This is a genomic window from Microcoleus sp. S13_B4 (assembly GCF_036700885.1).
Lineage (GTDB): Bacteria > Cyanobacteriota > Cyanobacteriia > Cyanobacteriales > Microcoleaceae > Microcoleus.
In genome coordinates this window covers 1-57,671 of the sequence record NZ_JAUBPU010000009.1, presented here as the reverse complement: position 1 = coordinate 57,671, position 57,671 = coordinate 1, and the positions used below count along the sequence as shown (strand labels likewise).

At 46.5% G+C, this 57,671-nt stretch carries 53 protein-coding genes (1 of these 53 running past the window's edge); 24 read left to right on the top strand and 29 right to left on the bottom strand.

From position 1 onward, the window contains the following. Positions 1-792, bottom strand: partial view of a cation:proton antiporter domain-containing protein gene (locus QT994_RS07945; RefSeq protein WP_333173207.1) — the beginning only. Its footprint begins 1,524 nt before the window's first position; the window shows 792 of its 2,316 coding nt (coding positions 1-792); the start codon lies at positions 790-792; its stop codon lies off the left edge, out of view. 537 nt (positions 793-1,329) lie between these two features. Between QT994_RS07945 and QT994_RS07940 the strand changes: the two genes are divergently transcribed. The 9 genes from QT994_RS07940 (at position 1,330) to QT994_RS07900 (ending at position 9,330) form a co-directional block, all read left to right on the top strand. Further along, positions 1,330-1,569: a glutathione S-transferase domain-containing protein gene (locus QT994_RS07940; protein WP_333173205.1), complete on the top strand. Its 240-nt coding sequence runs from the start codon at positions 1,330-1,332 to the stop codon at positions 1,567-1,569. A gap of 36 nt (positions 1,570-1,605) precedes the next feature. Further along, positions 1,606-2,667 (top strand): NADH:flavin oxidoreductase/NADH oxidase, encoded by a 1,062-nt coding sequence (locus QT994_RS07935; RefSeq protein ID WP_333173202.1) that lies wholly within the window; start codon positions 1,606-1,608, stop codon positions 2,665-2,667. A gap of 59 nt (positions 2,668-2,726) precedes the next feature. Next, positions 2,727-3,530: an SDR family oxidoreductase gene (locus QT994_RS07930; protein ID WP_333173200.1), complete on the top strand. Its 804-nt coding sequence runs from the start codon at positions 2,727-2,729 to the stop codon at positions 3,528-3,530. Between the two features lie 68 nt (positions 3,531-3,598). Continuing rightward, positions 3,599-3,739, top strand: coding sequence for a hypothetical protein (locus QT994_RS07925; protein ID WP_333173196.1), 141 nt, complete (start codon positions 3,599-3,601; stop codon positions 3,737-3,739). Positions 3,740-3,788: 49 nt separating this feature from the next. Next, positions 3,789-4,826, top strand: a complete 1,038-nt coding sequence (locus QT994_RS07920; protein ID WP_333173193.1) for a D-hexose-6-phosphate mutarotase — start codon at positions 3,789-3,791, stop codon at positions 4,824-4,826. A gap of 333 nt (positions 4,827-5,159) precedes the next feature. Continuing rightward, entirely contained in the window at positions 5,160-6,686 is a 1,527-nt protein-coding gene (locus QT994_RS07915) for a phosphomannomutase/phosphoglucomutase (RefSeq protein ID WP_333173191.1), read from the top strand. Between the two features lie 52 nt (positions 6,687-6,738). Next, positions 6,739-6,966: a hypothetical protein gene (locus tag QT994_RS07910; protein WP_333043850.1), complete on the top strand. Its 228-nt coding sequence runs from the start codon at positions 6,739-6,741 to the stop codon at positions 6,964-6,966. Positions 6,967-7,643: 677 nt separating this feature from the next. Next, the gene (locus QT994_RS07905) at positions 7,644-8,585 is read left to right on the top strand and encodes a M23 family metallopeptidase (RefSeq protein ID WP_333173319.1); all 942 of its coding nucleotides are present in this window, start codon (positions 7,644-7,646) and stop codon (positions 8,583-8,585) included. 208 nt (positions 8,586-8,793) lie between these two features. Further along, on the top strand, positions 8,794-9,330 hold the full coding sequence (locus QT994_RS07900) for a late competence development ComFB family protein (protein ID WP_006631395.1): 537 nt from the start codon (positions 8,794-8,796) through the stop codon (positions 9,328-9,330). Between the two features lie 247 nt (positions 9,331-9,577). Here the strand turns inward: QT994_RS07900 and psb29 are convergent, their stop codons facing one another. After that, the gene (psb29, locus tag QT994_RS07895; RefSeq protein ID WP_333173188.1) at positions 9,578-10,291 is read right to left on the bottom strand and encodes a photosystem II biogenesis protein Psp29; all 714 of its coding nucleotides are present in this window, start codon (positions 10,289-10,291) and stop codon (positions 9,578-9,580) included. A gap of 340 nt (positions 10,292-10,631) precedes the next feature. On the opposite strand from psb29, the gene QT994_RS07890 reads away from it, so the two are divergent. After that, positions 10,632-11,252 (top strand): chromophore lyase CpcT/CpeT, encoded by a 621-nt coding sequence (locus QT994_RS07890; protein ID WP_333173185.1) that lies wholly within the window; start codon positions 10,632-10,634, stop codon positions 11,250-11,252. 244 nt (positions 11,253-11,496) lie between these two features. Here QT994_RS07890 and QT994_RS07885 read toward each other — a convergent pair whose 3' ends face one another. Both QT994_RS07885 and hemF read right to left on the bottom strand, forming a co-directional pair. Further along, entirely contained in the window at positions 11,497-11,859 is a 363-nt protein-coding gene (locus QT994_RS07885; RefSeq protein ID WP_006631392.1) for an STAS domain-containing protein, read from the bottom strand. Between the two features lie 57 nt (positions 11,860-11,916). Then, a complete protein-coding gene (hemF, locus tag QT994_RS07880; RefSeq protein WP_333173183.1) occupies positions 11,917-12,960 on the bottom strand; it encodes an oxygen-dependent coproporphyrinogen oxidase in 1,044 nt (347 codons plus the stop codon). Between the two features lie 190 nt (positions 12,961-13,150). On the opposite strand from hemF, the gene QT994_RS07875 reads away from it, so the two are divergent. From QT994_RS07875 to QT994_RS07860, 4 genes are all read left to right on the top strand, one after another. Next, entirely contained in the window at positions 13,151-14,221 is a 1,071-nt protein-coding gene (locus tag QT994_RS07875; protein ID WP_006631390.1) for an Mrp/NBP35 family ATP-binding protein, read from the top strand. A gap of 131 nt (positions 14,222-14,352) precedes the next feature. Then, on the top strand, positions 14,353-14,544 hold the full coding sequence (locus QT994_RS07870; protein ID WP_333135231.1) for an NAD(P)H dehydrogenase subunit NdhS: 192 nt from the start codon (positions 14,353-14,355) through the stop codon (positions 14,542-14,544). A 280-nt stretch (positions 14,545-14,824) separates the two neighbouring features. Further along, positions 14,825-15,493: an HAS-barrel domain-containing protein gene (locus QT994_RS07865; RefSeq protein WP_333173180.1), complete on the top strand. Its 669-nt coding sequence runs from the start codon at positions 14,825-14,827 to the stop codon at positions 15,491-15,493. Positions 15,494-15,635: 142 nt separating this feature from the next. Then, positions 15,636-15,938, top strand: coding sequence for a Rieske 2Fe-2S domain-containing protein (locus QT994_RS07860; RefSeq protein WP_333173177.1), 303 nt, complete (start codon positions 15,636-15,638; stop codon positions 15,936-15,938). Positions 15,939-16,143: 205 nt separating this feature from the next. Here QT994_RS07860 and QT994_RS07855 read toward each other — a convergent pair whose 3' ends face one another. The 3 genes from QT994_RS07855 to xrtO are packed head-to-tail and all read right to left on the bottom strand — an operon-like array spanning position 16,144 to position 20,596. After that, on the bottom strand, positions 16,144-19,047 hold the full coding sequence (locus QT994_RS07855; RefSeq protein ID WP_333173174.1) for a TIGR02921 family PEP-CTERM protein: 2,904 nt from the start codon (positions 19,045-19,047) through the stop codon (positions 16,144-16,146). Then, a complete protein-coding gene (locus tag QT994_RS07850) occupies positions 19,034-19,354 on the bottom strand; it encodes a hypothetical protein (RefSeq protein WP_333173172.1) in 321 nt (106 codons plus the stop codon). The genes QT994_RS07855 and QT994_RS07850 overlap by 14 nt, the downstream gene beginning before the upstream one ends. A 21-nt stretch (positions 19,355-19,375) precedes the next feature. Then, positions 19,376-20,596, bottom strand: coding sequence for an exosortase O (gene xrtO, locus QT994_RS07845; protein ID WP_333173169.1), 1,221 nt, complete (start codon positions 20,594-20,596; stop codon positions 19,376-19,378). A 142-nt stretch (positions 20,597-20,738) separates the two neighbouring features. Here xrtO and smpB point away from each other — a divergent pair, with 142 nt between their 5' ends. The 3 genes from smpB (at position 20,739) to QT994_RS07830 (ending at position 23,020) form a co-directional block, all read left to right on the top strand. Beyond that, a complete protein-coding gene (gene smpB / locus QT994_RS07840; protein ID WP_006631384.1) occupies positions 20,739-21,206 on the top strand; it encodes an SsrA-binding protein SmpB in 468 nt (155 codons plus the stop codon). Between the two features lie 870 nt (positions 21,207-22,076). Continuing rightward, positions 22,077-22,793 (top strand): tetratricopeptide repeat protein, encoded by a 717-nt coding sequence (locus QT994_RS07835; protein ID WP_333043866.1) that lies wholly within the window; start codon positions 22,077-22,079, stop codon positions 22,791-22,793. Next, positions 22,790-23,020, top strand: a complete 231-nt coding sequence (locus QT994_RS07830; RefSeq protein ID WP_333043867.1) for an Osc7112_2153 family protein — start codon at positions 22,790-22,792, stop codon at positions 23,018-23,020. The genes QT994_RS07835 and QT994_RS07830 overlap by 4 nt, the downstream gene beginning before the upstream one ends. Before the next feature lie 288 nt (positions 23,021-23,308). Here QT994_RS07830 and QT994_RS07825 read toward each other — a convergent pair whose 3' ends face one another. The 8 genes from QT994_RS07825 to QT994_RS07790 form a co-directional block, all read right to left on the bottom strand. Then, on the bottom strand, positions 23,309-24,769 hold the full coding sequence (locus QT994_RS07825; protein ID WP_333173166.1) for an IctB family putative bicarbonate transporter: 1,461 nt from the start codon (positions 24,767-24,769) through the stop codon (positions 23,309-23,311). 242 nt (positions 24,770-25,011) lie between these two features. Further along, positions 25,012-25,899 (bottom strand): histidine kinase dimerization/phospho-acceptor domain-containing protein, encoded by an 888-nt coding sequence (locus QT994_RS07820; protein WP_333043871.1) that lies wholly within the window; start codon positions 25,897-25,899, stop codon positions 25,012-25,014. 256 nt (positions 25,900-26,155) lie between these two features. Then, positions 26,156-27,595, bottom strand: a complete 1,440-nt coding sequence (locus QT994_RS07815; protein ID WP_333173163.1) for a 1-acyl-sn-glycerol-3-phosphate acyltransferase — start codon at positions 27,593-27,595, stop codon at positions 26,156-26,158. 455 nt (positions 27,596-28,050) lie between these two features. Next, positions 28,051-30,057 (bottom strand): ribonuclease R family protein, encoded by a 2,007-nt coding sequence (locus tag QT994_RS07810; RefSeq protein ID WP_333173161.1) that lies wholly within the window; start codon positions 30,055-30,057, stop codon positions 28,051-28,053. A 313-nt stretch (positions 30,058-30,370) separates the two neighbouring features. Further along, on the bottom strand, positions 30,371-30,586 hold the full coding sequence (gene rpsR / locus QT994_RS07805; RefSeq protein WP_006631377.1) for a 30S ribosomal protein S18: 216 nt from the start codon (positions 30,584-30,586) through the stop codon (positions 30,371-30,373). A 161-nt stretch (positions 30,587-30,747) separates the two neighbouring features. Further along, a complete protein-coding gene (gene rpmG / locus QT994_RS07800) occupies positions 30,748-30,936 on the bottom strand; it encodes a 50S ribosomal protein L33 (RefSeq protein WP_006631376.1) in 189 nt (62 codons plus the stop codon). A gap of 38 nt (positions 30,937-30,974) precedes the next feature. Further along, positions 30,975-31,508 carry an RDD family protein gene (locus QT994_RS07795; protein ID WP_333173159.1) on the bottom strand — a complete coding sequence of 178 codons (534 nt, stop codon included), beginning with the start codon at positions 31,506-31,508 and terminating at the stop codon, positions 30,975-30,977. 107 nt (positions 31,509-31,615) lie between these two features. Further along, a complete protein-coding gene (locus QT994_RS07790) occupies positions 31,616-31,858 on the bottom strand; it encodes a DUF7219 family protein (protein ID WP_190658612.1) in 243 nt (80 codons plus the stop codon). Positions 31,859-32,219: 361 nt separating this feature from the next. On the opposite strand from QT994_RS07790, the gene QT994_RS07785 reads away from it, so the two are divergent. After that, the gene (locus tag QT994_RS07785; protein ID WP_333173157.1) at positions 32,220-33,098 is read left to right on the top strand and encodes an SGNH/GDSL hydrolase family protein; all 879 of its coding nucleotides are present in this window, start codon (positions 32,220-32,222) and stop codon (positions 33,096-33,098) included. A 102-nt stretch (positions 33,099-33,200) separates the two neighbouring features. Here the strand turns inward: QT994_RS07785 and QT994_RS07780 are convergent, their stop codons facing one another. The 3 genes from QT994_RS07780 to QT994_RS07770 all read right to left on the bottom strand — a co-directional run bounded on the left by QT994_RS07780 (position 33,201) and on the right by QT994_RS07770 (position 37,402). Further along, positions 33,201-34,100: a DUF4436 family protein gene (locus tag QT994_RS07780; RefSeq protein WP_333173155.1), complete on the bottom strand. Its 900-nt coding sequence runs from the start codon at positions 34,098-34,100 to the stop codon at positions 33,201-33,203. Between the two features lie 233 nt (positions 34,101-34,333). Further along, complete coding sequence (locus tag QT994_RS07775; protein WP_333173152.1) at positions 34,334-35,830, bottom strand: carotenoid oxygenase family protein; 1,497 nt, start codon at positions 35,828-35,830, stop codon at positions 34,334-34,336. Positions 35,831-35,947: 117 nt separating this feature from the next. Then, positions 35,948-37,402, bottom strand: a complete 1,455-nt coding sequence (locus tag QT994_RS07770; protein WP_333043880.1) for a folate/biopterin family MFS transporter — start codon at positions 37,400-37,402, stop codon at positions 35,948-35,950. 148 nt (positions 37,403-37,550) lie between these two features. On the opposite strand from QT994_RS07770, the gene QT994_RS07765 reads away from it, so the two are divergent. Genes QT994_RS07765 through QT994_RS07755 form a run of 3 tightly spaced genes read left to right on the top strand, consistent with a single transcriptional unit; the run spans position 37,551 to position 39,181 of the window. Beyond that, positions 37,551-38,030 (top strand): hypothetical protein, encoded by a 480-nt coding sequence (locus tag QT994_RS07765; RefSeq protein WP_333173150.1) that lies wholly within the window; start codon positions 37,551-37,553, stop codon positions 38,028-38,030. Positions 38,031-38,077: 47 nt separating this feature from the next. Next, positions 38,078-38,539: a cupin domain-containing protein gene (locus QT994_RS07760; RefSeq protein WP_333173148.1), complete on the top strand. Its 462-nt coding sequence runs from the start codon at positions 38,078-38,080 to the stop codon at positions 38,537-38,539. 6 nt (positions 38,540-38,545) lie between these two features. After that, positions 38,546-39,181 carry a class I SAM-dependent methyltransferase gene (locus QT994_RS07755; protein ID WP_333043885.1) on the top strand — a complete coding sequence of 212 codons (636 nt, stop codon included), beginning with the start codon at positions 38,546-38,548 and terminating at the stop codon, positions 39,179-39,181. Positions 39,182-39,561: 380 nt separating this feature from the next. Here QT994_RS07755 and QT994_RS07750 read toward each other — a convergent pair whose 3' ends face one another. The 7 genes from QT994_RS07750 to kdpA all read right to left on the bottom strand — a co-directional run bounded on the left by QT994_RS07750 (position 39,562) and on the right by kdpA (position 48,327). Next, the gene (locus QT994_RS07750; protein ID WP_333173145.1) at positions 39,562-40,035 is read right to left on the bottom strand and encodes a hypothetical protein; all 474 of its coding nucleotides are present in this window, start codon (positions 40,033-40,035) and stop codon (positions 39,562-39,564) included. Positions 40,036-40,484: 449 nt separating this feature from the next. Beyond that, positions 40,485-41,753 carry a sodium:proton antiporter gene (locus QT994_RS07745; protein WP_333043889.1) on the bottom strand — a complete coding sequence of 423 codons (1,269 nt, stop codon included), beginning with the start codon at positions 41,751-41,753 and terminating at the stop codon, positions 40,485-40,487. A gap of 227 nt (positions 41,754-41,980) precedes the next feature. Continuing rightward, a complete protein-coding gene (locus QT994_RS07740; protein ID WP_333173143.1) occupies positions 41,981-43,132 on the bottom strand; it encodes a sensor histidine kinase KdpD in 1,152 nt (383 codons plus the stop codon). A 74-nt stretch (positions 43,133-43,206) separates the two neighbouring features. Next, positions 43,207-43,836, bottom strand: a complete 630-nt coding sequence (gene kdpC, locus QT994_RS07735; RefSeq protein ID WP_333173140.1) for a K(+)-transporting ATPase subunit C — start codon at positions 43,834-43,836, stop codon at positions 43,207-43,209. Positions 43,837-43,984: 148 nt separating this feature from the next. Next, complete coding sequence (gene kdpF, locus QT994_RS07730; protein WP_333043894.1) at positions 43,985-44,254, bottom strand: K(+)-transporting ATPase subunit F; 270 nt, start codon at positions 44,252-44,254, stop codon at positions 43,985-43,987. Between the two features lie 130 nt (positions 44,255-44,384). Next, entirely contained in the window at positions 44,385-46,487 is a 2,103-nt protein-coding gene (kdpB, locus tag QT994_RS07725) for a potassium-transporting ATPase subunit KdpB (protein ID WP_333043896.1), read from the bottom strand. Positions 46,488-46,566: 79 nt separating this feature from the next. Then, entirely contained in the window at positions 46,567-48,327 is a 1,761-nt protein-coding gene (gene kdpA / locus QT994_RS07720) for a potassium-transporting ATPase subunit KdpA (RefSeq protein ID WP_333173137.1), read from the bottom strand. Positions 48,328-48,939: 612 nt separating this feature from the next. Here kdpA and QT994_RS07715 point away from each other — a divergent pair. Together QT994_RS07715 and QT994_RS07710 are read left to right on the top strand one after the other, a co-directional pair. Beyond that, on the top strand, positions 48,940-50,037 hold the full coding sequence (locus tag QT994_RS07715; RefSeq protein ID WP_333043900.1) for a HAMP domain-containing sensor histidine kinase: 1,098 nt from the start codon (positions 48,940-48,942) through the stop codon (positions 50,035-50,037). Next, a complete protein-coding gene (locus tag QT994_RS07710) occupies positions 50,034-50,726 on the top strand; it encodes a response regulator transcription factor (RefSeq protein ID WP_333043902.1) in 693 nt (230 codons plus the stop codon). Before QT994_RS07715 ends, QT994_RS07710 begins: the two co-directional genes overlap by 4 nt. A 702-nt stretch (positions 50,727-51,428) precedes the next feature. On the opposite strand, the gene QT994_RS07705 is transcribed toward QT994_RS07710, so the two are convergent. From QT994_RS07705 to QT994_RS07695, 3 genes are all read right to left on the bottom strand, one after another. Further along, entirely contained in the window at positions 51,429-51,950 is a 522-nt protein-coding gene (locus QT994_RS07705) for a hypothetical protein (protein WP_333173135.1), read from the bottom strand. Between the two features lie 8 nt (positions 51,951-51,958). Further along, the gene (locus QT994_RS07700) at positions 51,959-52,456 is read right to left on the bottom strand and encodes a TIGR00725 family protein (RefSeq protein ID WP_333043905.1); all 498 of its coding nucleotides are present in this window, start codon (positions 52,454-52,456) and stop codon (positions 51,959-51,961) included. Between the two features lie 469 nt (positions 52,457-52,925). After that, positions 52,926-53,810: a 4-hydroxybenzoate solanesyltransferase gene (locus QT994_RS07695; RefSeq protein ID WP_333173133.1), complete on the bottom strand. Its 885-nt coding sequence runs from the start codon at positions 53,808-53,810 to the stop codon at positions 52,926-52,928. Positions 53,811-54,022: 212 nt separating this feature from the next. On the opposite strand from QT994_RS07695, the gene QT994_RS07690 reads away from it, so the two are divergent. Continuing rightward, positions 54,023-55,639, top strand: coding sequence for a Ppx/GppA phosphatase family protein (locus tag QT994_RS07690; protein ID WP_333173131.1), 1,617 nt, complete (start codon positions 54,023-54,025; stop codon positions 55,637-55,639). A 313-nt stretch (positions 55,640-55,952) separates the two neighbouring features. Here the strand turns inward: QT994_RS07690 and QT994_RS07685 are convergent. Further along, positions 55,953-57,671, bottom strand: a 1,719-nt coding sequence (locus QT994_RS07685) for a calcium-binding protein (protein WP_333173129.1), incomplete at its 5' end; no start/stop codon positions are given.

Genomic DNA, 57,671 nt, shown 5'->3' with positions numbered 1-57,671 from the left:
AGTTTGGTCGGCATATTCAACCTCTGAAATCATCAAACCCGCCACAAATGCGCCCATCTCGATCGAAAAACCCAAATATTCTGTCAGCAGTGCAATCCCTAAAGCCAAAACCACAACTCCCAGTAAAAACAGTTCCCGGCTTTCTGTTTTAGCCAGGTAGCGTAGCAACTGCGGTACGATCCAAATGCCCGCGAGTACAGCACCCGCAGCAAATAACCCGATCCGCAGCAGGGCCCACGCTACCGTCATGCCGATCGCTTCTGCTGGCTGATTGAGTGCCGGCAAAACTGCTAACATTAGCCCCAAAGCCAAATCTTGAACTACTAATATTCCCAGCATCACTTGACCGTGGGAAGTACCGCCTTCATTGCGTTCCATCAAGCACTTGAGTACAACTGCTGTCGAAGAAAGCGACAGAATCGCTCCTAAAAACACGCCTTGAGCGGGCGATTCTACCCAGCCTACAGCCAAGGAAATTGCAGTAGTAATGGCGATCGTCAGCACAATTTGCAAGCCCCCCCCGCCCAAACTAATCGCTTTAACTTTCTGGAGTTCGGCGAAGGAAAATTCCACTCCCAAGGCAAACAACAGAAAGGCAACCCCGAATTCAGCCAGGGTGTCTACCTGAATTAATTCTTTAATCAGTCCCAAACCGGCCGGCCCCACTACGATCCCTCCCAGGAGATAGCCGAGAATTACCGGCTGTCGCAATAACGATGCAAAGAGTCCTCCTGCTGCGGCAGCAGCGAGAACTAGAACTAAGTCAACGATCAGTCGGAAGTCTTCTTGCACAACTTTATGAAAAAAGTATAAAGTTATATTATAGTCTCTAATGTGTTGACTATGTTTGCGTCGTTGACTGTAGTTGGGGAGCCAAGGCAACTGCAACTAGAGAACGAGGTATTTTCTGATACCAAAGAGTTTCACACCTCACCAAAAGCTTAACCTCTTGCAAGTTGATCGAGGCATTGGGGCTTGATTGGGGGTAATGTTTCACCTCAAGCCGATGATGGCGGAAAGATTAAATTAAGTTACTTTTTTTAATCAATTGCAGGCTGGGTGGAGTGGTGTTGATTACTTTTTTGGACTGAGCGATTTTATAATTGTGTACGTTCACCGATCGGCGATCGGTAAAAAAGATTAGTTGAAATCGTTTTTAGTCAAGCCATGCTTGCGGATTTACCCAATCTACTGCATAATTACTCTGACACTTTTGTGTTTTTTTCCAGTAATTCCCGATTTTGATAACAATAAAGATTTAGGTTTTGGATAAGTAATTGTGTCGTTGCTCTTGATACCTCAAAATGACCAGTCCATTCGGGATGTAGGTTGGACAAAGCTGCCGTCGCACCTGTAAAGACTGCACTGGAGGCGATCGAGTCCCTAACTGTAAGACACGGGTATGAGCTCGGTCACGAACTGAGCATTGCCGATTTCTACCTAATTTCGGTCTTCACCTACCTATCGCAGACCTTTGAGTACAAAGCAACGATCGCTCAAACTCCGAAACTGCGGACTTGGTGGAATGAAGTCAGTCAACCTCCCAGCGTGAAGAAAGTCTGTGCTTGACATCTGTAGCATTTTATAAATCACGGGTTTACAACCATGTCGCATTTATTTGAGCCATTCGATCAACGTGGTGTTAGCTTCCGCAATCGCATTGCAGTTTCTCCCATGTGTCAATATTCAAGCGTTGATGGATTCGCGAATGATTGGCATTTGGTTCATCTCGTCAGTCGAGCCGTAGGAGGGGCTGGGCTGGTGATGACTGAAGCAGCGGCTGTCGAGCCTGAAGGACGAATTACGCCGCAAGATTTGGGAATCTGGCAAGATGCTCACATTGAAATGTTGGCGCGAATCGTCGAGTTAATTCACCGCAACGGTGCGGTTGCTGGAATTCAACTTGCTCATGCAGGTCGAAAAGGCAGTACAGCAGCTCCGTGGGATGGCGGCGATGTGCTTTCGGAATCTCAGGGAGGATGGACTTCGATCGCCCCTAGCGCCATTCCATTTGAACCCGGTAGCCCCGCCCCGATCGCTCTTAGTATCGAAGACATTCAGAAGCAGACGACACTCTTTGTCAACGCAGCTCAACGCGCCCTCGAAGCCGGATTTGACGTAATCGAGATTCATGCGGCTCACGGCTACCTACTTCATGAATTTATGTCTCCCTTGAGCAATCAACGGACTGATGACTATGGTGGCAGTTTTGAGCATCGCATCCGGTTTTTATGTGAAGTCGTGCAAGCGGTGCGAAATGTTTTGCCCGATCAAACACCGCTTTGGGTTCGCATCTCTGCAACCGATTGGGTTCCAAATGGTTGGGACATTGAACAAAGTATTGCACTCAGCGATAAATTAAAGTCACTGGGCGTTGATTTAATCGATTGTTCATCAGGCGCAATTGTACCGGGTGAAAAGATTCCGACGGGTGCAGGTTATCAAACTATTTTTGCCGATCGCATTCGACGCGAAGCCAACATCGCCACCGGAGCCGTTGGTATGATTACTGCACCCGCCCAGGCTGACCAAATCATCCGTACAGGTCAAGCAGATATGGTATTACTTGCCAGAGAACTGCTGCGCGATCCTTATTGGCCGATGCGGGCTGCAAAGCAACTACGTCAATCAGTGCCTGCTCCAATTCAATACGATCGCGCTTGGTAATTAAGCGGATTTGCGATCAATTTTAGGTGAGCCGATTTAATCAACTAACACGAGTGAATATGTCTGAGATTGAAAACAAAGTTGTCATCATTACTGGAGCAAGTAGCGGTGTAGGGGAAGCCACTGCTCGTCGTTTAGGCGCCAGCGGAGCCAAACTCATGCTTGCTGCCCGCCGCGAAGATAGACTCAAGGACTTGGTGGCTGCAATCGAAAAAACAGGTGGCACGGTTGCCTATCGAGTCACCGATGTTGCCGATCGCGCCCAGGTGCAAGCATTGGCTGACGCAACCCTTGAAACCTATGGACGAATTGATGTGCTGGTCAACAATGCGGGTTTAATGCCAATGTCTCCCCTTGACCAGATTAAGGTCGATGAGTGGGATCAAATAATTGATGTCAACCTTAAAGGCGTGCTTTACGGCATCGCAGCAGTGCTGCCGACTATGCGCCAACAGAAGTCTGGGCACGTAATCAACTTGTCGTCTGTTGGAGGCCATAAAGTATTTCCGGGGGCGGTAGTTTACTGTTCTACCAAATATGCAGTGCGAGCAATTTCCGAAGGGCTGCGCCTGGAGTCCAACGGTGAAATTCGTTCTACCATCATTTCACCCGGTGCGGTGGCGACGGAAGGGCTGCTGCGGCAGTCAAACCGTCAAATTCGTTCTACCAACATTTCACCCGGTGCGGTTGCGACTGAGTTGACTAATACCACTCATGATGATATGACATCATGGGTGAGTCAGGTATATTCAGTCGCCATTGATGCGGATGCGATCGCCCGGGCGATAGCCTATGCCATCGATCAACCGGGTGATGTGGATGTTAACGAAATTATCATCCGTCCGACTCGTGAGGAGGTGTGAAGTAGGGCGATCGCATGAAAGTTGATCGACTCAACTGAATTTAACCCAACGGCTGAACAGGAGACCGAATGGCTGGTGAAATGCACTACATTCGAGGTTGCACAGGTAAGCTGTTGCTGCTGATTCATAGTTTGGCCCGAAGCTGGCAATCGCGGCATCACATCCTCAAAGATCTCGCGACTAAACGCGATCGGCTTAGTTACGAATAACTCAGCAAGGTGCGGCGGTGGGTTTGATCGCACATCGCCTCGCGATCAGTTGGCACTTCCCATCTGTTTGTCGGAGCGCATGGTTGTGTCGATCGCACCTTCCCCCATCCAACTCAACAATCTAATCAATCTAGCAACCATAATATCGGATAATTGTAAAGCAATTCACCAAGCCAACAGCATGAGTATTGACCAATTAAACACAGACTACGGCATTGCCGGGAACCTCACCTTCGCCACCGGAAACGGTGGTTTCCCGATGATTCACATCGACAACGGTCAAGCCAAAGCCTTAATTTCTGTGTATTCCGGTCAAGTGCTCTCCTTTCAACCCGCCCCCGAAACCACAGACTTGATGTTCCTCAGCGAAAAAGCCTACTACGCCGAAGGGAAAGCCATCAAAGGCGGTATACCCATCTGTTGGCCCTGGTTTGGCCCCGATCCCGAAGCCTTGGGGCGTCCGAGTCATGGATTCGTGCGGAATCGCCTCTGGAATGTGCTAGAAACCGCCACAACTCCAGACGGCGCAACCAAAGTCACTTTAGGACTCAAGGATACCGATGAAACTAGAGCAATTTGGCCCCAAGCCTTTGAACTGGCGATCGTAATTACGATCGGCACCAGCCTCACTGTAGAATTAATCACCCGCAATCTAGGTGACAAAGCATTTCCCCTCACCCAAGCTTTCCACACCTATTTCCAAGTCGGCGATATCAACCGCGTGCAGGTTTTAGGTTTAGAAAATAGCCAGTATCTTGATAAAGCGGATGGTGGTGTCGAAAAAACTCAAGTGGGTGCAGTAGTAGTAACAGGTGAAGTCGATCGCATTTATCTCGATGTCAGCAATGAATTAGTCATTGACGATAGCGCCCTCAATCGCCGTATTCGCATTAAATCATCGGGTAGTAAATCCGTCGTAGTGTGGAATCCCTGGGTGACAATTTCTGCAAATATGGCCGACCTTGATGATGCAGATTATCAGCGTTTACTCTGCGTAGAAACGACCAATGCAGCTACAGATATTGTGGAAGTTCCCCCTCATGGTGAGTTCCGCTTGCAGGCAATTTACAGCGTTGAACGCGACTAAGGAATGAGAGCTTAATCTTAGCGGTGATGGGGCCAAATTTCTCAGTAAGCTGTTCCACATTTCAATTGGATATTTTGGGGGTTGCTCAAATCCCACCCACAAGACTGGGATTGTTTCTTTAAATACAACTTAAATGCCGATTAGCTGATTGAATTGAAAAACTCTGTCACCCTAATGACTAATAATACCAAATCCAAAATTTTTCCCCTGTTTATTTCTTAGTTCGCGAAAGACGTTCGGCTAAGCTGAGTCAAACCGTCTAGCCACAGACAAAACTTTGTATGATCGGTTTCAACCGCCGACTCCGATATTTTTACTTACCATCAATGTATTATGCCAATCTTTAACTGGACAAAACTTCAAAATGGATCAGACATTCGCGGTATCGCCCTCGAAGGCGTTCCCAATGAAAAAGTCAACCTAACGCCCGAAATTGCGACAATCTTAGGTAAATCCTTTGTCAGTTGGCTGGTGCAAAAAGTCAATAAATCAGCGGCAGAATTAACGATCGCGATCGGGCGTGACAGTCGCCTATCAGGGCCAACCTTAATGCAAGCAGTCATGGAGGGAATCGCCTCAGTTGGTGCAACCGTATACGACTTTGAAATGGCTTCAACCCCCGCCATGTTTATGAGTACCATTACCCCTGGTTTTGATTGCGACGGCGCGATTATGCTCACTGCTAGCCATTTGCCATTTAATCGAAATGGCTTAAAGTTTTTCACCGCCAAAGGTGGGTTACAAAAGCAGGATATTACAGATATCTTAACACTAGCCCAAAGCAATTACTTTCAGCCAGCCGCATCGCCCGGTAAGATTGCAAAGCATGATTTTATCTCAGTTTATGCTAACCAATTTGTCACAAAAATTAGGGAATCAGTCAATCATCCAGATAATTTTGAGCAACCACTAACAGGACTAAAAATTGTTGTAGATGCGGGCAATGGTGCTGGCGGTTTTTATGTTGATAAAGTCTTAAAGCCTTTAGGTGCAGACACCACGGGGAGTCAGTTTTTAGAACCCGATGGTACTTTCCCCAATCATGTGCCAAATCCAGAAGATAAACAGGCAATGCAGTCAATTTGTCAAGCGGTAAGTGAACACCAAGCTGATTTTGGGATTATTTTTGATACCGATGTCGATCGCAGTGCTGCCGTCGATCAAGTTGGCAAGGAACTCAATCGCAATCGCTTAATTGCCTTGATTTCGGCGATCGTATTACAAGAACACCCAGGCTCTACCATTGTCACCGATTCTATCACCTCCGATGGATTAACGCACTTCATCGAACAAGATTTAAAAGGGGTTCACCATCGCTTTAAGCGCGGCTACAAAAATGTGATTGACGAGTCGATTCGCCTCAATGAATCTGGACAGGAATCATGGCTGGCGATTGAAACATCGGGACATGGAGCTTTGAAAGAAAATTACTTTCTGGATGATGGCGCTTATTTAGTCAGCAAATTATTGATTGAATTGGCTAAATCCAAGCTAGCAAATCAATCTTTGCCCGATTTAATTGCAAATTTAAACGAGCCAGAAGAAAGTGCAGAATTTCGGATTAAACTTAGTGGGGATGATTTCCAAGCCCAAGGATATCGTGTTATTGAGCAACTGCAAGAATTTGTCTCAACGCAAGCAGACTGGAAAATCGTTCCCAATAACTACGAAGGTCTACGAATTTCCTGCACGTCAGCTAGCGAATCCGGCTGGTTTCTGTTACGCTTATCACTCCACGATCCGGTGATGCCTTTGAATGTTGAGTCTAATGTTAAGGGTGGTGTCGCTCGCATAGTGGCTCGGCTTTTAGCTTTTTTCCAAACAACAGAATCCCTTGATTTATCGGCACTATCGATCTAAGTTTTACTCGTGTCAGACTATTAGTAAACCCAACCCAAGGAGGAATTTAATCATGTGGCTTTTAATCATAAAATGTTCTGCTGAAAGCTGGGATACCCATTCCAAAGCTTTCAAAGCGATCGCTGCCAAATATCCGGCCACGCCTTCCTCTTCCAAAAAGATGAAAGGCGATGGTCAACGCATCATGGAATATCAGCTTGAGAATGTCAATGATGTAGAGGAATTTATGGAAGAATGCTTGACATTAGATGGTTTCACTGCTGCCTTTGAATCTCTATAAATCTAGGTGATAAGACTATAGCAGTTTTCAATTTTTATCTCATACCATCCATTTTAAAATGGAGGCCTAAAAATGGGTAATTAATACTAATTTCTCCAAAAGAGGCTACTCTAACTAGAGAGTTTTAGGAATGTTCTAGGAAAGTAAATGGTCAAGAAAGAAGTGATTTAACAGCAGCAACACTTCGGACAGCTAGTTTTTTAGCGCCTACCTGAGAATAAAGGTTTCAGGGCGATCCAATAGCTGCAAGCAACGCTTACGAAGCACGCTATCAGCCAAAGTGAAAATCAAGGGTTTGATGCTACGACATAAAAACGCAAGCGGGGGCTGAGGCCGACAGATTTCAGAAACTGGGTTTCTTCCTAAATTTTTCCGGACTCGTCGCAAAATTCGTAGAAACCGGGTTTATAGCTACCTATGCGTGGGCAATGAAACTGTACGAAGTATTGTAAATCTTGGACTTGATGAATGCAACGGGATTTGTGCGAGAGTATGATCACCTGGTCAAATTTTTGAGTGTTGTTAAGTATTTATTTAAGTTAGTCTCTCATCTCCAAATCTTTGAGTTTCCCAAGATTTTTAGCTACGGCTGTTTCTTTCGGCTCATTGAGGATTGCTATAGTTAGTCTAGATAGTTGAAAAAATCTCAGCGAGAGAAGGGTTAAGGACGGCTAGTGATGATAATGACTGTGAATCGAGGCAACGGCGGGCTAAGTGCGGAAATAGTTACGGGTCTGATTTTGCAGTGGGGGCAGTTGAAAGCGAACAAGTTAACCGCCAGTTCGATCGGGGGAATTGTTGCTGGCATTCTAAGTTTTGCCCTGCCAGTGCAAGCTTTGCAGGTAGTTGTGACGCCGACAAATCCCGAACTGGGAGATACCCTGTCAGTAATGATTCAGGTTGACGGTAACGGCGGGCAAACTCCCAAAGTTTCTCTACAGGAAAAAAACTACCCCGCATTTCCCATCGGCAACGGCCGCTTTCGGGCCCTGCTGCCGACGACGCCGCTAGAGAAACCCGGTGCCCGCCTTCTTCAAGTCGCCGGTGACGGACAAGTGCAGAAGTTAAGCGTGCAAGTGCGCGATCGAGATTTTCCCACTCAATCCATCTGGCTACCGCCTGGGAAAGACGAGGAAGGTACAGATGCGGAGTTTGATCGCGTAGACGCATTTAAAGCACTGGTGACACCCGAAAAATTTTGGGACGGCAAATTGTTGCGCCCCAACTCCGGCGAAATTACTACTATTTACGGGGTGCGACGTTATTATAATGGGGTATTTGCTCAAGACTACTACCACCGCGGCGTTGATTACGCGGGTGCTTACGGTTCCCCTGTAGTAGCACCAGCAGCAGGTCGGGTGTCTCTCGTGGGACGCGAATCGCAAGGGTTCAAAATCCACGGCAACGTCGTTGGTATCGACCATGGTCAAGGCGTAGCAAGTATTTTGATGCACCTCAGCCGGATTGATGTCAAGGAAGGCGATGTCGTCAAAGCGGGTCAAGTAATTGGTGCTCTGGGGTCAACGGGGGCTGCGACAGGCCCTCACCTGCACTGGGGACTTTATGTGCACGGGCAGTGCGTCGATCCTGTACCTTGGCGACTTCAGGGAATTGAGTAGGACTTCTTACGGATTTTGACAAATTTATCAGTCAATTATGGGGTAAGTTTGTGGCTGGGGTGTGCAGATAACTGTGATGGGTTATCAGTATTGAGTTAGGATTTGTATAAAATTTCTCAACTCAACTCTCAAAACTCGAATCTCAAGACGCTAACAATCGCGTCTTCACAAAACTTTATTGATGATGCCGTTGAGCGGGGACGCATATATGAGTATTGAAAAAATTGTTGAACAGGCTTTGCAGGATGGTTATTTAACGCCGTCTATGGAAGCTGAGGTGGGACGGATCTGCAATACGGCTTCGGAATTGTCGATCGAAGAGTATATGGCTCTCGATCGTCTGATGGGATCTTTGTTGACTGGCGAAGTGGTGGTACTGCCACGCAAACAGTTCATCAACGTGATGGAAGAGTTGGTGCTCAGCGATGCGATCGCTAGGGTGGCCGAAATTGAAGCGACGAGCGACCTGAGTCTAGATGTGGGAGATATTGCAGCTTATGCTTTAAATAGGCTGCCACCTCTGTACGCTACGACGGAAGAGGGGGCTCACTTTCAAAGGGCTAGGGCTAAAGAGCAACTTCACGATTTGATTTCCAAAGAAGTCAACGCAGCGATCGCTCGCAACTTGGACAGGCCCGACACCCCAAACCCCACAGCTTTGGGCAAGTCTTCTGGAAACGAGGTTCTTTCCCAGCTAAGCACTTGGCTGCAAGCTAACGCCACTAATTTTGAGCCACAGCCTTAGTACGACCCCAACAGCTCTATTTTAGTTAAGTCTATCCCGCTCAATTCAGAAAGCGGGATTTTTAGTTTCTGAGCCAGCAAGATTCATCTGAAGCCTGAAGCCTGAATTCAAGAACAAAAAATTAAAATTTAAGAGTTTTCTATTTTATGTAAAACATAAAAAACTCCCTCTTCCTTCTTCCTTGTTCCTGACATCGGTTACATCCGTTATAGAATCCGTTGCCGAACTTCCTTCTTCCTTCAAAGGATTAATTGTTGCTGTCAGAAGAGTCTGCCGAGGGGCCAGCGGTAACTTTTGTTTCTCGCTTTTCGCGTTTTTTCCGTTCGGCTTGGATGACATCTTGAAGCACTATTCGCGCTTGAGCCATTTTTTCCAAATTGCTGCGGTACAAATCTAAATCTTTGCTAACTTTGTCTTCTGGCAGGTGTAAGGCCGCACTGACTTTGGCGATCGCATCGTTTCGCGTATCTTGGTCTTTTACCAAGTTAGCGTCAGCTTTTTCTAATAGCGAGAACACACCGATCGCGAACAAGCGGCTGTACTTAAATTGAGGGTTGCTGGCGATCGCCCCTAAAGACGCTTGCAAATCCGCTGTATCTTCAAAGCTGGTCGAACGATCGAGCCAGGATAGCAACTCTTGCCCGGAAAGTCGATCTGCCAAGCTTTCCAATCGCTGAGCGTCTTGCTTGTAGCGCTCTGGATCGTCTTCTAGGGACTTGCACAAAGCGTTAAAAATCGAAAGTCTGTCGGCTTCTGGGGCGTACCCAAGCATGAATCGATCAAAAGCTGTGACTACACCCAAAGCATAAATCGGGTCGTATTGAAAATCCGCATTTGCCGAAAGCAAGTGCATTTCTACCATCAACTCTTCCACCACTCGACGGTAAATTGAGTTGATCGGTCGAGTGTGAATCGTATAGAAACTTCGCTTAGTATCTGAAACAGTACGGTTATTGTTCACCTGAGTCTTATAGATAAATAATTTTGCCGTAGCGGGCGTGCCAGCGCGGCGTGAGTAAAGTCGGGGGAGTCACTTTTGCGATCAGCCTGACAAAAATTGCCAGTCTTTTAAGCGTTGCCGCCGGATTGCGAGACAAAATTTTATCAAAAAGATTTTACGCGCGATCGGCAGCAACCATTAATATGTCGCAATAGGAGGGAAAAAACCCAGTATCTTTACAATCATAGCTTAGCTGGGATCGCTCATAAATCTAATCTTCTGACTTGCCCAGCCTAGATATGGTCTTACATATCACAATAACTTTTTTTAGTCAACCCTAATTCTGAAAAATCAAACAAACATGACAATTTCTCCTGAATTAAGAGCTTTAGCCCAGTACATGGCGGGCGAATTTGACAACCGAGAACAAGCGCTAGCAGAGCCAGCGTGGTACGTCCACCTTCGTTTGTGGCAAAGACCGCTACCCGTTCCTTTATTTTCCGAACCCAGCATTGCCCTGTTTGCCGAACAAGCTAACATTCTGGAATTAGACAAGCCATACCGCCCCCGCATCGTGCAACTGAGGCACTCACAGATAGCGCCGGGACTGATTGAAGCTCAGTATTATATGTTCAAGGATATCGCAGCCGTCAAAGGAGCCGGTTGCAACCCCGACTTGCTTGGAAAGCTAACGAACGAGCAAATCCAACTCCTCCCCGGCTGCACCCTCTCGGTTGCGGTGCAAAATTTAGCCTCAAATGGCTATCGCTTTCGGGCATCTTTGCCGGAGGGCACTCGCTGCGGCTTTGCCTACGGGGGGCAAAATTACCAAGTAGACTTGGGATTTGAAGCCGCAGGCGAGGAATTTCTTAGCTACGACAAAGGAATAAGCCCCACGACAGGCAAGGCTATCTGGGGAGCTTTAATGGGCCCTTTTAGATTTGTCAAGCGTCAGGATTTTGCTGCTGAGATATTGGTTTGAAGCAAGAAGCAACAAGAAACAAGGAAGAAAGATTTAGCTATCTACGATAGAAGGCAAGACTTTACCTTGACCTATTCTTCTACTTTAGTGTTTTGAACCTCTCAACCTCTCAAGAAAGGAAGAAAGCATAAGGAAGCTGGCAAGAATTTACCTGCTTCCTGTTCTTGTGCAGGGTTCCGGCGCATTTTGTGAGCCTTAAGCTTATAATTACCCGCGACACTGCAATTGATGCCAGCAGGAGTGCTCAACTTGCGCGTGGCACCCCCTCTAGAGCTTCTTCTTCCGTTTCAAAGATTTCAAACACAGAATCCATCATGGTGACTTCAAACACCAGTTTGGCTTCTGGATGAACATTGCAAATGCGGAAACTTCCCTTAACTTTATCCGCATCCCGCATACCTGCTACAAGTGAGGTCAGGCCAGAACTATCGATAAAGTTAACCTGACCAAGATTCACTACGACATGGCGGCTGAGTTTGGAAATACACTCTTGCAACTTGAGGCGGAATTGCCAAGCTGTAGTGATGTCCAACCGTCCTGTCGGTGCTAAGACGATAACTGTTGTACCGTCTTGAAGCGTGTGGGTTTTTTGATCAATATGAATCACTGACCCTTCCCTCAAATTTATTATCTATCGCGGTGGTTACTGTCCCAGTAGTTTAACTCAGGTCGGTGACTGCTGAGGCATCCAATTCGCCCAATCTTGCGGTTTTAAGAACTTGGAGTAGAGTTCGGCTTCGGGAGAGTTGGGTTCTGGCTCGTAACAGTATTCCCAGCGTACCAAAGGTGGCAGGGACATGAGAATCGATTCGGTGCGTCCGTTGGTCTGCAAGCCAAAGGTCGTGCCTCGATCGTACACCAAGTTAAATTCAACGTAACGGCCGCGGCGGTAAAGTTGGAAATTACGCTCGCGATCGCCGTATTCTTTTGATCGGTGCTTTTCAATAATAGGGGTGTAAGCCGGCAAAAATGCCCGGCCGCAATCCTGTACAAAGGCGAACAGCGACTCCCAAGTTCTAGGTTCCGGCACGCCGATGTTGTTGCTGCACTCAGCGGCTTTGCCTTTGACGTGATGGTCGCGGTAAAGCGCGCCTTGAGCGCTTTGGTAGTCAAAAAACAGGCCGCCCACGCCCCGGGTTTCTTGGCGGTGGGGGAGGTAGAAATATTCGTCGCACCAGAGTTTAAAGGTCGGATAATATCCGGGATGGTGGCGATCGCAAGCTGCTTTCAGAGTTTTGTGAAAATGAGCTGCATCCTCAGCCAACGGGTAATAAGGAGTCAAATCCACACCGCCACCAAACCACCAAATCGGCCCAGCCTCAAAATAGCGGTAATTTAGGTGAACCGTAGGCAAGTAGGGATTGCGGGGGTGCAGCACCATCGAAGTACCCGTTGCATAGAAATCGTGACCGGCAGCTTCTGGGTGCTTTGCCAGAATCAAGGCCGGCAAACTTTCGCCCCACACTTGGGAAAAATTGACTCCCCCTTGTTCAAACACATCGCCTTCGCGCATGACGCGAGAACGTCCGCCGCCGCCTTCGGAGCGTTCCCAAGAGTCCTCCTTAAATTTGCCCAGGCCATCGAGCTGTTCGAGGGATTGACAAATTTCGTCTTGTAGGCTTTTCATAAATTGGCTGACTCTAGCTCTAGAGTCAGCGGGTGGCAAAAACGGGGAAGTGGCTGTTTTAAGTGTTGTAGAAACTGTCATAAAATTTTCTGTTGTCAGATTTGAGTCTTAGATGGGCGATGAATCCCAAATCCAGTCGTCATGTAATTATGCCACCGCAGGTCTGCAAATGATCGCTATGAAGTTACATTAAAAAATAGCAATAAAAATATACTTAAACCTGCGATCGAAAATTCGCTAACCCAATTGCAGAGCTATGGTGGAGAACACAATGCCCAATACACTCGATGTTAGTTCAGTCTTAGAAATCCTGCGACCTGTGCAAGACCCTGAACTACAAAAGAGTTTGGTGGAATTGAACATGATTCGTAACATAAAAATTGACGGCGGTGTCGTCAGTTTTACTTTAGTGCTGACAACGCCTGCTTGCCCGCTGCGAGAATTTATTGTCGAAGATTGCCAAAAAGCGGTCAAACAGTTGCCAGGAGTCGAAAAAGTGGCGGTGGAGGTGACAGCCGAGACGCCGCAGCAGAAGGGAGTGGTCGATCGCCAAGGCATTGAAGGAGTTAAAAATATTATCGCAATTTCCAGCGGCAAAGGCGGCGTCGGCAAAAGCACGGTGGCGGTAAATGTGGCAGTAGCGCTGGCCCAAACCGGCGCTAAGGTGGGTTTGCTGGATGCGGATATCTATGGACCCAATGACCCAACAATGTTGGGTTTGGGGGACGCGAAAGTGATGGTTAGGGACGGAAAAAGCGGTGAAAGCCTCGAACCCGCGTTTAATTACGGCGTCAAATTGGTGTCGATGGCGTTTTTAATTGACAAAGACCAACCCGTGATTTGGCGCGGTCCGATGTTGAACGGCATCATCCGGCAGTTCCTCTATCAGGTGAATTGGGGCGATTTAGACTATTTGATTGTCGATATGCCTCCGGGTACTGGAGACGCGCAGTTGACAATGGCCCAAGCGGTGCCGATGGCTGGTGTCGTGATCGTGACGACGCCGCAGACAGTGGCTTTGTTGGACTCTCGCAAGGGGTTAAAGATGTTCCAGCAGTTGGGAGTGTCGGTGTTGGGAATTGTGGAAAACATGAGCTATTTTGTGCCGCCGGATATGCCCGATAAGCAATACGATATTTTCGGTTCCGGCGGCGGGGAAAAGACTGCTGCTGAGTTGGGAGTGCCGCTGTTAGGCCGCATTCCGCTGGAAATTCCGCTGCGGGAAGGTGGCGATTCGGGGGTGCCGATCGTGGTGGGGCAACCGGGTTCTGCTTCAGCTAGGGAGTTGCGGGCGATCGCGGGCCGCATTGCCGGTAAAGTTTCCGTAGCAGCCTTAGCCTAACAAACTCTCGTGTCTGCGCTTTGCCTCGCGTCTTCCTGTTGACGAAGATTTGCCTAGTTCTCAGGCTCTGCTTGGGAACTAGAAACGAGAAACGGTAAGCTATAAACAGCCAACTTAACTTTCAAACAATTATGATTTTTCCAGGTTCGGCAGTTCGAGTTAAAGATAAGGGTGAGATTTACTACACCTTTCAAGGACAAGTCCAGCGAGTTAGCGACGGGAAAGTCGCGGTACTGTTTGAAGGCGGCAATTGGGACAAGCTGATCACGTTCCGCCTGTCGCAGTTGGAACTTGTGGATGCTACGGCTGGTCGCGTGAAATAGTCAGTTGGTTGTTGTCAGTTGACAGTTGTCAGTTGCCAGTTATTGTTTATTAGTACCACTTACAAATAATAATAAATAACAACCAACTGCCAACAACCAACTGACTAATATCAATTCCGGCTGCGCCGGAATGATATCAAATCCGCGCTTAATCCTCGGGCGTAAAGTAGAATCCCGAGGCCAAGAAATAATTCGCGCAATTTTCATTTTTTTGACTCACAGTCAACAGTCAACAGTCAACAGTCAACAATGATTCCGGTGCAACCGGAATCGATATAATATGCGTTTACCTTTACCCCAATTTGCTACAAAAGAGCGCCATCCCGATCGCATTGCTGAGGTAATCGAGACGGCAACTTCGGAGTTTTTGGCTCAATGTTTGGAACCGGAAGACTTAAGCTTTCCCGTGATGCCGCCTTTTGGGAGTTGGGTGAAGGCCGAGGATGAAGAGTCGAAAAATCAAATTTACGGCGTGGTTTATTACGCTACGACTAGCCCGATCGACTCGGTGCACAGAGCTCGGGCTTTGGGTTTGTCGCTGGAAGAGTTGCGGGAAGAACAACCGCAGATTTTTGCGATGCTCAAAACCGAGTTTCGAGTGGCGATTGTGGGGTATGAGGCTGCGCCGGAAAGGTTGAACGGTCACGGCCCATCGAGGGGTAAAATTTATCAGTATTTGCCGCCGCGCCCGCCGCAAATTCACCAGGCGGTTTATCGCTGCGAACCGGATGAGGTGATTGATTTTACGGTGCAGTTGGATTTTTTGAGGACGCTGCTGGGGGTGGCTAATGCGCCGGTGGATGCGCTGACGGCGGCGGCGATTCGGGAGATTTATCAGTTGCGGATGCGCGATCGATCTTGGTTGGTGGAAGCGGGGAGGAGTTTGAGTGTTTTGCTGAAGGATGATTACGACAGGTTGAGGGTGATTTTGAGTCAGATTCATCCGTAGGGAAAAGCTGGAATAAGATAATCTGGACTTACGCAAAAGTGGCTTGACACGCTACGGATAGCAGTAAGGTGTGCAAGGCGCACCCTACATAATTAGGTTCTGCGTCAGTCCCGATCTGGTTTTTTCGGAGGAATAATATTTTATGTGGGTAGAGATAACAGGGCTGAATCAAGTTCCCGAATGGGGTGTGTTGAAGGTAAAAGTTGACGAAACTTCAGTGATATTAAACCGTCAAGGCATGAATGTTACTTGCTACCGTAATGCTTGCACTCATTTGGAATATCCGATCGACATGGGTAAGGTAAATAACGGTATTATTACCTGTCCATTTCATAAGTATCAGTACAAATTAGATAGTGGTAAATGTTTGAATGCACTAGGCGATTCCCTGGAATCTTATCTGGTAAAGATTGAGGGCGATCGCGTTTTTGTAGACATAGATTAGTTATTCGTTATTAGCTAAGTCCGACAGGGGTTTAAACCCCTGTCTCATAGCTCAAGTCGTCTCAAGACGACTGTAGATTAATATTTGATATCAAGTCCGGCTTAAATACCCCCTCACTCTCTTAGTCTGCGGAGGCCGACTTTGTTTGACAAGAAGCGGTTTCAACCGCCGAAACATCGAGGGAGTAGCCAACCCGGATTTACTTTCAACCTACCATTTTCGCGCGCCGTTGGCGGAGGAAAACCGCCAAAAGCCCGATCGCACCTACCGCCAACAGCAGCCATTCTTCCGGTTCAGGAACCCCAGAAACATTCAGAGGATTATTCGGCTTACTCAACTGTTCTTTACCGGATTCTACCTCTCTGTCAAATCGATCGCTCTTAGCTTCCGCTGCTTTTAGCTGCTCCCTTTGCGCGTCATTAACTAACACAATCATCGAAGAATAAGGCGTCACAACTTTGAAATTTTTAGCTACTGCGTGCATCGCATCCAGTTGCGTTAATTGATTTGAAGTTTTCTGCTTGCTAAGTGCAGTTATCAACTGCCGTGCAGCTATCGGTTTAAAGCCTTCATTTCCGGCATTTTTTGGCTCTGCGACTGCCGCCGATTTTGCGGTTTTTTTCGACTGCGGGGTTTTGGCATAACTCCAAGCATAGCCATCAACAACGCTAACTGTAGATTCGCCCGAAGCTGCTGTCGTTGCTACTCGCTGCATCGCCTCTTTCATATCCGTAGCAACTCCGCCGCCGCTATCTTGAATAGCCTTTAAAGTTGCGTCGTCGTAGCCGGGGGGCAAACCTCCCAAATGCACTGTCCATAGGGGTGCAGAGATGGAAAGTTTAGGTTTGCGATCGTCCGACAATTCGTAACTGTGGCGATCGCTCACCAAAAATACAGTATCGTAACTTTTATCGCCCCGCAACTGTGCAAACTGTTGCAGCATATCTTTGAGCTGGAGTGTACCATAAAATGTCACCTTTGCGGCCTCGAAATTGCGTACATTTTCCACAAACTTAGGTGGCATTCCCGCCGCGCTGGCGACATACAAATGAACAGCATTTTTGCTTGCTGCATTAGCTTTCAACCATTCAAAAGTCTCTTTTACTTCCTTCTTTTCCGCCACCATGCTGCGAGAAGTATCGAGAATAACTGCAAATTTCTTGCCTTGCGGTAGGGAGTAATTTGCATCAGCCACCGGCTTAGCAGAAATGATATTTCCTCCAGGTAGAATCGCCTGCTGCGCTGTTAGCGGTTGCTGTGCGGCTGCGGGCAAAAAGGGTGGCAGCCAAGTTTCTCTTGCTTCTTTCCCGCTGTATTTGACCTCTTTTCCGGCGATCGTGCGGCGAGTATTTTGGTTCCAAAAAATGTTGCGTTTTTCAGCCAAAACAGGCATAGCCCAACCCTGCGGCAGCCGCATGACTTTGTAAGTAAGCCATAGGTGCATTTCGGTTGGCCCTTCCGTTTGGGTGAATTCTCGTTTAGCCGGAATTGGAAAAGCCCGCAAGCGGTATTGTTTGGGGCCAATTTGTTCTAGCAAAGCCGGATCTACCCTTTCAACTACCTGCTGTTTGTAAACTTGCTGTGCAGCACCTCGCGGCGATACAGTAAATGCAAAACGCTTTTTCAAATCCCCAGTATCTCCCAGCCAAACTCCCGTAACTGCGGCGCTTTCAGGCAAAGAAAAGTAGTAGAATACTTCTTGCAAGTTCGGCGTTTGATTTTTGTAAACTTCGTAGAGTTGAACGTCCGCCCAGTCGCCGTTTTCTTTAACTGTCACTTCTTGCGACTGCAACCATACTTTTTCCTCATTGACATTCAGCAAACCAGCTTGAGCTTCTTCTCGGTTAAATGTTGACTGCACCGCGTGTTTTACTGATTCTGTGTCGCCTTTTTGCAGTTCCGTATCAAAGAATTCGCCGTAGAGTTTTTCGGCTTTTTCCACATCAGCACTAGAGCCTTGATACAAAAACGGCGACATTAAAAAATTATAGCTGTGCTGCACCGTTTGAGCTGCTCCGTCAGGCAAATTTAAACTATTTTTGTAGATTTCATAAATGTGGTTATTTTCGACCACAGTGCTGAGGTAGCGGTAAGGAGACAAATAAGCGTTAACTAAGCCCGCTCGCATCGCATCAGACTTGGCTAATAAAGTTTGGCGACTGCTGTCGTTTGCGGGGGGAGTTGCCAGCATTTTCAGTGCTGCCACTTGCGGCTGTTGCTGCAAAGCGCAGAAAATAGCCCGCCAAGCTGCTATGACTCCCAAACTTCCGATTAGCGCTGTATTTTTCCCGTATTGTGCAGCAAAACTCTGCCATATTTTCCGCCCGGAATGAATGTAGAGAAAGCCGTACAGCGAAGGCATGACAACGAATAAGCTACAGGTTAAACCAAACAATATAAAGGATAATGGTATCCAAATTAAAGCCAATGCCCACGCCCCGTATTTAAACATCTCCAGGAAGGGCGAAACCCATGTAAAGTTGAAAAATTCAATGACTAAAGTGAAGAATCCATAAAGTGTAAATACGGCCACAGGTAGAGCGTAATACATTAGCAATGTTGCCGCCCAAATGCCCACTACTAGCATTAAGCTGTGGCATCCTAATTGCAGCCACGCACTTTGCTTTTCTCCGATTAACCTTAAAAAACGAGGCTGTTTATTATGGGAACTTTGAGAATCTGAAATATTTTGAACATTATCTCTTTTACCCAGATATCCGTACAGCATTTCCACTAAATAAGCTGCTATGCACAAAGTAATACTAGCGATGATTTGAGAACTAGCTGGGGTGAGTTCTCGCAGCAAAAATAACCGGAGTAAGCAGAGCAAAAATAAGGGCGTTTCTACTCCGTAAAATAATCGCATTAGCTGTAAGGGTTTATTCCTAAAACTCCTGAATCCGATTATGGTAAAGAGTGTCGGTATGGCTATCAGTGCTATTAGGGTTAACGAAAATTCAATGGGGATAATTCCGTCTATTGTGGCTTGGATTAAGAGAATTCCTACATAGGGCAAAATTCCGAGATAAACGATTGATAAAAATGTTAGGTTCCACAGCCAAAAAATTGACTGAAAAATGATATTAAATACCAGTTTAATTTTTTTCATTTTTGCCTTTTTCTAAGCTATACTTGACGGTATTGTGTACAGTATTAGCGAAGTATTGTATTTCAGCACTTGCGGGGTTTAGGGAACTGTCAAAGAGAATGGAAACTAGCACCCAAGTATGATTTTTATGGGTGATGTCGCTGCCGATACGGGACAAGAAGTTATCGGTAGTTTGCTGGGCAGATTGCAGCCAGTATGTAGCGGATAGTTGGTTGTCTTTGAGAGATAGCCAGCGCGCCGTTAGAGCAGGAGTTAGCTGTTTTATTTCTATTCGATTGACGGGAATGCCGCTGGCTACAAAACACAACTCGGGTGCGTGATAAGTCTGCTAAGATGTGCTGGCTACTGTGAGCATGGAACCGCGCAAGTTGGCTGACACAAATCTCTTTTTCTCTGTTTGAGTGCCGGGGTAATTCCCAAAGAACTTGTGTTCGCTGGGATTCAGCGAGATTGATTTGGATACAATCGGTTGGGGAAATTTCAGAGGGGCGATCGCTAATTTTTCACTTTCTACATGATACATTTGAGAAATCACGCCAAAAACAGCCACCGCCACAATTAGTCCCGGTTTGGCCAAAGGCTGATTTTTGAGTATTTCTAAATCCCGTTGCGAGTTAAAATCAATTTCTTTTATTTCTTGAAATTTCGGAACTTTTTGCAGCATTAACCAACTTAAGAAGCAAGCGCCGATTAAACCCACAATTCCTAGGGGGACGTGCAGCATTGCTGCATAAGTTGGCTGTTGGAAAACTTGGGCAACCAGCACTAGCACGGCAACCCGCAAAGCGTTAGCAAACACTAACATTAATAAGTTAGCAGCGCCTACTGCCACCCATTTTAAACTCAATTGGCGGCATTCTAGCCAGGTAGCAGCTAGCAAAAATAGCGTTCCGACTAAGAGGGTTTTAATGCCGCTGCAAGGCACGTCAACGTGAGCGATGCCGTTTTCCAAAAGGATAATATCGTAAGAAGAAATAGCCGCAACGTGCAGCATTGAGAGCAACTGTTCTACAACCTGAGCAGTAAGCACTCGCGCCGGCAAACCTAATGCGCTATTAAACTGACTGTTGAATGGTAAAATACAAGCCAGCAAGCCCGCAACTGGCAAGTTTTTTTGCCAAAAGTTCTGCTCCACCAATAAGCCGCACAGCCCGTAAGTTCCGAGGATAAATAGCAGGACAGTAACTTGTTTGATATCAATTATGTACTGAAGGGCGATCGAGCAAATACCCGCACCCAACATCAACAGCAGCGGATATCGTCTCAAAACGAAATTTGGCGAAAGTCCCGGCGGGCGATCCTCTTCGAGGGCTGTGCTAACGGAGCTCCCAATCGATCGCACTACTAATGCTACAATCAAAAAACCAATTACTATCTTGTACAGTGTGGGTATCTCAACAAACGAGGATAACAACCACTTAACTGCCGAGATATTGGCCCAAAACCAAGCAAGAGCTAACAAACAGGGAGCCAGCCAAACCAAATTCACCCCAGAATTGGGACTGACAGCATCTGGAAGGTCAGAATTGGGAATATTGGTGCGCTGCATGATACCGCTTGACATTCACGTTGGTGACATCTTAGCTCAGCAAAATTAGTAATGTCTAGACCGGTTATTTAAGTTTTGTCAAGCTTCGATTTTCTCTACAGAGAAGCTAGCGTTATAATAATTAATTTTAGCGGAGGTAAAAATGAGCGAAAAAAGCCCAGGATACAAAATTGTTAGCGATAACCGACAAGCGCGCCATCTCTATGAAATTATAGAGACATACCAAGTGGGCATAGAGTTGAAGGGAACCGAGGTCAAATCAATTCGGGAAGGAAAAGCCAATTTGCGGGACGGATATGGTTTAGTTCGGAACGGAGAACTGTGGCTCATCAACGTTCACATTTCCCCTTGGAGAAGTGCTAGCAACTATTTTAATCACGAACCCCGCCGCACCCGTAAATTGCTGATGCACAAGCAGGAAATTCGCAAATTAATCGGCAAAGTGGAAGAAAAAGGCTTGACTTTAGTGCCGTTAAAAATGTATTTGAAAGGCGGCTGGGTAAAACTTGATATCGGTTTGGGTAAAGGGAAAAAACTGTACGACAAGCGCGAAGATTTGAAGAAACGCGAAGATAAGCGGGATATGGAAAGAGCGATGAAGCAATTTTAGTCATGGGTCATTAGTCATCAGTTATTAGACATCTCCGAAAAAGAAACTGAAACCTTTGCTAATCAAAGGTTGAAATTGAATTTCGGAAGATGTTTATTAGTCAGGAGTAATTACTAATTAGTGATTAGTGATTGTCCCTAGTGATTGATTATTTTAGCTCGCGTTCGGTTAATTACTGATCATAATATTTCTCAATATCTCCCCTTTAGGATTTTGACCGCTTCCCTCGTCACTACAAACTTAATTAGAGTTATTTTACCGGAGTCCATCCCATCTGCTCTCCTGGGGTGGTGCTGGAAACGGTAGTATGAGCGTCTCCCACACCCAGGCTTTCGGGCCCGTACCACAAGAAGTTTTATTTTTATTATCGCCTAAAACTCAGGCGAGCCATCTTATCTCCTAATACAGCCGCCTATTGGCTATCCTCGCCTTTCAAGTAAGTATTATTACTTATCGAGATCCAACAGTCCTGCCTTCTTCCGGGCTCCGACTTCGGGAGCATCTGATATTTGTAACAACACTTTTTCTGGCTCCTTCCTTCTAACTCTTTCCTCCTGGCTCCTGACTCCTGGCTCCTGACTCCACTTTCTAGCTTGGCTGCATGCAAAAGTGAGATGCTCCCCCGCCTTCCCGGTTCTTTTTTTCTGAAAATATCCGGATGGCTTGTGGAGTCCCATGAATCATTAACCTATGCTCGAATACATCTAGGTAGTGGCAGCATTACTCAAGCATTCGGCTGTGGACTTACAAACTCTTATGGAGAAATGGGCTCAAGCCTGAGTCATTTCGTAAGATTATGATGCCATTAGGGTGGCAATTAAATCTGGCAAACAAAATATCGCCCAACTCTCAAGTTAAAAAATGCTAAAAATGACACCATTAGCTAACATTTTCAAGGCCATAAAAGAGCCAGCAAAAAAGCATCACAACTCGAAGTGGGGAGCCTTCTTGCTGATGCTAGCAGTAGGCTTTGGCGGCTGGCAAATAGGATTGCCGGAACTGGCATCTTTTTTTAATAATATTGCGTTTGAAAACTACAAAGCCAATCGATTGGCTGATACTCAACAAGCATATGAGTTAGCGCTAGCTATAGATCCCAAAAGCCGAACAGCTCTTTACAATTTGGGATGGTTGTGTGAAGAGGTGCAAGATTTACAATGCGCCCGAGGAAAATATCTGCAAGCTGCAAAACTCGGTATGCCTGCTGCTTACAGCAATCTGGCTCGATTATATATCGTCGATCAAAAAAACTATTCGGCTGCCGTTCACTTCCTGTGGCAAGGTTTGAAATTAGCTGAGGACGATCGAGTAAAATATTCTTTACTCAAAAACTTGGGATGGGCTCGCCTAGAACAGGGTCGATATTCAGAGGCATTGCAACATCTGGATGAAGCCATTAAACTTGATAGTGAAGGACCAGCAACTTACTGCTTAAAAGCGCAAGTCCTAGAAAAGATGAAAAATACTAAGGCAGCGCTACCGCAGTGGAAAATTTGTGTAAAGTATGCGGATTCTCAAGAATTCGATGAGGATATATGGATAGGGATGGCACGTCAACGATTAAACGAGGAAAAAACAAATAAATGAAACGCACAGTTTTGTTTTCATCAACCATACTGGCCATTATAACGGTACTGGAGCTAAGTCAAGCCTCAACAGCACTGCCAACTCCTTCGACTGTTAAAATTACAGTTAATGAATCAGTCGAAACGCCGTTCGACTCCAATCAATCGACGTGGCGGCGGTGCAGAGATAGAGATGGTGGAAAATATGCGTGTCCCAGATTCATCATGCCTTCGGAGAGCGAAGAATAAGAGTTATTTTCAATAAATTTTGTAGAGTGTACCATCACCACTTTACAGCAACAGGTATGTAGTATGTAGTAGTAATAGTAGTATGCAGGGTGCGCCGTCGGCACCTTATAGCATTTGAGATTTGAGATTAAGAATTGAAGAATTGGAAATAACTTATGGGTATAATAGTTTGCAGCTTGCATAAAGCTGCATTCTTTTTTTGTAATGATATAACTCTTAATCATTGCTGTATTGGCTATTGCTGGAATCTGCACTGGGCGGGGAGAAAATCCCCGCCAGCAATTCTATCTACTCGCCCTCCGTCAAAGCTGAATCTTGCTGGTGGTATGAGTTGCTGTAAAAACTAGCAATAATCGCCACCATCAACCACCACAGCATATTAACTTCTGGGCGGTACCAAACTGTATCGACAAAACCGTGGGCCATCATGCCGGCTAAAGTTGCGATCGCCCCAATCAACCAAAACCCCTGATTCGATTTTACATTTTGGATTTTAGATTTGGGGTTGCCGGATTCTTCCTCTAAATTAGAGATGTTAAATTGTGAATCCCGCAGATGTTTGATCTGCAACAAACCTTGATTGACGGTGACAGTCATCAGCCAAAGGAAACACATTAAACCGATAAAACCAGTTTCCACCGCAATTTCCAGCAGCACGGAATAAGCGCTCAAAGCAGTGAATTTCGGCTTCATATAAAGCGGATAAACTTTATTAAAAGCAGTGTTTCCTGGCCCAATTCCGAGAATTGGCCGATCGCGAATCATGTCAATCACCGCCGTCCAAACATTAATCCGAAAATTGTTGCTGCTGTCACCTCGGCCGATAAACATACTCGAAACTCGATCGCGCAGAGGCTCCACTAAAGCCACTCCCAAAATTAAGGCCCCAGCCAAACCTCCTAACCCTAACGGCAGGGCCAAAGTCCGCCAGAACCGAGGCATCAAAGGGCTGTACCAGTACCACAGCAGCACTAAAAATACCACAAGTAGAGCCACAAAACCGATCCAAGCACCCCGGCTATCCGTGTAGCGCAAACACGCGCAATTCACCACCAGCATCGTCAGCGCTAAAATTTTTGTTCCCCATCCTTTCCACACAAAAAGTGCGGCGGCGCTCAATGCAATGGCCGGCAGTAAATAGGAACCCAGCAAGTTTGGATTGCCCAGAAAGCTGTAAACTCGCGTGACATCGGCTTGAGTAGAAGTCGGATCGTTCCAAGTAGCTAATGGCGGCACTTTATCAATCCACTGCCGCACGCCGTAGAAACTGACAATTAAAGAGACGTTCAAAAATACGGCAATTAACCACGATCGCCAACGGGGCGATCGCAATATCCGAGCCATCAGCGCAAAAAACAGCAAATACAGCGTTAGCTTGCTCCAACCAGTAGTAGCGGCGACTTTCACCGGCGACATTGCGGTTGCGACGGTGGCAATGCCCCAGTAAAGCAGTACCAGCAAGTGAATGGGTGTTAGGGCGATCGCGCGATCGTCCGAAACAGTCAGCAGCACCCAAAATGCAGCGCTAGCAGCCATCAACACACCTACCAAGGCATTGTTCACAAATGGCCCCAAACCGAAAGTCAAGGCCAACAAAACAAAACCCAGGGGTTCTGCCCACTGCATCAGCCAGCTACTCTGCCGCCAACTGCGTAAAGAGCCGATCGCCCCATTTAATAAATAACTTCCACTTTGCCACTGAGAGAGGGGCAAATTTGCCAGAGTTAACTGTTGCCAAACTGAATTCATTGCTATTTTAGATTTGTACTTGGTAATCGGTAACAGGTAATTGGGAATTGGTAATTGGGAATCGGTAATCGCTCATCAGGAATTGGTAATCGGGAATTGGTAATCAGGAATTGATAATTGAAAAAAGTTGAGTTATTTTTCTTCCTTCTTTCAGCAGTTACGTCCTGTACACTGCTTCTTCCTTCTTCCTTCTTCCCTCTTCCTTCTTCCTTCTTCCTTCTTCCTTCTTCCTTCTTCCTTCTTTACCCTTCCAACAATTCCGTAGCATTTGTGCAGGGCAGCCAGAGCACGTAGCGATATCCAGATTCCGGAGCTCCTTGAATTGAGAGTTGACCGCCTTGAATTTCCACCAACTGGCAGCAAAGCAGCAGCCCCAAGCGTTCCCTGGCCCCGTAACCAGCTAACACCGGTGCGGTATCCTCGGCATTCTGGGCCACTAAAGCCGCCAACTCAGAAAACGCCAGCGTTAATCGCTGCGAACCCTGTGTCGGGAGTTGCGCTTCGAGTCCGAGGGAGTCGGTTTCGGAGTTCGATGGCGAACTGCTACCTGATCCGGCCTTCAACAAGTAGTCGGTGTAGAGTTTAGCATGGGGCAAACTTTCCCCTAACCAAGGATGAAAAACCCAAACTCCGATGTTGATACCGTCTTCTTTCCGAGAAACGTGGACTCGAATCACGCTGCCTGCCCCAGCAGATTGAATAATGCTAAAAATTAAGTGGTGCAGCATTTGCTGAACCTTATCTTTATCTATCAACCAGATGCGCGACCCGGGCCCCATCGACAAATTAATTTCTTGCTCTCGTTTACTTGCCACCGACGAGAGGATTGTCACAACCTGCTGGCACAAAGTTTCTATATCGACTGCGGTTCGCTTCAAGGTGAAAGCGGAATCATCTAGTTCTGCCAGTTCCAAAATTTCTTCAACTAGCGATCGCAAAGAGCGACTGCTGTCTTGGATCACGTCAATATATTCTTTTTGCTTGCTTGTTAAGGGGCCATAAATTTCTTGTTTCAACACGCTTGCCATGCCGAGGACCGAAGTGAGCGGTGTGAGCAATTCCTGCGCTAAATTATTCAGCAGTTTTACTTTAATTGAGTTAGTAGACAAATCGATAGGTTTGTTAGTCATCGGTAATTTTTATTGGTTCATTGTCGAGCGAGGGTTTGCGGTTCATTAGACCTATTCCAAAAGTCTATAACAATCTGTTTATAATTCACCACCAAAAAACTATTCAAGAAAATATAGCAATCCTTGCAGGAGTCGTAATTTTTTGACCCCACCCCAACTCTCCCTTATCAAGGGGAGGGAGTAAGAAATTCACAAATGATGCGAGGATGGCTATATATATTCATTCTTCCCTTGAAGCTCTTCCTTATCTGAGTAATTAAGATTTAATCATTGCTTCTAAAGCTGATTGTAAGTCTTGAGTGAGTTCGGCAACGGCTAACCTGCGACTGGTTTGATATCCCTCCCAGCGATCGCCCACTGATATCGGTTCGCCCACGGTCATTTGTACTTGCTGTTTGCCCAACTTCGGTCTGCCGAAAGGATTTCCCCCTTTGATGCGAGCCAGTACGTCCCACAGCAGTAAAGTTGTTTCTGCCAAACGTTCTGCGGTCAGCTTTTCTTGGACGTACCTGCCCGTGACGGACACGAAACTTTCTACAAGTCTCATGTGCCACATCCGAAGACTTGCTTCTTCAGCGAGGCGATCGGCTAATCCTCTTTCTAAGGGAGAAAGTGCTGCAATATCTTTGATATCTTCTCGATAAATATACTCCCAGCCTGCTTGTTCCAAACGGCGGCAGCGGTCTATTAAACTGCCTTTAGGCTTTAAGTTAAAATATTCTTCTCCTACTTGCAAGCCCACATCTAACAAGGCTTTGAGTCGAGCTATCATTACTTCATTGTCAAAATTATTTGTCGTTTTCTCGGTAATGGATGATGGTAAAATAGATAGTTTTAAGGGTAAGTTTTTATGATAAAAACGGCTGTAAAACTCTTCCATTACTGCTAGCAAATGGCTGCCGACTCGAATTAAGCGCAGATATTGGAATTTGTGATTGTGGTTTTCGGAGTCGGGATTTACGGTCTCTAAATTGGGTATTTCGATGCGCTCTAACGGTGGCAGTCCGCAATCAATTTCTAATTGAGTTAAAAGTTTTTCTAGGGGTTCCCAAGGTGGATTAACATAGCGGTATTGAATGCCGATCGGCACAATTAAAACTTTTTCAGTGCGTCCGGCTTTCAGCAAATCTTCAACGCACCAGAAGCCCATTTGAGCAATTCCCGGTTCGAGGGGGCTAACTATTTCATTGTGACCGTTGGTGGCGCCTTCTGGGGCGGCGGCGATCGGGAATTGGCTGTTGGCAAATAAATTGCGGGCCGATCGCAATCCGGCGCGATCGATTTTACCGCGAACCATCGGAGTGCCACCGAGTTGAGAATACAACCAGCCGACTCCCGCACCGGCCCACAGGGGAATGCCGCGATCGTAGATAAAGTGGGAATGTACGGGGAATTGCAGGGGAATGCCTTTGGCCCGCGCCGCTTGGGGAACCAGTTTCCAAATTAGTTGTCCCAAACAGTAGGGATCGTCTGAGTTGGGGTGGCGGAAGGCTAGCAAGAAGCGAACTTGCTGATTTTGAAATTGGTGGAATAGTTCGGCGAGGGTTTCGACGTTTTCGGCTTGAATGTGGCTGATACTCGTCCGAAATCGCAGCCACCAGGGGAATAATTGCTTACAACCTTGCATCACTAGAGGGTTGTAGGCTGGGGGTATGAATTCCAGTGGCGGCTGAACTTGGCTAATTGAATTGGGCATTTTGCGATTTTAAATTTTAGATTTTAGATTGTAGATTACTAGGCTGCGGTAAAATTTTCTAATTTTTATGATGCTGAAGTTTTTTTTATTAACCGCAGAGGACACAGAGGACACCGAGGAACAGAGGAGATAGCAAACCGTGTCAATTTAACGTCAAAAGTATTACCCGTCTTGGATTGAATATCATGTCCAGTCGATCGACCCCAATAATTTGGTCGGGGCGGGTTTACGGGATTTCTGGCTGATATTACAGATTCAGAGCTGAACTAGCCCTGACAAGAATTACGATTATTTTACAGGACTAGATATGAAACCATCATCTTTTTTACCCCCCTGCCCTTGACAAGGGGGATGCGAGGGGGTCATAAACTCGACTAAAAACGAGATTTATCCTCAGTTTCAGCCTTCAACACAGATTTTTGCAATCCAAAATCTAAAATCTAAAATCTAAAATCCTATTGTGCGGCTTCAAATATCATTTCCTGGAAGTTAATGACATCCGATCGCGGATCGCAGTGGGTGACTTTGACTTCTAGCCGATCGCCTATGGCGACCGATCGACCAAATCGCATTGCCAATTCTAAACCCAAATCTTCCAATAAAATCAATCCGAGATTGCTGTCTTCCCTCAGCCAGCGCAGCATTAAAGCTTCCCAAACTTCATCGGGGTTACGCCGCAAATATTCCAATCCCCAATAGCGGTTTGTTTGGCGTTCCACAGTGGATGCTTCTTTAACTGCGGTGCCGAGACACATCACAATGTCCTGTATTTCTTCAGCAGTAAAAGGTAGGGGTTCGCCCCGCAGGTGGGCTTTGATTTGGAAGTGAGTGAGCAAATCGGTATAGCGGCGGATCGGGGAAGTAACTTGAGTGTATAATTCCAAACCCAAGCCGGCGTGGCGTCCGGGGGTGAGGCCCATTTCGCTGCGGGGCATACACCGACGCACGGCGCAAGCGCGGGCGGGGCCTGCGGGCACGGCTAGCAATTCTTCATCGGGAGGGAGTTCGGGCTGTGGCTGATAGCGGTAGGGTATGGGCAGGCTGTTAGCTTGACCGTAGCGGGCTGCTAGTTCGCCGGCTAAAATCATCATTTCGGCTACTAGCATCCGGGCTGTGGAGTCGTCGATGACGTGGATTTTGATGTCGTCGCCGTTGACTTTGATGACGGATTCGGGCATGAAAATGCTGATTGCGCCTTGGGCTTCCCGCCATTTTTGGCGCAGTTTTGCTGCAGAGGCAATCGCTGCTATTTCCGGTTCTGCTTCGATTCCCAACTCCAGCATTTCGTCTACGTCATCGTAGGTCAAGCGGTAGGTGGGTTTTATGGTGCTGATGTGGATGCTGTAATCTTGAGCCGCGCCGATTTCGTCTAAGGTGACGCTGAAGCTGAGCGCGCTGCACTCTTTGCCTTGAATTAAACTCATCGGCCCAGTTGCCAAAGCTGGGGGAAACATGGAAATCATTCCCGTGGGCAGGTAAACCGTAGTGGTGCGCTTCCTGGCTTCGAGGTCGAGTTCGTCTCCGGGGGAAAGCAAGCGGGTGGGATCGGCGATGTGTATCCAGATCCGCTGCTGGCCGTTTTCGAGGAATTCTAAGCTGAGGCCGTCGTCGATTTCGGTGGTGCTTTCGTCGTCGATCGTGTAAACCTTGAGGTGAGTTAAATCGAGACGATTTGTGTCGGAGTCGGTTGGGGGATTTTCTAGGCAGCGTTGGGCCACTTCTAATACCTTTGCGGAGAATTGTAGGGGAATTTGGCTGCGCCGCAAAAACAGGTTTTCGTGGGTACTCCAGAGGCCGAGCTCGACTAGGAGGCCAAATGCTGCTTCGGGGTTTTCGGAGCGTTGTAAGCTGGCTAAAGTTTCTAAGGCTGGGGTGCGGTGCGTTGCTTCTTCTCCGAGGAGGGCAAAGCGTTCTAAGGCGTCGAGGCGAGTTCGATCGCTGTGTTCCCAATCTACATTTTCCCCTGCCAGCCGCTGTTTGACTCGATCCCAAAATCCTTGGGATTCTTGGTGTCGCTGCTGTTCTACTTCTTGCTGGTGTTTGATTTCGGCTACTTGGGCTGCCGATCGCGGTTCGTAGCGATCGCCCTTTTGTTTGAAATACAGTTTGTCTGTTGATAGCAAACAGTAAGCCGCGTAACACTGGGCTGCACTGCGATCGGAAAATAGCAGCATTGCCAGGGATTCGGGATCTGCCGTTTCTCCGTCGCCGACTAGGAGTTCCCAAGCTACTTCCAAACTCGACGGATCTGAGTAGGCTTCTACTTCTTTGAGAAATTTGGGAATGTCGGAGGGTTTGTAAGTTTCTCCGACTACTTCGTAGCTGATTTGTTTGGGCGGTATGCTGTGCGGTTGACCGTTTTCGTCTACCACGACCCAGTTTTTCTTGCCATCGGGGCGATCGGCAACTGCCAGACGGCGGTCGCCGTGCACTCTAAATTCTACTAACGTTCCCTTCTCCACTTGCCAGCTTTATATTTGAGATTTTGGATTTTTACAGTAGCCACTTATCGAGTTTCGAGCTTGCGATTTTAGATTTTGGATATTGGCAATTTTTCTGGTCAATTGTGAAAGTTAAAATCTAAAAAGTGTTTTTTTCTTCTTGCTTTTTTTTTAACTTTTGACTTGTGATTAAGACTTGCGCTGCGGCGACTCTTCACCCTATTTCGCGATTTTTTCGCTGCATTCTTGCTGCACTTTTAATAACAGAAAGACGTTCTTTTCGCGCAAGTCTTATTCCCAGTCCAAAATCTAAAACCCAAAATCCCAAATCCTGTTAACCTTCTTGGTTTACGAAGGGCATCAAAGCTACAATTCTTGCTCTTTTGATACTTCTGGTCAAGTCTCGCTGCTGTTTTGCCGTCAAACCGGTAATCCGGCGGGGCAAAATTTTACCGCGTTCTGTGACGTATTTTTTGAGCAAATCGACATCTTTGTAGTCGATCGGGTCTCCTGGTTTGATGGGCGAAACGCGCCGGCGAAAGTAAGTCATGGTTTGTTCTTTGTTAACTGTTGACTGTTGACTGTTAGTTTTTAGGTATTAGCCGTTAGTTGCTAGCCGTCCAGAAAGCATTTGTTAGTTATCTGCTTTTCGCGGAACAATATCAATTGCCAACAACTGATGACTGATGACTAAGGACTAATGACTAATCACTACTTGATCTCTTTGTGGGCAGTGTGGCTGTTGCAATGAGGGCAGAACTTTTTGAGTTCCAGCCGCGCCGTCGTGTTGCGACGGTTCTTGGTGGTGGTGTACCGAGACACGCCTTTTGAGCGTTTGCTTACGTTTGTACGGCACTCAGTACACTCTAGAGTAATTATGATGCGGACGCCTTTAGCCATAATTCTAAATAAATTTCGACTAATTTAAACACAATTTATTATCTTCTCACATTGCTCTGCACTTGGTCAAGCAATCTTCTAACTTTGATGTCGAGGGAGTAGCCGCGGCGGGTTCCGACGACCATCGTCCTGCCGATGCGATCGTGGAAAGCTTGGGGAAACCTTTCGCCGGAGTTGAGGGCAACGCTACAGTCGATCGCCAGGGGCAGGATCAGCAGCAATACGGCGGCGTTGGTAGATGTGAGCCCAGCTATACCTGCGAAGGCTAAGCCGGCGCAAATGCCCAGCAATGCCTCGCGCTTGCACAGTTCTTGCACTCCCGGAGTCCGTAGGAATCTGGTATCGGCAACTTTCATGTCCAAAGCCCAGCGCCCGAGACTTTGACCTTGGTTTTTCCTGACGATGGCTACGCGCATGATCAGCCACAGCAAAACAAAAAATATGGTTTGGACGATCGCATTATTGCCCAGAAGCAAACTGGGCAGCCAAACTACGATTCCGTCGATGCAGAGGGCCGCGGCGCGGCGGCCAACGGATACTTTGGGAAGGAGAGGAACTAGGTCGGAACTCATAGGCAAAAAGGTCGATCGCCACTAGCTACTTTTTCATCTTACATCTGTGGAATAATCGATCGCCATCAATGGTGCCTAAATCAACGTCAAAGCCAACCGCTAATTATTCAAGCCGAAAATGGATTTTCGCCGATTCCCAACTGTTTTTTCGACTTTTCCACCTGTTCCCACAGTGTTTGGATCTGAGTAAATGCCTGTTCCACAGAGATTTTACCGTTAGATGTCAAGGAACTTATGTAACCCACTCGCTGGGAAAACTCTTGTAAATTCGCATTAAATACCAAATTCTCTGGCTTTACTTCACCGTAATAGCGATTTTGAGGATATAAAAAATTTGAATTTGCTACCATTGCTTTAACCTCGCATGAACACTTGTTTCCTGAACTAATCAATAATATTATAAACCGCGATCACCTGCTAAAGTTGTGCTGTAAGTAGCAGAAATCATGTGACATTGGGCGAACTTTTTTGTGATGGCAATTACACGGGCAGATCACGGCAACAAAAACCTCAGTAATTTCACCTGTACAATTTACGCAGGCGGGGTCAACAACTAGGTTTAGGGCTTAAGGCTTATAACTTCCGATTTGGCGTCCAAACCAGGTTTTTGTTACTCCAGGACTGACTTATTGAAATAAGTGACAAAAAAAACAAAAATGGATAATATTATTGCAGACATAAATAGTTAGACTTTGAGTAAAAAACTGCATAATGTCTGCAAATGCGCGTCAAGCGAAGCTATCCCGAAGGGAATCGCCCCGTCCCAAATCCCGGCTGAGGCAAGTTTTAATCAGACTTGCCATCGCAGTAATTGCTGCTGTTATCGCCTTCAACATTCCTCACTCCTTAATTCCCGTGTTTAAAGAATCCGTATCCGAAGCAACGCCACCACCAGAAATCCAAAACGTGCTCGTCGGCAAGCGCAAAATTGTGACAGTGGGCGACAGCATCACCGAGGCCGGGAAATACCCCGGAGGTTACGTTTGGCTGCTAGAACGCTATCTGAATGCTCTTTATCCCGATCGCAAAATCGAAATCGTCAACGCCGGAATTTCCGGTAACAAGGCGACTGATATGCAAGCGCGCTTCCAAAAAGATGCGATCGACCAAAAGCCAGATTTAGTGATGATTAATGTCGGAGTCAACGACGTTTGGCACGCTTTCTTTGACTTCCAAAGCCTGCGGTTTTATCCACAAGGCAAGTTGCCCACGGGAGTGCCACTGGCACAATATCGCGAGAAAATAACTCAAATGGTGCTGGCGGCAAAAGCGGCAGGAATTCGAGTTGTACTGCTTTCTCCTACTCCTATCGGTGAAATTCTCGACGGCCCAGAAAATCGCAGGTTGCAAGAGTATATTGCCGCGATGCGAGAAATTGCGTTGCAGAATCAGTGCTTGTTTATTGATTTAAATGCACCTTTTCGGGAAGTTATCGGCACGTATCAAAAACACGCGGGCAAGACTCTAAATTTGTTAGCCGCCGATGGAGTTCACCCCAATGCGTCGGGATATCGAATTATGGCTTTTACTATTTTGCGAGGTTTGGGAGTACCCGCAAAAGATATTGAAAATTTGGAAGTCAAAAAGTGAATTTTTGAATTTAGTTCACTGTTGACGGTTGGCTGTTAATTGAAAGTATCCAGAGTAAAAGCCCCCTGATTGGTCTAGGGGGTAAATTCTTCAAATATAAAATCATTCCATCGGCGGATGATACCGCTTTAACCAACAACTACCAATAATCACCAACGCCACCACAACAATAATTTCCGTCCAAAAAAACGAAAGGAAATCGCTTGCAGTTCCCACCGGAGGCACCCCCGGTTGAGCATTGCGAATAGCGGGAAAAGCAAACAGCATCACAGCAGTCCAACTCAGCATTCCGACTTCCGGCAACTTGCCCGATTTCATCACTTTTAATGCTAGCAAAAGCGCCATAGTTGACAGCACCCACATGATGACAATAATCACTAAGGCAAAGAATTTCACCGGGATTGATCTAGTTGCAGAAACATCGATATAAATAAATATAGACGAGTTCTCTTCCATCGGTCTATAACTGATGTCGAAACCGGGAACGTCGGCATGAAAATTAAATTCCAGCGGCACGGGATTCAGTTCAAAGGGAGCAAACTTTTTACCAATTGAAGGCAGCGGGTCGAGCGAAATAGCAACTTTAGCAATGTGCCTGTCAAACGGGTAATTGTTAATTTTTCCTTTGACTAAGTTAAACTTCAATGCAGGAACAATCATCGGTTTGCCTTCTTTAAAGGTAATTTCCGAATCCTGTACATTTGCGCCGTTAACTGTCATTAACAAGTCTTGAGCCGGGTAAGTTGGCCCTTTTTTATAGATACCTTTGAGTTCAAACTGCAAGCGGGCTTCTAATTCATTTTTAATGGGATCAACGGCAATTACTGTCATTTTGACCTCAACCAAGCCTTTGGACCCTACAGCGCTTTCTGGAGAGGGCTTGTAAGGCTCTTGGGCGTTAGCATTGTGAGAGTAAATAGATAAGATAATTGCCAAAATTACGACCAGACTGCAAATTAAAATAAGTATTTTTTTGAGATGAAATTTGTTGACAGTTTGCATTTATTATGGATATTTTACATATTGAATAGTTGTTAGCATTCGCCGCAGTCCGCCAGCCAGGGGTTTAAACCCCTGGCTCATAGCTAAAGTCGGTTAAAACCGACTAAAGAAACTCGATCGATAATAAATGTTGGTTTTAGTCCTCTTTTAGAGGACTTTCGCTGTGAGCCGGGGGTTTAAACCCCCGGCGGGCTGGGGCGAGCGGCGCAAGAATCAGGCGAATCAACGCGCAACTACGAACCGATAGGAAGCAGTACATTTGGTGTAAAACAGCCGTGCAAACCGTAGGGAATGTGCTGTTTTAAATGCAAGCGCGCTAGGGGCCCTTTGGTGATGTCGCGAGCATCTAAAATCACTAAGGTCGATCGATGATTAGCTGCATCATACATTAAAAGCAGCAGCCAGCCGTCATCCTCAGCAACAGCATCGGGACGGAGAACAAATACCGGTTCCCCCGCAAAACCGCGCGGCGCCGCACTCCAAATTTGGCTTTCACCAGTCACGAAATCCATTTTGAGGATAGCTTGCAAAGGAGCATTTCCCGTGGGAGCATCAGCAGCACCGATGTAAAGATATCGGTAAGGTTGTCCGACATTATTGGGATGCAAAGTTGGAAACTCGCAGCACCTAGTTTCAACAACTTGATGCTGCACGGTTTTGTCTTGCAAATTTAACTTAAAGCGCCACAATTCGCCCGCTGGAACGCTCTCAAAATCAACCTCGCGAAAATCGCCGTCTGCTTCTACAGTGGGAAATGATTCGTAACAAACTGAGTCAACAAAAACTTCGTCTCCTTCTTCCCATGCGTTGCAGTGGTGGAAAACAAAACAAGGTTCAGTTTCTAATATCTTTACCTCGTCAGTGCCGTTGCGGGGAATTAAAATTGCTTGCGTTGGCTTGTTTGGCGAAAATTGAATGCACTGGGATGCACTCCGAAATCCTAAAACGAAAAGCAGCGGATTGAAGCTGACGGGATTTTGGAAGAATATACAGTAATTCGGGGTAATTACCATGTCGTGCAGGAAGGCAAAACCCGGTATTGCATGGGCGTGACGCTGCAAAAGTTTGCCGCTTTCGTCGAATTCGTAAATCGTGATGGTACTCGACAAACCGGGCTTGACAGAAAAGTTTACTAATCTGTCTCCTTTGCCATTTTTCCCTTTTTCGATTCTGGGGTGGGCGGCGAAGGCTTCACCGGGTTCCAAGATGCCGTCTAGGGTATCTAAGCCGAGTGTTTCTAGGGTGCGGGGGTCGAGTCTGTAGGGTTGTGCTCCTTCCCAAAGTGCTAGCAGTTTGTCGCCCCAATAAATGATGTTGGTGTTGGCAATGTTTTTGAGTTTGACATCAAAGATGTTGGCTAGCCAGCCCCCCGGTTTCTGTGTGCCAAAAACGCCTCGGTGGAGAATTTTTCCGGCTTTTTGTTCGGCGAGATAGCCTTCTGTGTGTATGAATCGGTTGCGGAAATGGGCGCGGCCTTCGGATATTGCGATCGCACAAACCATCCCGTCGCCGTCAAACGGGTGGTGGATGCGCTGGCCGTTTACATCCAATAATCCGGGCCCGTTGCGAAAGAATGTGCCTTGCAAGCCGGCGGGGATTTCACCTTCTATGTCGTCAATCCAGTAGTCGGATTCGTTGGGTTGGGATTCGTAGCCGCGCTGCCAGTCTGTGCGATCGTATGATTGGTTTGGGGCGGCTGTTTGAGGTTCGGAAAGTTGTAATTTTTGCATTGGTGTTACGGGAGCGAATTTTTTAACCGCAGAGAGCACAGAGGGCGCAGAGAGAAGGAAAATCGGAGAATTGGGAAACACAGTTAAATTCATCCGTGTATTCGTGTGTGCCTTCCTTTATTTGCTGTCTGCGGTGCGGCTTTGTGACCTTACTGTCGGTACTAAGTCGGGAAAGTATTCGGGCATGAAATGCTGTCCGCCTGGTTTGGAACTGCCCATTTCTGGTTCTAATACGGGGAGAGACTTTTGATTGTTTGGATCGCCGCTTTCTGTACTATCGGCGGGCAACCAATTTAAGAACGGTAGTGGCAGAAGTGTGGACAGGTTTGTGATGACAATTAGCAGCCAGAGGTTATCGAAATTGCGATCGGTAATTCCTAGCAAGTGGGTCAAAAGTGCACCACCTTCGTGGGAAATAAGTCCTGCTAAGTTAGTGACTGACATCAGCACGGCAAATAAAGTTGCTTCGACGCCTCTGGGACACAACCGGGCGGAGAGTACCAGTATCGGCATATAAGCAATTTGTCCGATTACTGTCAGGATCAGACTGTCTCCGATGCTGAACCATTGATCGTCAATTCCTAAAGCTCGGTTGGCATGAGTTACTAATAATAAAGTAGTCATGCCCAAAGCAGTCGCAATGACCGTTGACCAGCCAAAAATTACTCGAAACGGAACTGTTTTGAGGAAGCGTTGAAACAGCCACACGCCGGCGAGGGCGGCAATGCTGGTAACGAGGCGCACTCGGCCGAGAAATTCTGGTGGAAAGCCTAATTCGTTGGTGGTAAAAAAGAAGAAGGCGGAGTCAGAGCTTGGGGTGGCTTGCAAGATGAAGAGAAAGGCGGTGGGCAGCCAAATTGTTTTTTGGGTAACAGCTTGCCGCAGTTGTTTTAGTTGGTCTTTGACAGCTTCAAAGTCTGTTCTTTTGTTGGTTTTTTCTTCGGCAATTAACCAAGCTGTTGCTGATACAATTAGCGGGAAAGATGCGGTGATTAAAAATATTGTGTGGGTGCTGAAGTGTTGCAGCAGGGAACCGCTGAGGTAGGCGGTAATTAGTCCGCCGAGGGCTGCAGCGCCCCAAGACAAGGATTGCAGGGAACCGGCGTCGGTAACGGATTCTTTTCTGGCCCTTTCGACTACCAGGGAGTCGGCGATTACGTCGCTGACGGCGAGGGAGAGGGAACTCAGGGCGATCGCGCCTGTAGCGGCAAGCGGTGTGTGTACAATTGTTGCGAGGCCCACCCATGCTGAGGTTCCCAGCAGCCCGGAGAGGACGATGTAAGGGCGTCTGCGGTAGCCGAATATCGGCAAGCCGTCCGACATGAAGCCGAACACGGGTTTGATAATCCAAGGCAGGGCTACGACGCCCAGCATTGCCGAGACTTCAGCGGGACTCATGCCGAGTTCGTCTTTGAGGAAGAAGCTGACGGCTAAGCGGGCGAGTCCGAGAATGCCTTGGACGAAGTAAATCAGTAAGATAGCTATGAGCTCGGGGGTTGGCTCATTCCCAAAGAATACTTTTTCTTTTAAAGATTCTTTGAGTTTGCTGGTGCCAGAGGGGGAAAGGAGCATTTGAGCAATATTTCTTAATGAATCTCAATATTTATAACACATTCTTAATGAGTTCCGGGAACTGTCGGAGGTGGGATGCCGGAATGACGGGGATCTGGCAGGTACTATAAAATTGTAATTAGCTCGAATTAAATGATTTGTGGTAGCAATGAAAGCAGAAATTAGAATTGTCTTTCTGGCAGCGGCTTGGATTTTAGGAATAGGGGCTAATTTAGCCTCAGCAATACCTGTTGCTAACCAGCAAGGGGATTATCCGGTGCCACCTGCGAGACAGCGGGGGAACAGACAGGTAAATTGGGTGGTTGTTGACTCAGATTCTCAAGGGTTGAATTGCCGGATGGCTCAGAGATTTCGATCGATCTCTGTAGACGCTTTGGATGCGCCTGCTGAGTTGTTTGAAAGAAATAAACACAATGTTTCGCAGTGGCCTGTCGTGACTACGTTTCGGCGCGGAAAACGATTGCAAGCGGTGACAGGAAATAATGCCAATCAAATTATGATTGCTGACTCTCAGGGCAAACCTTGGCTGCCGATTGCCACGGCAAACGGAAATTGTTTCGTGCGGGCGAACAGCCGTTTTATTAAACCGATTCGGGAAAATCCTACTACTTTGAAACCTTTGGGATAGCTTAATTTTTTTGGATAAGAGTGGGCAATTGGTGAAAGGAATGTTTTATGATTATCGATCCTAAAAATGTGCCGGAAATTACTGGTTCCAAGTACCCTCAGCAATTCCAATCTGCTGTTGCGGGGAGAGTTAAAAAACGCTTGGGCAATGCTGCCGGGTTGAAGAATTTTGGGGTAAATTTGGTGAGACTTGCGCCGGGAAGTTGTTCTGCTCTCAGGCATTGGCACACTCGGCAAGATGAGTTAATCTATGTTCTGGAAGGGGAAGTTACTCTGATTACAAATTCGGGAGAGCAAGTGCTGAAACCGGGTATGGTGGCGGGGTTTCCGGCGGGGGATCCAGACGGACACCATTTAGTCAACCGCTCGGATGCAGATGTTGTTTATCTCGAAATTGGCGATCGCACTCCCGGAGATAGTGCCGAATATCCCGATGACGATCTAATTGCGAAAGCTAACGGGAATAGTTGGATTTTTACTCGCAAAAATGGCGAGGTTTATGAGAGTTGAAAAAATATGAGTCAAGTGAATCTTTGGACTTCGGCGGAACACGCTTTGTGGTATCTTGCTAAAGCTGATGGAATTCCTCACCGCACTGAAGGTGAAGCGGTTTTGTTGGAGGAAGTGCCGAAAAATGTTAAGCGAATTCTGGATGTGGGCACGGGAGACGGGCGGTTGCTGGGTCTGCTTAAGTGCGATCGACCAAATGTTGAATGTGTGGCGATCGACTTTTCGCCGACAATGCTGGAAAAAGCCAGAATTCGCTTTGCGGATGACCCGAAAGTCACGGTAATCGAGCACAATTTTGACGAATCGCTACCGGATTTGGGCAAATTTGATGCGGTTGTTTCTAGTTTTGCGATTCATCACGTAATAGACGATCGCAAACGTTCGCTTTACACTGAGATTTTCGAGCTTTTGGAACCGGGAGGCATCTTTTGCAATTTGGAGCACGTAGCGTCAGCAACTCCGGCTTTGCACGAGAAATTTCGAGAGGCGATCGGTATTAGCGATTCGCCCGACGATCCGTCTAATAAATTGCTCGATGTCGAAACGCAACTGCGCTGGTTTAGAGAAATTGGTTTTACAGATGCAGACTGTTATTGGAAGTGGCGGGAACTCGCTTTATTAGTTGGGGTGAAACCTGTTTAGCTGCGGGTAAGGACTGCATTGTCGTGTCCTTTTAAAATTGGAAATAGTCACAATTAGTAAGATGCGTCAGATTTTCAAACCCTCAATAATTGTTCTAAAAATTCACCTGACGCACCCTACAGCTTGATTTGAGTATGCCAGTTGCCTAAGTCCTGAATATAAGAGGTTGCTGTCGTAGTAGAAGTTGAGCGCGAACAGTTCTGGTTATTTGAAAATAACCAACAGAGTATTGAGGAGAGAACAGGCGAACTCTTAACCCAAACGATACAAAAAGCAACCGTTTTTTGGAGTAGCAAGCAAATTGAACCTCCAATTTACACTTTTAGTTAGTTGGGATGGCAGATATTGTCTGGTCGCTCGCACATTGGGAGCTTACCCAGTTAGAGGGCTGTTTTAAGAGTTATTAACCAAACGATCGAATTAACAACAAACAAAAAGGTATAAAAAATATAGATTGATGGAGCGCAGATAGCTCTCCATAAAGAAGGCATTTTAATTGTTTTTAATGAACCGAGCGGGTGCACAAGACCTTCCGGAATTGAGCGAGCATTAAAACTTTCATCTAAGGCACTTTCATTATTCAAGAATTCGGTAATTGCATGGACTCTTTGTATGTAATAAAATTGCACCTTCCAGTAGGTAGCTTCTAAAAACCAGAAACCCAAAATTATAACGTATCCTAGGGGAACCAACGCATCTATTTTGCTTGTAAAAACCCAACCAATCAACGCTACCCAAATGGTAATTGCCGTACTTTTTAATTGCATTATAATTGTTGTGAAGTTAGCTATTTTTGTCTCTAGTTCCTCTGCTCCTTTTTGCAGCATTGCTAGCTGAAATTCAAATCGATCCATGTTTGATTCCGCGAACGTTTATATTAGAATTATAGAAAAAATTATAATCTTCTTTTCTTTCGGTGTCGTTAGAGAACTTCGCCTGACGCACCCTACAAGTCGATTTTAGATTGTATAGTAAGATGCGTCACCTCCCGAAATTCCCGATCGCCGTTAGAGAACTTCGCCTGTAAGGATTCAGGTATCTGAAACGTAGTCACAGAAGGACTTCTAGAATTAAAGCCTTCGCTAAATCAACAGCTTGATTCTCAATAGGTACGAAAATAAAAGCTTTCAGGGTTTCTTAATAAGAATGGATATTTGATGATTATTCGATCAAATGGTTACACCGTATAGGTTTTACTGCTTTTCACATGACCTGAATCCTTACCTTCGCCTGACGCACCCTACAAGTCGATTGTAGGGTGACAGTTGCGTCCAGGACTATTAAAGTCACGCACCTTACTGAATTAAATTAAATCCGGTACTTTAGGTTTGATTCGGCGTTCGTACCAGTTCATTAGAGGGGTAGAAGTAATGCCGTGCAAAACCACAGAAATTATGATTGTTGTAAAGGTAATCCAGGCAATTTTTTCGCCGATTTCGCCTTTCAAACCGTGACCGAAAGCATAGGTAAGATAATAGATAGAACCGACACCACGAATGCCGAACCACCCGCACAGCCAGCGGCTGGCGGGATGTAAAGGACTGCCGATCGTACTAATCCAAGCTCCCACAGGCCGGATTAAAAAAATCAACAATCCAGCTACTAAGAGGGAGTATCCTCCATAGACCAACATAGGCTCTAAGCGCAAAAGTGAACCTAATAGTAAAATAGTTGCTACTTCCATTAACTTTTCAATGCGCTCCGTAAAGTGCAGTTGGGAAAGCGGTTTCTCTGGGTTGTGGTAACTCCGCTGCCCCACAATTCCTGCTACAAAAACTGCGAGAAATCCGTAGCCGTTGACTACTTCTGTCAGGGAATATGTGAGCAGAATTGTGCTCAGAGCAATGAAATCTTCCATTAATTGATCGGCCGGTCGATAGCGTTGGAGTTGGCGATCGATCCAGGTGACGGCTTTAGCTACTATAATTCCCATAACGATACCTGCGGCGATCGCCCAAATCAAGTCAACTGCTACCCACTGCGAAAACCAGTTCTGCCAGTTGTTATCTTTTAGCGCATAAATGCCGAAATAAACAAAAGGAAAAGCTAAAGCATCGTTCAAACCGCCTTCGGATGTTAAACCAAAGCGCAATTCATCGCGATCGTCTATATCAGCTAACTGAACTTCTGAGGCTAAAACTGGATCGGTGGGAGCGAGAATTGCTCCTAATAAAATCGCCGGACCCCAATCTAATTTCACAAACCAATGACCGATCGCAGCAACAGCAAAAATCGAAATTGGCATTAAAAAACCGATCAGCCGCGCTGTGGAATTCCAGGCCCAAAGTTGCAGCGGGCGATTCATTTTTAAGCCGCAACTGAACAGAGAAACAATAACTACAAATTCTGTGAGTCTTTCTAAAAGTTGAGCTTCGGGACGCAATTCAATCAGCTTGACGCCGTAGGGCCCCAATCCGATACCGACAATTAGATAAATTAAGGCATAAGATATAGGCAATCGCGAAATCCATCCCGAACCCAAGGTGACGGTCAGCAGGAGGATGCCAATAACTAGCAAGTTGAGAATGTAATTATCCACAGGAGCGATCGCACTTTTAATCAGGTTTACCAAGTGCGATTTTTACACATAAAAGCTTCTGCGGCATCCACCACCCGCTAGATTCACATCTCCTCCGAAAGTTGCAGTTGTTATACCAAAATGTTTATGCTTCTAGCCTGCTGCTGCGGGCTTTGGCTTTGGAACCAGTAAACTCCGTGACTTACAATCGCTGAGAATTGTTTATTGCATTCATCTGACTAATAACTAATGACTAATGACTAATGACTAATGACTAATAATTAATTAGAAAGACCACTTTTTTCGGTAGCGATGATATGCAAATCTACGTGTTTGAGCGATCGCACTAACTGTTGAGTCAAAGAACCCCGCAGTAGCAATTTCCAGCGGGATTGCTGGCTTTCGCCGATCACAATTTGAGTAATGCGATACTCTTTAGCTACATCGGAAATTGCTTTAGCTATGTTCGGACTCTCCACCCGCAGAAATTGCCCGTTAAATTCTTGACAAAGCTTTTGGCAAGTTTCAACGTGCAAGCTTTCGGCTTTTGTTAAAAACCGATCGGGATTATCGACAAAAAGAGCGTAAAATGGGGCATTCATGTAGCTAGAAATTCTCCCACCCCGTCGCAGCAGTTGCAAGGAATTGGGATAAGTCGAGAGGCACACTAATACTCGTTCGTGAATGTTGCAAGATTGACCTTTTAAAGTTGCTGCGTCGTCTTCAACATTGTCTGCTACTTCTCGCAGGGCGAGTTCTCGCAAAGCAATTAAATGACGGCGCTGGAAAAAGTTTTCTAAAGATTGTTCAATTTTTTCGGGAGCATAAATTTTGCCTTCTAGCAACCTTTCTTCTAAAGTTTCCGGCGTGACATCGACAACAACTATTTCGTCAGCAGCTTCGAGGACGCGATCTGGCACTCGCTCTCGCACTACAACTCCGGTAATTCGAGCTACTAAATCGTTGAGACTTTCAATGTGTTGAATGTTGAGGGTGGAGAAAACATCAATCCCAGCATTGAGAACTTCTTCGACATCTTGATATCGTTTTTCTCGCAGAGAACCCGGAATGTTTGTATGAGCCAGTTCGTCTATTAATGCTAATTGAGGACGGCGTTCTATAACAGCACCCGTATCCATTTCGGTGAGAATTTTTTCGCCCCGCAGCATTTGTTTTTTGGGAACTATTTCTAGTCCCTCGCCTTTAGCTGCTGTCTCTTTTCGCCCGTGAGTTTCTAACAGTCCAATTACCACATCAATGCCTTCAGATTTGAGCCTGTGCCCTTCTTCCAGCATTCGGAAAGTTTTGCCGACACCGGGGGCCATGCCGATAAATATTTTGTGCTTTCCCCGGCGGGGGGTGCGATCGTAAGTGCGGTTCGGTTGGGCGTAAACCGCGTCTGGATTGTTAGTAAGTTCGCTAGAGTGAATCATAGCTGAGTAGTGGGTAGTTAGTCAATCTCCAGTCATCAGTCAGTTTATGACCGATGACTGCCGACTGTTGTAAACTATTGTAAACTGTCGAGAGCCAAATTCAGTTTGAGGACGTTAACTCCCGGTTCGCCGAAAATGCCGAGAAATCTGCCATCTGTATTTTTGGATACCAACATTTCTACTTGATTGAGATTGAGCGATCGCACCGTTGCTATCCGCTGAGTTTGCGATCGAGCTGCCTCTACGCTAATGTGCGGATCGAGGCTAGAACCAGAGGTGTAGACTAAATCAGCAGTCGGTTTGATACCAGCTTTGTTGAGGCGGTCTAATTCAACTTGCACCCCTTGGAAACCATTTCTTTCATTACCTCGCTTCAGCAAATCCGAGTTGCTGGGAGCCAGGTTGCTAGCTCCCGAAACACCTGTTCTTTGACTAAAATTTTCTCCCTTTGTGGGATCGTAATTTTCTGTCGCGAAGCTGCTGTAATTTGTGGTACTGGGGCGGCTCCAAAAATATTTATCCGATGTGAAAGGTTGACCTATTAACGAGGAACCGACTACAACTCCCTGCGGGCGAATTAAGCTGCCGTTTGCCTGCGAATTGAAGGCAATTTGGCCGATTACTAGCATGATCAAGGGATAAATAATTGCGGTGATTCCCCACAAAACTAAAGTCACGCGAATTGCTCGAACTAATTCTCTCATAAATTACCTCACTTAACTAATTGTTTGTTGATGACAACCCTGGACGCAAAAAGTCCTTTGACACGCTACCTATATCGTAAGGTGGGCCCATAAGCACCTACATCAACCATAAGCTAAGGTGCTTATGGGCGCACTTTACATAATTGACCTAAAATCTTTCCGGCTGAAAAATCACGACAAACAAATAAACTGCGAGTCCGACAATCACCAAACCCAAAAGACTTAAACCCCACGCAGCTTTTTTAGTCAAACCTTCGTCCGCAGCCGCATAAACAGCCGGGGCAATTATTAAATTAAAACACATTGCCAGAAATAGCTGCACTGGTATTGGGTGGCGCTGCCAAAGCATTTGTGCTAACTCAACGGTTTCTTGAAAATCCCTGGGCAAAATATCATTAAGCAAATCGTTACGTTTCATGATTACTCCTATTTGTCCCTTAAAGTGATTAAAAACTGCAGCAACTATCTTTTAATTAACCTTCCTTTTTTCGCTCTCCATTGTATCCCTTAAATCCGTTTAAACGGTTACAAGATTCGCTGCCGAACCTCTATGCTAACCCAACGGCAGTAATCAAAACATCAATAATTTTGATGGCAACAAACGGCGCAACTGCCCCGCCAAATCCGTAGATTAAAATGTTCCGCTGCAACAGTTGATTGGCACTCAATGGTCGAAATTTAACCCCGGTTAATGCTAGCGGAATCAAAGCGGGAATAATCAAAGCATTGTAAACTAATGCCGACAAAACCGCCGACTGACCGCTGGCTAAACCCATGATGTTTAAAGCGCCAACGGGGGCAAATATTGCGGGAATAATTGCAAAATATTTGGCAATGTCGTTGGCTAGGGAAAACGTAGTCAGCGCGCCGCGAGTAATCAGCAATTGTTTGCCAATTGTAACTAAATCAATTAGTTTGGTGGGGTCGGAATCTAAGTCCACCATGTTTGCAGCTTCTTTCGCTGCTTGGGTTCCCGAATTCATCGCGAGTCCTACGTTTGCTTGCGCTAGTGCGGGTGCGTCGTTGGTTCCGTCTCCGGTCATTGCTACTAATTTGCCTTCTGCTTGTTGCTTCCGAATTACGTCGATTTTGTCCTCGGGAGTTGCTTCGGCAATGAAGTCGTCAACGCCTGCTTCATCGGCAATTACTGAGGCAGTAATTCTGTTATCTCCGGTAAGCATGATGGTGCGAATTCCCATTTTTCGCAGTTGGTCAAATCGATCGCGAATCCCCGGTTTGATGACATCTTTTAAATAGATAATGCCGTAGGTGTCGTCACCTTGACAAACGCCTAAAGGTGTGCCTCCCAAGCGCGAAACCCGCTCGTAAGCTTCATCGAGATCGGGGCCGAAATTGCCGCCGCGCGATCGCACAAAACCCTTTACCGCATCCACCGCACCCTTGCGAACCTCCGTACCATTGGCCAAATCTGTGCCAGACATCCGGGTTTTTGCCGAAAAATCAATTCCTTCGGCTCCTTGAGCGTTTTGGCGATCGAAATCCACCTGTGCGCCCAAATTCTGAGCCAAACGGACGATCGACTTTCCCTCTGGAGTATCGTCAAACACGCTCGCAGTGAGTGCTACCTGCGCCACTTCTTGCAGTGAATGACCGTTGACCGGAATAAACTCCTCCGCCAAGCGGTTCCCCAGCGTGATCGTCCCCGTTTTGTCCAAAATCAGCGTATTCACGTCGCCGCAAGCCTCCACGGCGCGTCCAGAGGTTGCTATCACGTTAAACTGAGCGACGCGATCCATTCCCGCAATCCCGATCGCGCTCAGCAAACCTCCAATGGTTGTTGGGATCAGCGCCACCAGCAGCGAAATCAGCGTTACCACGCCCACAGGGGTTTTAACGTAATTTCCCACGGGCGGAATCGTTGACACCACAATCAAAAACACCAGCGTCAGCACTGCCAGCAGCACCGTCAGCGCGATCTCGTTCGGCGTCTTCGATCGTTCTGCGCCCTCTACCAGCGCGATCATCCTGTCCAAAAACCCCTTACCCGGGTCGGCCATCACCCGCAGCGTCAATTCGTCAGAGAGGATGCGCGTCCCGCCGGTAACGGAACTGGCGATGTCCGAACCCGGTTCCTTGAGCACTGGCGCGGATTCGCCGGTGATCGCAGATTCGTCTACAGATGCAACGCCTGCAATCACTTCGCCGTCGGAAGGAATGACATCGCCTGCGATCACTTTAATTTGGTCGCCGCGTCTCAGGGATGTCGAACTAACTTCTTGAATTGAACCGTCTGGTAGGAGTTTGCGGGCTGTTGTGTCGGCTTTGGTCGATCGCAGCGCATCTGCTTGCGCTTTGCCGCGTCCTTCTGCTACCGCTTCGGCAAAATTAGCAAATACCAAAGTGAAGAACAAAATAAACGTGACTAAACCGTTGAAAACGCTCTGATTTTCGCCGGGAACCGGGCCGAACAGCGTAGGGTCGATCGTTAATAATGCAGTCACAATTGTGCCAACCCACACCACAAACATCACCGGATTTTTCAGCATCACCCGCGGGTTTAACTTCACAAAAGCTTCTTTAAAAGCTCTTTGATAAAGACCTTTAGTATTTGCTTTCGGCGTGTGCTTGCGAGACTCGCGAGAGCCTCTAGCAGGTTTTTTTGGGGAATCTGGAGTAGGGGAAGAGGTCATATCGATTGGGGATTTTTAATTAACCACAGAGAACACAGAGAACACAGAGAAAGAAAAGAGTGAGGTTGACAAATTTTTGCTACCGAGGTGGAGGAGTTGGTGTTGCTAAAGGTGTTGTGGGTGCAGTTATCGATGCAGGTTCAAACTTGCCGCTACTAATTTCATATCCTTCGGCAATTGGCCCTAAAGCTAGAACTGGGAAAAATGTCAGTGCGCCCAGAATGATGATTACTCCTGCGGTTACGCTGGTGAACAAAACTGAATCTGTTCTGAGAGTACCCGTTGTTTCAGGAACCAGTTGTTTGTTCGTCATGCTGTCAGCTAAAAGCAGCAGGGCAATAATGGGAATGTAGCGCCCCAACAGCATACTAAAACAGGTGCTTAAATTCCACCAAATTCCTGTCGGCGCGGGTTGAGAGTCTGCCAATCCTTCAAAACCAGAACCGTTGTTAGCCGCCGCCGAAGCGTATTCGTACATCACCTGAGAAATGCCGTGAAATCCCGGGTTGCTGATGCCGCTCAAACTGTCGGCAAAGGCGAGAGAAATGGCACCGGGGATTAAAACTGCGATCGGGTGAATTAATAAAACAACGCTGGCTAAAACAATTTCCCGTTTTTCAATTTTGCGTCCCAAAAATTCCGGCGTTCTCCCCACCATCAATCCGGTGAGAAAAACGCTCAAAATAGAGTAAATAAACAAGTAAGCCGTTCCCGTTCCTTGTCCGCCCCAAACGATTTGCAGAAACAAATTAAATAGAGTAGCAAAACCACCGGGAGGCATTAAAGAATCGTGCATCCCGTTGACAGCACCGCACATTGTGCCAGTCGTAGTCACTGCCCAAAGTGCAGTTTCTGCCCAGCCAAATCTAACTTCTTTGCCTTCTAAATTTGGCTGCTGCCCACCCAGTAAATTATTGATTTGAGGGTTGCCACCGTACTCGCCAAATGCTGCAATGCTAATCAAAATAACGTAGATGCCAAACACCATCCAAAAAATCAGCCAGCCCTGCTTTTTGTTGTTGGCAAATCTGCCGTAGGTGTGAATCATAGCTGCTGGAATGGAAACCATTGCTAGTGTTTCCAACAGATTAGTAAAAGGGTTGGGATTTTCAAAAGGGTGAGCCGAGTTAATGGCAAAAAATCCGCCGCCATTTTCTCCTAGTTGTTTGATGCTTTCAAAGTGAGCTACTGGGCCGCGAGCAATTACTTGCGTGCCGCCTTCTAAGGTGCGGGCAATTGCCGGACCTGCTAGGGTTTCCGGCACTCCTGAAATTAGCAAAAGGAAGGCAATTATTAAAGAAAGGGGCAGCAGAATCCTGGTGATTGATTGAATTAAATCGATGTAAAAGTTGCCCAGCGGGCGGCCAGTCAATCCCCGAATAAAGGCAATGCCTACTGCTAAACCCGTGGCGGCTGAGGTAAACATTAAAAATCCCAGAGTTAACTGGGATAGATAAGTAAATGTTGTCTCGCCTGAGTAATGCTGTTGGTCGGTATTTGTGAGGAATGAAATAGTTGTGTGCAGCGCAGTGTCCCAGGTTGGTGTGCTTAAACTGGTGGGATTTAAAGGCAGCACTCCTTGAAGCATTAAAATTAGGAAAACAAATATGCCCATTGCTACATTGCTGTAGAGTAACGATCGGGCATACTGCCAACCTGTCATCGAATCAACAACACGGATATTGCTGGCTTTATAGATAAGTTGTTCTACAGGTTTGATGGCGGGGTCGAGGATGGTTTTTTCTCCCATATACACCCGCGCCATGTATTTACCAAACAAAGGCGATATCGCTACTAAAATGATTAGCGTTAATGCGATTTGAATTAATCCTTGCAGCATAATTGAGCCAAAAATTCCTGGTTGGATAAATACGCTTCACTACTGGGGAAAGGGCTTCTAAAAGAAGTCCACAAAACCGGGTGAGTTTTTTTCAAGGTAACATATAGTTCGGGAGCGATGGCCGAATTAAATGCTATTGCTAAGATACAATCTCCGTAGTATATCACCGGGTTTTCGCTAGCTAGAATTACTTGCCCTTTTCTTGCTAACCCAAGCACTGGCAGCTACTGGGCAATTGTATATCACTTAATTCCATGCCGCAATAAGTGCTGTTAAATTGGATGGCAACTTGGATAAGTTGTGGTTCTGCAAAGCTCATATATGAATTCTACTAGCCACAAAATGCGGTTGACTCTTACTAATTACTATACTTAAGGCTATTATTTTTGATAATCAGTCGAGAGGTATAAATTGGTGTTTACAAGTTATGTTACTTTGTCCTATATATTTACTAATATACAAATGTTTAGATAGTGTTCAGAATCTATATTTGCAGATATAGATGCTATCTAAATGCTATTTTTTTGCGCCACAATAGACAAGAGAGTTTTAAGAAAGGTAGAAGGCAGAGAGTGGAGTGTAAATATAAAATTTAAAATGGATTAATTGAGGATGTTGAAAAGCTTATTGACAATAAAAAACCTGGCAATTCAAGAGAAGTACGTGCGGGGAAGGTGGTCGCTGGCTACTTTATTTGCGATCGTGGCAGCGCTAGAATTTACTACGCCGTCGGAGTATCTGTTTGGGTATTTGTACACGGGGCCGATTTTACTGGCAAATTCGCGATTGAGTCGGTTGGGTAAGTTGCAAATTACGCTGCTATCGGCAGCTTTGACGCTGTTAAATTTGTTTGTTCCTCCTGGAGAAGCGATCGCCCTAGCCACTGTCGCAAATAGATCGATCGCAGTCCTGGCTTTAGGGGTGACGGGATATTTGAGCGATCGCAACCAGCAGTACGAAGAGGCGATCGCGCAAACAAAAGCTCAATTGCAGTCGCAGCAGCAGCTAGCTAGCATCCGAGAAGATTTTGTCTCTACTTTGAGTCACGACTTAAAAACGCCGATGCTGGGGGCGATCGAAACAATTAAAGCTTTCCAGCAGGCAAAATTTGGGAATGTCACCGCCAGTCAGCAAAAAGTTCTCGAAACAATGGCGCGATCGCACAAAATGTCTCTACAATTAGTAGAAACGCTGCTGGATGTTTACCGCAACGATGCCGAAGGTTTAAAACTGCAACTTGCTCCCGTAAATTTAGTAGCTTTGGCAGAAGAAGTAATTGCAACACTCATCCATTTATCAGCGGCGCGCCGGGTTTACATTAATATGAGTTACGGAGAGTCCGATTTCCGCCGCTCTTTGTGGGTAAACGGCGATGCGGTGCAACTCCAGCGCGTTTTTGTTAATTTGTTAACAAACGGAATCAATCATTCTCCTCGCGGCGGCAAAGTAGAAATTGTTATGGAATCTTATTCGAGTTATCAGGTGGTGAAAGTTATCGATAGCGGGTTGGGAATTACAGCAGATGAATTGCCCCAGTTGTTCGAGCGTTTTTATCAAGGACACAGCGATCGGCAAGCCAAAGGATCGGGGTTGGGATTATACTTATCTCGCCAAATTATTGACGCCCACGGCGGTATAATTTGGGCAGAAAATAAATTGCCTTTAGGCGCTTTATTTGGATTTAGACTACCTGCCATCCCAGAGAAATGAAACCAGCCTATCCATTGCGAATTCTTCTAGTTGAAGACGACGAACTATTTCGGTTGGGACTGCAAACCCGATTGCAGCAAGAAAATTGCTTGCAAATAATTGCCGAGGCGGAAGATGGGGAAACGGCGGTTGAATTGACTCAGGAACACTTGCCGGATGTGGTAGTTCTCGATGTCGGTTTGCCGGGAATTGGTGGCATAGAAGCTTGCCACCAAATTAAACAGCGGCATCCAGCAATTCCGGTTTTAATTTTAACATCTCACGCCCAAAAATCGTTAATTGAAAGGTTAATTTCAGCGGGGGCTCAGGGATATTGCCTCAAGGGAATTGCGGCGGAAACCTTGGTTTTGGCAATTCGATCGGTAGCGGCGGGTGCTTCGTGGTGGGATCAGGCGGCAACTGCGGAAATTCGGGCGGTTTTTGCTAATCCTGAACCTGTCAAAGGTGGCTCAAAATCCGAAGTTTTAGACAATCCCCTGACGAAGCGGGAACAGGAAATCTTAGCTTTAGTTGCGGGGGGCAAAAGCAATCAGGAAATTGCTCAAATATTGTACATTGCTCCTGGTACAGTGCGAGTTCACGTACACGCGATTTTGCAAAAGTTAGAAGTGCGCGATCGCACTCAAGCTGCTGTACTCGCCATTCAGAAAGGATTGGTAGCAGAAGAACTGTTAGGCAGTCAATCTTAAGTGGGGGCCGTTTATAATGATTCAAAAGTTCGCTCTCTACCTAAAAAATATGAGTTTTGTCAATTTGGTAATTCCAGGCAAAAGATTAATTAAAACAAAAATAATGAACTATTGTAATTTTTATATACCTAATTTTTCCTTCACTTAGGCCATCATCAGATTTATCTTTTTGAGCATATGTAGAACTTAAGCTTTTGCACATTTAAACGGTGATACAAGTATTACCCTGGTTTTTAAATTGTCGCCCCCATTTAATTATTAATTGTCATTCCTTTAAGAGGATCTGCAATAAATACTCTAGCTCTTCAATTGATTAAACTGGACTTCCCCCATACAAATGTACTAATAGTCCTCAAACTCTCACTTAACAAAGAATTCAACTGTTGAGCTAAAAATTTGTACCCATTAATAAGTAATAGCTGACGCAGGCGATCACGCTCAATTGTTGTAGATGCAATATAATTGCCGAACACAAACAGATATCAATCATCTACATGGGTACAAAATTATTCACTCAACAATTGAAACCTTTGTGCTGAAAGGATTTTGAGCCTATGTAAATATATTTGCAGGGGAAGTTCCGCCTAAAATTTAACCCCTAGTCGTGACAGTTGGCCTTAGTCCTATAATGGCTGAAAACCCTCAATATCAGTTCCAAAACTTGGTTTCTTAGTGCGCGAGTGCGAACTAATTAAGATATTTTTAAGGAGAGGGAACTGGTGGCAGAAAATTGCTACTACCTTTATAACCGGATAAAATAGCCAGTTTCTCCAAAGATTGCCGGCCCGTGTAATATTTACCCCGAATTTCCCAAGTGGGATAAGCTTTAATATTAGCAGCTTTGCACAAATCTGGTTGAGCATTTTTGCCTCTGGGATCGCACTCAATGTAAGTAATGGCGGTAAATGCTTCTTTGCCGAAAAGTTCTTGTTGTGTGTGACAGTGAGGACACCAGTAAGCCCCGTACATTCTAGCTTTGATGGTCTGCAAATGGGTTGCTAAAGCTATTTGATCCGGCACGGATTCGCTGCGAATAAGTGGCGCTTCTTGTTCAGTAACAGGCTGTGCGGAAGGGGGAGCAGGTGGAAGGGTTTGTGCTAATTTTGGAGTGGATTTCTTGCTGAAAGTGAACTGTGCAATTCCTCCGTCTGCTTTGGTAGTGACGAAAATCCCCAAAGTCAGGAAAATGCCGATCGCACAAAAGTTGAATTTGCTTACTCTCATCTTGGGTTTCATCTTGAATTTACTAGGATTTCGCGAGCTTGATTCATAGCCTCTACAGCATTGTTTACCACAAAGATGTTAAATTGTGCTAAACCTTTAAAAAAAAGTTGACTTTCGGCGCTGTGATTTAACAATATAACTTGTTTGTTAGCTTTGAGGGCGAGGGCAATTTCCGAAGCTGTACCCGTCCCCATTCCGCAGGCAATTATTACATCTGAAGAAAGAATGTTAATGTTATTTCTGGCGTTTCCCATATCGGTGACAATGGCAATATCTACAGCTTCAGAAATGCCGCGAGTGTCATTCCCCGGAAGTATGCCCACTGTTAAACCGTTAGCTGATTTTGCTCCTTTGTTGGCGGCATCCATGACGCCGACATTTCTACCGCCAGTTAGCAATATCCATCCTGCTTCGGCGATGAGTTGTCCGAGTTGATAGGCGTTTTCTAAGTCGGTTGATGTGGCACTGTCGCCCGGCCCCATGATGCCAATGATGATTTTTTTCATAGTTTTGGGATGAATATATCGCATTCTTGAAAGATAGAGAACCCTTCTGAATCTGGGCGAAAAAGGGCACTCACTCTTTCTTAGCCAGATGCCGCAGCCTCACCTGTCACAATCGTTTTTTATTTATTTTTATCCACCAACATTTAGTATAATTGAGTCGAATTTTGTGTAACAATAAAATATATCATTTTTTAGAAGTCTGCGCCTCATTAATTTATGTAAAAATTTTAATTTAATTGGATTGATAACTAAGTATATTTAACTAAGCACATTTATGTATAATACTGCTGAGAAAGGGGGAATAAGCGATCGCCCGTTCCCCTTTTTCAGGATCGTGCAGGGGTTGTAGACTTGGATACAAAGCACAGAGACAAAGGCTTTAAGGCTTAAATCGATGTGAACCTCTTGTGTCAAAATTCAATCATTCAACTTTCACACGCGTTCCCTGCAGGAAAAGCCCTACAAAAAACTAAAAAATCTCCCCAACAATCATCCCCGCCAATATAACAAACCCCACCCAAACATTTTGGCGAAAGATTTTGCCGTAAACAAGCTTAGGAAGATCCGCATTTCGCAGTTGACTGTATTGCAAAAACCACAAAATCGCCGCCGCACTAATTGCCATCCAAAAACCCATGTGCAAGTGCAGATTAATTCCCATTGCTGCTAACAAACCGACAGTACCAACAAAGAAAAAACCCACAGCATTAGCAGCATTATTCCCAAAAAATATCGCGCTGGAATTCACGCCCAAACGCAAATCGTCTTCCCGATCGCTCATCGCATAAACTGTATCAAATCCCATCGTCCAAAACACGACTGCACCCCACAGCAGCCAAGTCGCTAATTCTAATTCGTCAACGGCGGCGCTCCAACTAATTAAAACTGCAAAACCCCAGGCAATTGATAACACTAATTGTGGCACGGGAAAGAATCTTTTTGCTAGGGGATAGCAGATAATTACTGGTACGGCAGCGACACACAGCCAGAAACTTAAAGGATTGAGATAAAAAGCGAGAATCGCCGCGCAAGCAAAGGAAATTAAGGCAACTCCTATTCCAGTTTGCACGGTGAGGGCGCGGGATGCTAGGGGGCGCGAGCGCGTTCTTTCTACTTCGGGATCGATATCGCGATCCCACAAGTCGTTGATGACACATCCAGCCGCACTTGTGGCTAAGGTACCCAATACAATCACACCCACCAATGCTGTTGGCGGCCTCCCGTCTGCTGCTAAAAAGACGGCCCAGAGGGCTGGAATCATTAAAATGAGCCTTCCTGCTGGTTTGTCCCATCTCAAAAGCCTCACGACGGTTAGCAATGTGGATTCGGGTTGGCGATCGGACTCTGTAAGCATTTCGATTGTAGATTGGAGATTTTTAACTCTAAATTTTATCAAATTTTAGGCACAATCACTTACTATCTCTGCTGCCGATCGCACTTCTGCCAGAATTGCAAACAGGTGAAAGTCTTAGCCTGTCAGCATTTCCCGATTTTTGCTAATTTAATAGAATGCCTAACTGGATTCGTGAAATAATCATAAATATCTGTCAACCCCGATACACTCCAATGGTTAATTCACTTGCTTCTGCGGAGTCAAATCGCATTATTGCTGCTATTGATATGGGTACTAACTCGTTTCACATGGTGGTGGCGCGCATCGATCCGAAATTGCCCGCGTTTACGATTATTGCTAGAGAAAAAGATACTGTTAGGTTGGGCGATTGCGAGGCTAAGACAGGGTGCTTAAAGTCAGAGGTTATGGAAAGGGCTCTTGCCACTCTGCGGCGTTTTCAAGATATTGCTAAAACTTTCAATGCTGAACAGATTATCGCTGTTGCTACGAGTGCAGTTCGAGAAGCCCCTAACGGGCGGGATTTTCTCAAACAAGTTGCTGAAGAATTAGACCTGAATGTTAGTTTAATTTCCGGTCAAGAAGAAGCGCGGAGAATTTATCTGGGCGTTCTTTCCGGTATGGAGTTTAACAATCAGTCTCAGGTGATTATTGATATTGGAGGCGGTTCTACGGAGTTGATTTTAGGAGACAGTTCTGAGCCTCGCTGTCTCACCAGTACAAAAATTGGTGCTGTTCGCTTAACAGGACAATTTGTCAAAAGTGACCCGATTAGTAGGGAGGAGTTTGCTTATTTGCAAGCTTATATTCGGATTTCGCTGGAAAGACCGATCGAGGAATTGCGATCTCAATTCCATGATGGCGAACCTTTGCGATTGATTGGCACTGCTGGAACCATCGAAACTCTGGCTGCTATTAACGCTCGCGAAAAGTTCGGAACTGTTCCGAGTCCGCTGGCTGGATATCAGTTAGGTTTAAAAGATTTGCGCGATTTAGTCAATCGCTTTCGCAAACTTTCTTACTCGGAAAGGTTGGCAATTCCAGGAATGTCGGACAAGCGGGCGGAAATTATTCTGGCCGGCGCTTTGATTTTGCAGGAAGCTATGATACTATTAGGAATGGAATCGCTGACTGTTTGCGATCGCTCTCTGAGAGAAGGCGTAATTGTTGACTGGATGCTGGCCCACGGTTTAATTGAAAACCGCTTGCGCTATCAAAGTTCAATCCGCCAGCGCAGCATTCTGCACATGGCGGACAAATATCAAGTCAATTTAGAACAAAGCGAAAGAACCGCAGCATTTGCGCTCAATTTCTTTGACCAAACTCAAGGAATTCTGCACAATTGGGGAGCCGAAGAACGCGAGTTGCTGTGGGCGGCCGCGATTTTGCACAACTGCGGTTTGTACGTCAGTCATTCGGCGCACCACAAGCATTCTTACTATTTAATTCGTAATGGTGAGTTATTGGGATACTCTGAAACAGAGATTGAAGTCATTGCTAATTTAGCTCGCTATCACCGGAAGAATCCTCCGAAAAAGAAGCACGAAAATTTTATCGTTCTTCCTAAAAATTACCGAGAAGTAGTGAGTAAGTTGCATCCTTTTCTGCGGTTGGCTGTGGCTTTGGACAGGCGGCAGATTGGCGCAATTTCGGATTTTAAGTGCGAACACCGCCCGGAAGTTCGAGAGTTTCACTTGCGGCTGCAACCGATGAATCCCGAAGACGATTGCGCTCTGGAACTCTGGAGTTTGGATTATAAAAAGCCGTCTTTTGAAGATGAGTACAATCTCAAATTAGTGGCAACTTTGGAACCGACTCTGGTTCCAGTTTAAAGAGGACGCAGAGCCTGGAAACGAGAAACTTTAGGGTGCGTAGTATCAGAGAGAGTCAAGGTAGTGAAGAATACCCTCAAACCTTTAAAATCTCGCAGGCTGCGATGCTTAAATCTTTTTCTTTTAACAGGCGATCGGCAGTAAACTAGGTTTATTGCCGATCGCCTGCCGCTAGGATCAGGTAAAGTAGGTCGATCGCCCCAATACGCTGCTTGAGGGCAGGCTACACATAAAAACTAAAAGATTGCAAGCGTTTGATCGACTTATATACCAGGCTCGGCATTCACGCTAGACAGGGCTAATGATGTAATGCTTACCCGAAGATGGTAAAATCATTCAGATCGATCGCACTAGCTTGCACTCCCTTTAAAGCAGCCAACAATTGACCGTTCTGACCAATCCTGATGAAAGCTGCATTAGCATTTTGGGTAATACTAAGTTGAGCAAAAGTTAGACCCCCTGCTAACACCAACAAATCTTCACCTTTTGTGAAATCAGTAATTTGATCGCTGCTTTCACCTGGCGTTAAAACAAAGCGATCGCGCCCCATTCCGCCGCTGAGAATATCATTGCCCAAACCCCCAATCAGACAATCGTCACCTTTGCCGCCGTAGAGAGTATCATTACCCTCCTCGCCGCATAGCTTGTCACTACCGCCGTTGCCAAACATCAAATCATTGCCCGCACCACCGCACAGGGAATCAGGCTCGCCGTTAAAGTCGATCGCACTGTCTCCTAAAATAGTATCGTCGCCGTCGTCGCCACAAATGCTATCACTGCCGCGATCGCCCCACAGCCGATCATTGCCAGTACCCCCCACCACAACGTCATTGCCCTTGCCGCCATAAACCGTATCATTGCCCTCGCCGCCGCTTAGAGTATCCGCAGCATCTCCCCCATTCAAGAAGTCGCTGCCAGCAGCGCCAAACAGCAAATCGCGTCCATTCGAGTCAGGGCTAAACGGGTCAAAACTGCCTCCAAACAAGCAGTCGTTACCCTGATCCCCAACCAGAGTGTCATTGCCTTTGTCACCCCAAATCAAGTCATCGTCTTTGCCGCCGATCGCCACATCATCGCCCTTACCCCCAAAAATGAGCTCGTCGCCGGCCTGACCGTTGAGGTAATCATTGCCACCGCCACCAAATAGCAGGTCTCTGTCTGCATTCGGGCCAAGGGGGATATTGCTGGGCCGTCCTCCATAAATATTGTCGTTGCCCCTTTCGCCCAGAAGAATGTCGTCGCCGTTTAAACCGCTGATAACGTCGTTGAGATTGCCGCCGGTGAGGAAGTCGCTGCCGTCAGTGCCATTGAAAGTGCGATCAACTGAATTCGGGCCTGGAATCGAACCGATCGCGGGTAGGGTAATCTGTTCGCAAATGCAATCGCGATCGTCTGGAGTTCCCGTGGGAGTCGGAGTTCCCGTGGGAGTTGGAGTCGGAATTTCCGTTGGCGTTGGAGTTCCCGTAGGAGTCGGAGTTCCCGTGGGAGTCGGAGTTCCCGTGGGAGTTGGAGTCGGAGTCCCCGTGGGAGTCGGAGTCCCCGTGGGAGTCGGAGTCGGAGTTCCGGTTGGAGTCGGAGTTCCGGTTGGAGTCGGAGTTCCGGTTGGGGTCGGAGTTCCGGTGGGAGTCGGAGTTCCCGTGGGAGTCGGAGTTCCGGTTGGAGTTGGAGTTCCCGTGGGAGTTGGAGTTCCCGTGGGAGTCGGAGTTCCGGTTGGAGTTGGAGTTCCCGTGGGAGTCGGAGTCGGAGTTCCGGTTGGGGTCGGAGTTCCCGTGGGAGTTGGAGTTCCCGTGGGAGTTGGAGTTCCGGTGGGAGTTGGAGTTCCGGTGGGAGTCGGAGTTTCCGTGGGAGTCGGAGTTTCCGTGGGAGTTGGAGTTTCCGTGGGAGTCGGAGTTTCCGTGGGAGTCGGAGTTCCGGTGGGAGTCGGAGTTCCGGTGGGAGTCGGAGTTCCGGTGGGAGTCGGAGTTCCGGTGGGAGTCGGAGTTCCCGTGGGAGTCGGAGTTCCGGTTGGAGTTGGAGTTCCCGTGGGAGTTGG

Bases quoted from the DNA above. Each gene is read 5' to 3' on its own strand.
- QT994_RS07935 (WP_333173202.1), top strand. From the start codon at position 1,606: ATGTCGCATTTATTTGAGCCATTCGATCAACGTGGTGTTAGCTTCCGC.
- QT994_RS07930 (WP_333173200.1), top strand. From the start codon at position 2,727: ATGTCTGAGATTGAAAACAAAGTTGTCATCATTACTGGAGCAAGTAGC.
- QT994_RS07925 (WP_333173196.1), top strand. From the start codon at position 3,599: ATGGCTGGTGAAATGCACTACATTCGAGGTTGCACAGGTAAGCTGTTG.
- QT994_RS07915 (WP_333173191.1), top strand. From the start codon at position 5,160: ATGCCAATCTTTAACTGGACAAAACTTCAAAATGGATCAGACATTCGC.
- QT994_RS07910 (WP_333043850.1), top strand. From the start codon at position 6,739: ATGTGGCTTTTAATCATAAAATGTTCTGCTGAAAGCTGGGATACCCAT.
- QT994_RS07905 (WP_333173319.1), top strand. From the start codon at position 7,644: ATGATAATGACTGTGAATCGAGGCAACGGCGGGCTAAGTGCGGAAATA.
- QT994_RS07900 (WP_006631395.1), top strand. From the start codon at position 8,794: ATGAGTATTGAAAAAATTGTTGAACAGGCTTTGCAGGATGGTTATTTA.
- QT994_RS07890 (WP_333173185.1), top strand. From the start codon at position 10,632: ATGACAATTTCTCCTGAATTAAGAGCTTTAGCCCAGTACATGGCGGGC.
- hemF (WP_333173183.1), bottom strand. From the start codon at position 12,960: ATGACAGTTTCTACAACACTTAAAACAGCCACTTCCCCGTTTTTGCCA.
- QT994_RS07875 (WP_006631390.1), top strand. From the start codon at position 13,151: ATGCCCAATACACTCGATGTTAGTTCAGTCTTAGAAATCCTGCGACCT.
- QT994_RS07870 (WP_333135231.1), top strand. From the start codon at position 14,353: ATGATTTTTCCAGGTTCGGCAGTTCGAGTTAAAGATAAGGGTGAGATT.
- QT994_RS07865 (WP_333173180.1), top strand. From the start codon at position 14,825: ATGCGTTTACCTTTACCCCAATTTGCTACAAAAGAGCGCCATCCCGAT.
- QT994_RS07860 (WP_333173177.1), top strand. From the start codon at position 15,636: ATGTGGGTAGAGATAACAGGGCTGAATCAAGTTCCCGAATGGGGTGTG.
- QT994_RS07855 (WP_333173174.1), bottom strand. From the start codon at position 19,047: ATGAAAAAAATTAAACTGGTATTTAATATCATTTTTCAGTCAATTTTT.
- xrtO (WP_333173169.1), bottom strand. From the start codon at position 20,596: ATGCAGCGCACCAATATTCCCAATTCTGACCTTCCAGATGCTGTCAGT.
- smpB (WP_006631384.1), top strand. From the start codon at position 20,739: ATGAGCGAAAAAAGCCCAGGATACAAAATTGTTAGCGATAACCGACAA.
- QT994_RS07835 (WP_333043866.1), top strand. From the start codon at position 22,077: ATGACACCATTAGCTAACATTTTCAAGGCCATAAAAGAGCCAGCAAAA.
- QT994_RS07830 (WP_333043867.1), top strand. From the start codon at position 22,790: ATGAAACGCACAGTTTTGTTTTCATCAACCATACTGGCCATTATAACG.
- QT994_RS07825 (WP_333173166.1), bottom strand. From the start codon at position 24,769: ATGAATTCAGTTTGGCAACAGTTAACTCTGGCAAATTTGCCCCTCTCT.
- QT994_RS07820 (WP_333043871.1), bottom strand. From the start codon at position 25,899: ATGACTAACAAACCTATCGATTTGTCTACTAACTCAATTAAAGTAAAA.
- QT994_RS07815 (WP_333173163.1), bottom strand. From the start codon at position 27,595: ATGCCCAATTCAATTAGCCAAGTTCAGCCGCCACTGGAATTCATACCC.
- rpsR (WP_006631377.1), bottom strand. From the start codon at position 30,586: ATGACTTACTTTCGCCGGCGCGTTTCGCCCATCAAACCAGGAGACCCG.
- rpmG (WP_006631376.1), bottom strand. From the start codon at position 30,936: ATGGCTAAAGGCGTCCGCATCATAATTACTCTAGAGTGTACTGAGTGC.
- QT994_RS07795 (WP_333173159.1), bottom strand. From the start codon at position 31,508: ATGAGTTCCGACCTAGTTCCTCTCCTTCCCAAAGTATCCGTTGGCCGC.
- QT994_RS07790 (WP_190658612.1), bottom strand. From the start codon at position 31,858: ATGGTAGCAAATTCAAATTTTTTATATCCTCAAAATCGCTATTACGGT.
- QT994_RS07785 (WP_333173157.1), top strand. From the start codon at position 32,220: ATGTCTGCAAATGCGCGTCAAGCGAAGCTATCCCGAAGGGAATCGCCC.
- QT994_RS07780 (WP_333173155.1), bottom strand. From the start codon at position 34,100: ATGCAAACTGTCAACAAATTTCATCTCAAAAAAATACTTATTTTAATT.
- QT994_RS07775 (WP_333173152.1), bottom strand. From the start codon at position 35,830: ATGCAAAAATTACAACTTTCCGAACCTCAAACAGCCGCCCCAAACCAA.
- QT994_RS07770 (WP_333043880.1), bottom strand. From the start codon at position 37,402: ATGCTCCTTTCCCCCTCTGGCACCAGCAAACTCAAAGAATCTTTAAAA.
- QT994_RS07765 (WP_333173150.1), top strand. From the start codon at position 37,551: ATGAAAGCAGAAATTAGAATTGTCTTTCTGGCAGCGGCTTGGATTTTA.
- QT994_RS07760 (WP_333173148.1), top strand. From the start codon at position 38,078: ATGATTATCGATCCTAAAAATGTGCCGGAAATTACTGGTTCCAAGTAC.
- QT994_RS07755 (WP_333043885.1), top strand. From the start codon at position 38,546: ATGAGTCAAGTGAATCTTTGGACTTCGGCGGAACACGCTTTGTGGTAT.
- QT994_RS07750 (WP_333173145.1), bottom strand. From the start codon at position 40,035: ATGGATCGATTTGAATTTCAGCTAGCAATGCTGCAAAAAGGAGCAGAG.
- QT994_RS07740 (WP_333173143.1), bottom strand. From the start codon at position 43,132: ATGATTCACTCTAGCGAACTTACTAACAATCCAGACGCGGTTTACGCC.
- kdpC (WP_333173140.1), bottom strand. From the start codon at position 43,836: ATGAGAGAATTAGTTCGAGCAATTCGCGTGACTTTAGTTTTGTGGGGA.
- kdpF (WP_333043894.1), bottom strand. From the start codon at position 44,254: ATGAAACGTAACGATTTGCTTAATGATATTTTGCCCAGGGATTTTCAA.
- kdpB (WP_333043896.1), bottom strand. From the start codon at position 46,487: ATGACCTCTTCCCCTACTCCAGATTCCCCAAAAAAACCTGCTAGAGGC.
- kdpA (WP_333173137.1), bottom strand. From the start codon at position 48,327: ATGCTGCAAGGATTAATTCAAATCGCATTAACGCTAATCATTTTAGTA.
- QT994_RS07715 (WP_333043900.1), top strand. From the start codon at position 48,940: ATGTTGAAAAGCTTATTGACAATAAAAAACCTGGCAATTCAAGAGAAG.
- QT994_RS07710 (WP_333043902.1), top strand. From the start codon at position 50,034: ATGAAACCAGCCTATCCATTGCGAATTCTTCTAGTTGAAGACGACGAA.
- QT994_RS07705 (WP_333173135.1), bottom strand. From the start codon at position 51,950: ATGAGAGTAAGCAAATTCAACTTTTGTGCGATCGGCATTTTCCTGACT.
- QT994_RS07700 (WP_333043905.1), bottom strand. From the start codon at position 52,456: ATGAAAAAAATCATCATTGGCATCATGGGGCCGGGCGACAGTGCCACA.
- QT994_RS07695 (WP_333173133.1), bottom strand. From the start codon at position 53,810: ATGCTTACAGAGTCCGATCGCCAACCCGAATCCACATTGCTAACCGTC.
- QT994_RS07690 (WP_333173131.1), top strand. From the start codon at position 54,023: ATGGTTAATTCACTTGCTTCTGCGGAGTCAAATCGCATTATTGCTGCT.